Annotated in this window: 57 protein-coding genes, 3 tRNA genes and 4 pseudogenes (2 of these 64 running past the window's edge); 30 read left to right on the top strand and 34 right to left on the bottom strand. The window is 66.9% G+C overall.

The features are described from left to right. From JOE53_RS14495 to JOE53_RS14485, 3 genes and pseudogenes are all read left to right on the top strand, one after another. Positions 1–196, top strand: partial view of a hypothetical protein gene (locus JOE53_RS14495; RefSeq protein WP_157557049.1) — the 3' portion only. It extends 95 nt beyond the left edge of the window; 196 of the gene's 291 nt are visible here — the last part of the coding sequence; the start codon falls outside the window, past its left edge; its stop codon occupies positions 194–196. 155 nt (positions 197–351) lie between these two features. Continuing rightward, positions 352–570: a DUF3800 domain-containing protein gene (locus tag JOE53_RS14490; RefSeq protein ID WP_204948131.1), complete on the top strand. Its 219-nt coding sequence runs from the start codon at positions 352–354 to the stop codon at positions 568–570. A 61-nt stretch (positions 571–631) separates the two neighbouring features. After that, positions 632–1,809: pseudogene (locus JOE53_RS14485) on the top strand (IS3 family transposase). Between the two features lie 231 nt (positions 1,810–2,040). Here the strand turns inward: JOE53_RS14485 and JOE53_RS14480 are convergent. The 7 genes from JOE53_RS14480 to JOE53_RS14450 form a co-directional block, all read right to left on the bottom strand. Continuing rightward, on the bottom strand, positions 2,041–2,280 hold the full coding sequence (locus JOE53_RS14480) for a hypothetical protein (protein WP_204948130.1): 240 nt from the start codon (positions 2,278–2,280) through the stop codon (positions 2,041–2,043). Further along, positions 2,277–3,494 (bottom strand): hypothetical protein, encoded by a 1,218-nt coding sequence (locus JOE53_RS14475; RefSeq protein ID WP_061681366.1) that lies wholly within the window; start codon positions 3,492–3,494, stop codon positions 2,277–2,279. The genes JOE53_RS14480 and JOE53_RS14475 overlap by 4 nt, the downstream gene beginning before the upstream one ends. A gap of 25 nt (positions 3,495–3,519) precedes the next feature. Then, complete coding sequence (locus JOE53_RS14470) at positions 3,520–3,789, bottom strand: hypothetical protein (RefSeq protein ID WP_061681368.1); 270 nt, start codon at positions 3,787–3,789, stop codon at positions 3,520–3,522. Between the two features lie 358 nt (positions 3,790–4,147). Next, positions 4,148–4,885 carry a hypothetical protein gene (locus JOE53_RS14465; RefSeq protein WP_204948129.1) on the bottom strand — a complete coding sequence of 246 codons (738 nt, stop codon included), beginning with the start codon at positions 4,883–4,885 and terminating at the stop codon, positions 4,148–4,150. 252 nt (positions 4,886–5,137) lie between these two features. Beyond that, on the bottom strand, positions 5,138–5,875 hold the full coding sequence (locus JOE53_RS14460) for a hypothetical protein (RefSeq protein WP_061681372.1): 738 nt from the start codon (positions 5,873–5,875) through the stop codon (positions 5,138–5,140). After that, positions 5,872–6,177: a helix-turn-helix domain-containing protein gene (locus JOE53_RS14455; RefSeq protein WP_197461869.1), complete on the bottom strand. Its 306-nt coding sequence runs from the start codon at positions 6,175–6,177 to the stop codon at positions 5,872–5,874. Before JOE53_RS14455 ends, JOE53_RS14460 begins: the two co-directional genes overlap by 4 nt. Continuing rightward, positions 6,174–6,377 carry a helix-turn-helix transcriptional regulator gene (locus JOE53_RS14450; RefSeq protein ID WP_061681382.1) on the bottom strand — a complete coding sequence of 68 codons (204 nt, stop codon included), beginning with the start codon at positions 6,375–6,377 and terminating at the stop codon, positions 6,174–6,176. The genes JOE53_RS14455 and JOE53_RS14450 overlap by 4 nt, the downstream gene beginning before the upstream one ends. A 113-nt stretch (positions 6,378–6,490) precedes the next feature. On the opposite strand from JOE53_RS14450, the gene JOE53_RS14445 reads away from it, so the two are divergent. After that, entirely contained in the window at positions 6,491–7,093 is a 603-nt protein-coding gene (locus JOE53_RS14445) for a helix-turn-helix domain-containing protein (RefSeq protein WP_204948128.1), read from the top strand. A 174-nt stretch (positions 7,094–7,267) separates the two neighbouring features. On the opposite strand, the gene JOE53_RS14440 is transcribed toward JOE53_RS14445, so the two are convergent. After that, a complete protein-coding gene (locus tag JOE53_RS14440; RefSeq protein ID WP_204948125.1) occupies positions 7,268–7,765 on the bottom strand; it encodes a hypothetical protein in 498 nt (165 codons plus the stop codon). Positions 7,766–7,802: 37 nt separating this feature from the next. Continuing rightward, positions 7,803–8,697, bottom strand: a pseudogene (locus tag JOE53_RS14435) (IS5 family transposase). A gap of 150 nt (positions 8,698–8,847) precedes the next feature. Here JOE53_RS14435 and JOE53_RS14430 point away from each other — a divergent pair. After that, a complete protein-coding gene (locus JOE53_RS14430; RefSeq protein WP_204948127.1) occupies positions 8,848–9,849 on the top strand; it encodes an IS481 family transposase in 1,002 nt (333 codons plus the stop codon). Between the two features lie 59 nt (positions 9,850–9,908). Next, entirely contained in the window at positions 9,909–10,445 is a 537-nt protein-coding gene (locus tag JOE53_RS14425; protein ID WP_005053911.1) for a GNAT family N-acetyltransferase, read from the top strand. A gap of 14 nt (positions 10,446–10,459) precedes the next feature. Here the strand turns inward: JOE53_RS14425 and JOE53_RS14420 are convergent. Then, positions 10,460–11,327, bottom strand: a pseudogene (locus tag JOE53_RS14420) (IS5 family transposase); the annotation flags it as partial. Between the two features lie 214 nt (positions 11,328–11,541). On the opposite strand from JOE53_RS14420, the gene JOE53_RS14415 reads away from it, so the two are divergent. The 4 genes from JOE53_RS14415 to JOE53_RS15230 all read left to right on the top strand — a co-directional run bounded on the left by JOE53_RS14415 (position 11,542) and on the right by JOE53_RS15230 (position 14,823). Beyond that, on the top strand, positions 11,542–12,006 hold the full coding sequence (locus tag JOE53_RS14415) for a hypothetical protein (protein WP_157557044.1): 465 nt from the start codon (positions 11,542–11,544) through the stop codon (positions 12,004–12,006). A 44-nt stretch (positions 12,007–12,050) separates the two neighbouring features. Continuing rightward, positions 12,051–12,971, top strand: a complete 921-nt coding sequence (locus JOE53_RS14410) for a hypothetical protein (RefSeq protein ID WP_231860905.1) — start codon at positions 12,051–12,053, stop codon at positions 12,969–12,971. A 151-nt stretch (positions 12,972–13,122) separates the two neighbouring features. Further along, a complete protein-coding gene (locus JOE53_RS14405; protein WP_005053922.1) occupies positions 13,123–13,674 on the top strand; it encodes an adenylyl-sulfate kinase in 552 nt (183 codons plus the stop codon). A gap of 12 nt (positions 13,675–13,686) precedes the next feature. Beyond that, a complete protein-coding gene (locus JOE53_RS15230) occupies positions 13,687–14,823 on the top strand; it encodes a tyrosine-type recombinase/integrase (protein WP_204948126.1) in 1,137 nt (378 codons plus the stop codon). On the opposite strand, the gene JOE53_RS14395 is transcribed toward JOE53_RS15230, so the two are convergent. The 3 genes and pseudogenes from JOE53_RS14395 to JOE53_RS14385 form a co-directional block, all read right to left on the bottom strand. Continuing rightward, on the bottom strand, positions 14,742–15,239 hold the full coding sequence (locus tag JOE53_RS14395) for a hypothetical protein (RefSeq protein ID WP_204948125.1): 498 nt from the start codon (positions 15,237–15,239) through the stop codon (positions 14,742–14,744). The genes JOE53_RS15230 and JOE53_RS14395 overlap by 82 nt on opposite strands. Before the next feature lie 37 nt (positions 15,240–15,276). Next, positions 15,277–16,171: pseudogene (locus JOE53_RS14390) on the bottom strand (IS5 family transposase). Positions 16,172–16,423: 252 nt separating this feature from the next. Then, a tRNA-Leu gene (locus JOE53_RS14385) sits at positions 16,424–16,507 on the bottom strand. Between the two features lie 208 nt (positions 16,508–16,715). On the opposite strand from JOE53_RS14385, the gene JOE53_RS14380 reads away from it, so the two are divergent. From JOE53_RS14380 to pknB, 7 genes are all read left to right on the top strand, one after another. Continuing rightward, entirely contained in the window at positions 16,716–17,447 is a 732-nt protein-coding gene (locus JOE53_RS14380; protein ID WP_061683287.1) for an FhaA domain-containing protein, read from the top strand. After that, the gene (locus JOE53_RS14375) at positions 17,444–17,995 is read left to right on the top strand and encodes an FHA domain-containing protein FhaB/FipA (protein WP_061683288.1); all 552 of its coding nucleotides are present in this window, start codon (positions 17,444–17,446) and stop codon (positions 17,993–17,995) included. The genes JOE53_RS14380 and JOE53_RS14375 overlap by 4 nt, the downstream gene beginning before the upstream one ends. Before the next feature lie 10 nt (positions 17,996–18,005). After that, the gene (locus tag JOE53_RS14370; RefSeq protein WP_061683289.1) at positions 18,006–19,244 is read left to right on the top strand and encodes a Stp1/IreP family PP2C-type Ser/Thr phosphatase; all 1,239 of its coding nucleotides are present in this window, start codon (positions 18,006–18,008) and stop codon (positions 19,242–19,244) included. Continuing rightward, on the top strand, positions 19,241–20,632 hold the full coding sequence (locus tag JOE53_RS14365; protein ID WP_036286770.1) for an FtsW/RodA/SpoVE family cell cycle protein: 1,392 nt from the start codon (positions 19,241–19,243) through the stop codon (positions 20,630–20,632). The genes JOE53_RS14370 and JOE53_RS14365 overlap by 4 nt, the downstream gene beginning before the upstream one ends. Continuing rightward, entirely contained in the window at positions 20,629–22,089 is a 1,461-nt protein-coding gene (locus tag JOE53_RS14360; protein WP_061683291.1) for a peptidoglycan D,D-transpeptidase FtsI family protein, read from the top strand. The genes JOE53_RS14365 and JOE53_RS14360 overlap by 4 nt, the downstream gene beginning before the upstream one ends. After that, positions 22,086–23,822 carry a protein kinase domain-containing protein gene (locus tag JOE53_RS14355; RefSeq protein ID WP_204948124.1) on the top strand — a complete coding sequence of 579 codons (1,737 nt, stop codon included), beginning with the start codon at positions 22,086–22,088 and terminating at the stop codon, positions 23,820–23,822. The genes JOE53_RS14360 and JOE53_RS14355 overlap by 4 nt, the downstream gene beginning before the upstream one ends. Positions 23,823–23,925: 103 nt before the next feature. After that, complete coding sequence (gene pknB / locus JOE53_RS14350; RefSeq protein WP_204948123.1) at positions 23,926–25,629, top strand: Stk1 family PASTA domain-containing Ser/Thr kinase; 1,704 nt, start codon at positions 23,926–23,928, stop codon at positions 25,627–25,629. Here pknB and JOE53_RS14345 read toward each other — a convergent pair. From JOE53_RS14345 to JOE53_RS14335, 3 genes are read right to left on the bottom strand one after another with little or no spacing between them, the layout of a single operon-like run. Continuing rightward, positions 25,564–26,274 carry a glutamine amidotransferase-related protein gene (locus JOE53_RS14345; RefSeq protein WP_204948122.1) on the bottom strand — a complete coding sequence of 237 codons (711 nt, stop codon included), beginning with the start codon at positions 26,272–26,274 and terminating at the stop codon, positions 25,564–25,566. The genes pknB and JOE53_RS14345 overlap by 66 nt on opposite strands. Beyond that, entirely contained in the window at positions 26,255–26,413 is a 159-nt protein-coding gene (locus JOE53_RS14340) for a hypothetical protein (protein ID WP_005054725.1), read from the bottom strand. Before JOE53_RS14340 ends, JOE53_RS14345 begins: the two co-directional genes overlap by 20 nt. Then, positions 26,413–27,336 (bottom strand): class E sortase, encoded by a 924-nt coding sequence (locus JOE53_RS14335; RefSeq protein ID WP_271171114.1) that lies wholly within the window; start codon positions 27,334–27,336, stop codon positions 26,413–26,415. Before JOE53_RS14335 ends, JOE53_RS14340 begins: the two co-directional genes overlap by 1 nt. 55 nt (positions 27,337–27,391) lie before the next feature. Here JOE53_RS14335 and JOE53_RS14330 point away from each other — a divergent pair, with 55 nt between their 5' ends. Continuing rightward, complete coding sequence (locus JOE53_RS14330; protein WP_005054721.1) at positions 27,392–27,631, top strand: cell division protein CrgA; 240 nt, start codon at positions 27,392–27,394, stop codon at positions 27,629–27,631. A 106-nt stretch (positions 27,632–27,737) separates the two neighbouring features. On the opposite strand, the gene JOE53_RS14325 is transcribed toward JOE53_RS14330, so the two are convergent. Continuing rightward, positions 27,738–28,583 carry a rhomboid family intramembrane serine protease gene (locus JOE53_RS14325; protein WP_204948121.1) on the bottom strand — a complete coding sequence of 282 codons (846 nt, stop codon included), beginning with the start codon at positions 28,581–28,583 and terminating at the stop codon, positions 27,738–27,740. Positions 28,584–28,603: 20 nt separating this feature from the next. Beyond that, entirely contained in the window at positions 28,604–29,161 is a 558-nt protein-coding gene (locus JOE53_RS14320; RefSeq protein ID WP_036282703.1) for a peptidylprolyl isomerase, read from the bottom strand. A gap of 91 nt (positions 29,162–29,252) precedes the next feature. Between JOE53_RS14320 and JOE53_RS14315 the strand changes: the two genes are divergently transcribed. Both JOE53_RS14315 and JOE53_RS14310 read left to right on the top strand, forming a co-directional pair. Then, positions 29,253–29,822 carry a hypothetical protein gene (locus JOE53_RS14315; protein WP_016463829.1) on the top strand — a complete coding sequence of 190 codons (570 nt, stop codon included), beginning with the start codon at positions 29,253–29,255 and terminating at the stop codon, positions 29,820–29,822. Further along, complete coding sequence (locus JOE53_RS14310; RefSeq protein ID WP_204948120.1) at positions 29,815–30,297, top strand: aminoacyl-tRNA deacylase; 483 nt, start codon at positions 29,815–29,817, stop codon at positions 30,295–30,297. Before JOE53_RS14315 ends, JOE53_RS14310 begins: the two co-directional genes overlap by 8 nt. An 18-nt stretch (positions 30,298–30,315) precedes the next feature. Here the strand turns inward: JOE53_RS14310 and JOE53_RS14305 are convergent, their stop codons facing one another. Continuing rightward, positions 30,316–30,753, bottom strand: a complete 438-nt coding sequence (locus tag JOE53_RS14305) for an NUDIX hydrolase (protein ID WP_061683297.1) — start codon at positions 30,751–30,753, stop codon at positions 30,316–30,318. Between the two features lie 163 nt (positions 30,754–30,916). Continuing rightward, positions 30,917–32,815: a dihydroxy-acid dehydratase gene (gene ilvD, locus JOE53_RS14300; RefSeq protein ID WP_204948119.1), complete on the bottom strand. Its 1,899-nt coding sequence runs from the start codon at positions 32,813–32,815 to the stop codon at positions 30,917–30,919. A gap of 76 nt (positions 32,816–32,891) precedes the next feature. On the opposite strand from ilvD, the gene JOE53_RS14295 reads away from it, so the two are divergent. Then, positions 32,892–33,737 carry a helix-turn-helix transcriptional regulator gene (locus JOE53_RS14295; RefSeq protein WP_204948118.1) on the top strand — a complete coding sequence of 282 codons (846 nt, stop codon included), beginning with the start codon at positions 32,892–32,894 and terminating at the stop codon, positions 33,735–33,737. 14 nt (positions 33,738–33,751) lie between these two features. Here JOE53_RS14295 and JOE53_RS14290 read toward each other — a convergent pair whose 3' ends face one another. The 10 genes from JOE53_RS14290 to dnaA form a co-directional block, all read right to left on the bottom strand. Next, positions 33,752–34,042, bottom strand: a complete 291-nt coding sequence (locus tag JOE53_RS14290; RefSeq protein ID WP_036288842.1) for a YdeI/OmpD-associated family protein — start codon at positions 34,040–34,042, stop codon at positions 33,752–33,754. 137 nt (positions 34,043–34,179) lie between these two features. Then, positions 34,180–34,252, bottom strand: a tRNA-Ala gene (locus JOE53_RS14285). An 11-nt stretch (positions 34,253–34,263) separates the two neighbouring features. Next, a tRNA-Ile gene (locus JOE53_RS14280) sits at positions 34,264–34,340 on the bottom strand. Between the two features lie 69 nt (positions 34,341–34,409). Further along, positions 34,410–34,811, bottom strand: coding sequence for a DUF3566 domain-containing protein (locus JOE53_RS14275; protein ID WP_036288844.1), 402 nt, complete (start codon positions 34,809–34,811; stop codon positions 34,410–34,412). Further along, the gene (gyrA, locus tag JOE53_RS14270; protein WP_204948117.1) at positions 34,808–37,384 is read right to left on the bottom strand and encodes a DNA gyrase subunit A; all 2,577 of its coding nucleotides are present in this window, start codon (positions 37,382–37,384) and stop codon (positions 34,808–34,810) included. The genes JOE53_RS14275 and gyrA overlap by 4 nt, the downstream gene beginning before the upstream one ends. Positions 37,385–37,438: 54 nt before the next feature. After that, positions 37,439–39,478 carry a DNA topoisomerase (ATP-hydrolyzing) subunit B gene (gene gyrB, locus JOE53_RS14265; RefSeq protein WP_204948116.1) on the bottom strand — a complete coding sequence of 680 codons (2,040 nt, stop codon included), beginning with the start codon at positions 39,476–39,478 and terminating at the stop codon, positions 37,439–37,441. Positions 39,479–39,601: 123 nt separating this feature from the next. Continuing rightward, the gene (locus JOE53_RS14260) at positions 39,602–40,087 is read right to left on the bottom strand and encodes a DUF721 domain-containing protein (protein ID WP_204948115.1); all 486 of its coding nucleotides are present in this window, start codon (positions 40,085–40,087) and stop codon (positions 39,602–39,604) included. Then, on the bottom strand, positions 40,080–41,288 hold the full coding sequence (recF, locus tag JOE53_RS14255) for a DNA replication/repair protein RecF (protein WP_204948114.1): 1,209 nt from the start codon (positions 41,286–41,288) through the stop codon (positions 40,080–40,082). The genes JOE53_RS14260 and recF overlap by 8 nt, the downstream gene beginning before the upstream one ends. A 61-nt stretch (positions 41,289–41,349) precedes the next feature. Continuing rightward, positions 41,350–42,492, bottom strand: coding sequence for a DNA polymerase III subunit beta (dnaN, locus tag JOE53_RS14250; RefSeq protein WP_005054684.1), 1,143 nt, complete (start codon positions 42,490–42,492; stop codon positions 41,350–41,352). Positions 42,493–42,958: 466 nt separating this feature from the next. Beyond that, entirely contained in the window at positions 42,959–44,377 is a 1,419-nt protein-coding gene (gene dnaA / locus JOE53_RS14245) for a chromosomal replication initiator protein DnaA (protein ID WP_204948113.1), read from the bottom strand. A 327-nt stretch (positions 44,378–44,704) separates the two neighbouring features. On the opposite strand from dnaA, the gene rpmH reads away from it, so the two are divergent. The 9 genes from rpmH (at position 44,705) to JOE53_RS14200 (ending at position 51,222) form a co-directional block, all read left to right on the top strand. Beyond that, a complete protein-coding gene (rpmH, locus tag JOE53_RS14240) occupies positions 44,705–44,842 on the top strand; it encodes a 50S ribosomal protein L34 (protein WP_005054680.1) in 138 nt (45 codons plus the stop codon). Then, positions 44,781–45,191, top strand: a complete 411-nt coding sequence (gene rnpA, locus JOE53_RS14235; RefSeq protein WP_325168511.1) for a ribonuclease P protein component — start codon at positions 44,781–44,783, stop codon at positions 45,189–45,191. Before rpmH ends, rnpA begins: the two co-directional genes overlap by 62 nt. Next, entirely contained in the window at positions 45,164–45,574 is a 411-nt protein-coding gene (yidD, locus tag JOE53_RS14230) for a membrane protein insertion efficiency factor YidD (protein WP_204948111.1), read from the top strand. The genes rnpA and yidD overlap by 28 nt, the downstream gene beginning before the upstream one ends. Positions 45,575–45,577: 3 nt before the next feature. After that, positions 45,578–46,705: a membrane protein insertase YidC gene (gene yidC, locus JOE53_RS14225; protein WP_204948110.1), complete on the top strand. Its 1,128-nt coding sequence runs from the start codon at positions 45,578–45,580 to the stop codon at positions 46,703–46,705. Positions 46,706–46,731: 26 nt separating this feature from the next. Next, entirely contained in the window at positions 46,732–47,238 is a 507-nt protein-coding gene (locus JOE53_RS14220) for a Jag family protein (protein ID WP_204948109.1), read from the top strand. Positions 47,239–47,243: 5 nt separating this feature from the next. Beyond that, positions 47,244–47,897 carry a 16S rRNA (guanine(527)-N(7))-methyltransferase RsmG gene (rsmG, locus tag JOE53_RS14215; protein WP_204948108.1) on the top strand — a complete coding sequence of 218 codons (654 nt, stop codon included), beginning with the start codon at positions 47,244–47,246 and terminating at the stop codon, positions 47,895–47,897. 1,007 nt (positions 47,898–48,904) lie between these two features. Next, positions 48,905–49,840 carry a ParA family protein gene (locus tag JOE53_RS14210; protein WP_271171112.1) on the top strand — a complete coding sequence of 312 codons (936 nt, stop codon included), beginning with the start codon at positions 48,905–48,907 and terminating at the stop codon, positions 49,838–49,840. Next, positions 49,840–50,871 carry a ParB/RepB/Spo0J family partition protein gene (locus JOE53_RS14205; RefSeq protein WP_061683306.1) on the top strand — a complete coding sequence of 344 codons (1,032 nt, stop codon included), beginning with the start codon at positions 49,840–49,842 and terminating at the stop codon, positions 50,869–50,871. Before JOE53_RS14210 ends, JOE53_RS14205 begins: the two co-directional genes overlap by 1 nt. Before the next feature lie 9 nt (positions 50,872–50,880). Continuing rightward, entirely contained in the window at positions 50,881–51,222 is a 342-nt protein-coding gene (locus JOE53_RS14200; RefSeq protein WP_036288880.1) for a hypothetical protein, read from the top strand. 58 nt (positions 51,223–51,280) lie between these two features. Here JOE53_RS14200 and trxA read toward each other — a convergent pair whose 3' ends face one another. The 4 genes from trxA to JOE53_RS14180 form a co-directional block, all read right to left on the bottom strand. Next, on the bottom strand, positions 51,281–51,604 hold the full coding sequence (gene trxA, locus JOE53_RS14195; protein WP_005054661.1) for a thioredoxin: 324 nt from the start codon (positions 51,602–51,604) through the stop codon (positions 51,281–51,283). A 98-nt stretch (positions 51,605–51,702) separates the two neighbouring features. Next, a complete protein-coding gene (trxB, locus tag JOE53_RS14190; RefSeq protein WP_061683307.1) occupies positions 51,703–52,683 on the bottom strand; it encodes a thioredoxin-disulfide reductase in 981 nt (326 codons plus the stop codon). A gap of 83 nt (positions 52,684–52,766) precedes the next feature. Further along, positions 52,767–54,377: a murein biosynthesis integral membrane protein MurJ gene (gene murJ / locus JOE53_RS14185; RefSeq protein ID WP_204948107.1), complete on the bottom strand. Its 1,611-nt coding sequence runs from the start codon at positions 54,375–54,377 to the stop codon at positions 52,767–52,769. Next, a protein-coding gene (locus JOE53_RS14180; protein WP_204948106.1) for a DUF6049 family protein crosses the window boundary here: on the bottom strand, positions 54,370–56,480 show its 3' portion. 76 nt of this gene lie beyond the right edge of the window; the window shows 2,111 of its 2,187 coding nt (coding positions 77–2,187); the start codon falls outside the window, past its right edge — the gene reads right to left on this strand; the stop codon is at positions 54,370–54,372. The genes murJ and JOE53_RS14180 overlap by 8 nt, the downstream gene beginning before the upstream one ends.

The raw sequence follows: 56,480 nt of genomic DNA, 5'->3' as shown, positions 1-56,480 counted from the left end.
CGATCACGGTCGCGACATCGTGCATGGTGCCGCGATTTATCGGACTCAGAAGGGAAGCGCCCCGGTCCGTTGGGAGATGGTCGTTGGCGGGCGGGTAGTCGCCGCAGGTGCAGATCTGGCCGTCCTCGCTGAGAAGCTGCGGGACATCGCGGGCGCGGTCGAAGCGATGAAGTTCGAAGAGATGAGCCGAAGCTGATCGTGACACTAGACACGCCGATAGAGTGAGGAATTTGCGGTTCCACTCAAGCGTTGAGATAATCGGGAACGCATTAAGCGTTCGCTGCACCTGGTGCAGCAAGTCCTACGGCCATCGCTCTCCAGCGATGGCCGTAGTTGTATCCGGGAGTCTACGTGCTGCTGTGCTATCTCGATGAGTCAGGGGACGAACAGCCGCTGCGCACACGTACCGACCCGCCGGTGCTCGTCATCGGCGGGCTAATCGTTGACTCCTCAAGGGCTCAGGCCCTCGTCTGGGACTTCCTCCAACTCAAGAAGCAGTTCAATCCGATCCTGAATCGTGAGGAGACGAAGCTCTCAGAGGTCATCGCCTTCGAGATGAAGGGGGCGTGAGGAACGAATCGGTGACAACTGATCGTTAGTGCCGGGAGGTGCTGGCGGGGAGGATGTCATCATGCCCGGTCCCTATCCCAGAGAGTTCCGCGAAGCCGTTGTCGCGGTCGCTCGCAGCCGTGAGAGCGGCGTCACCATCAAACAGATCGCCACTGACTTCGGCATCAGCGAACCAACGCTGCAGAACTGGCTCCGCCAAGCGGATGTCGAAGACGGCAACCGTCCCGGCCAGACCGCTGCCGATGCGGCCGAGGCGCGGGAGTTGAAGAAGCGGATCCGCCTGCTCGAGCAGGAGAACGAGGTCCTCCGCCGTGCGACGGCGTATCTGTCACAGGCGAATCTGCGGCTCGGTGGCTCCCCAAAATGACATACCCGCTCGTATCTGAGCTCGCCGAATCGGGGATTCCCGTGACGGTGTCGTGCCGGGTTTTGAAGCTCGCCCGCCAGCCCTACTACCGGTGGCGGAACGACCCGATCAGGGAGGCGGATGTGGTCCGCGCGTATCGGATCAACGCGTTGCATGACGCGCATCACGACGACCCGACGTTCGGATACCGGTACCTTGCCGACGAAGCCCGCCGGGCGGGGTGGCGGATGAGTCGGCGGACGGCGTGGAAACTGTGCTCGCAGGCAGGGATCCTCTCGTCCGCGCAGCGTCGGCGGCGCGGGAAGGGCAAGAAGGCCGGCCCGCCCGTGTTCGACGACCACGTCCGCCGTGTGTTCCGCGCCGACGCGCCCAACAGGGTCTGGCTCACGGACATCACGGAGCATTGGACGAGCGAAGGCAAGCTCTACTGCTGCGCGATCAAGGACGTGTTCTCCAACCGGATCGTCGGCTACTCGATCGCGGATCGGATGACCGCGAAGCTCGCCGTCGACGCCGTCCGAAACGCCGTCGCCCGCCGCGGTGAGGTCGCGGGCTGCATCCTGCATGCCGATAGGGGCAGCCAGTTTCGGAGTAGGGCGATGGCTCGCGAGTTGCGCCGTCACGACATGGTCGGATCGATGGGCCGTGTCGGCGCCGCGGGGGACAACGCGGCCATGGAGTCGTTCTGGTCGCTGCTGCAAACGAACGTGCTCAACCAGCAGCGGTGGACAACACGGCAGGAACTACGGCTCGCGATCGTCGTCTGGATCGAGCGGAAGTATCACCGGCAACGAGCACAGGACGCCCTCGGCGGGTTGACGCCCATCGAGTTCGAAGCCAAGCTAGCCGAGCCGCTCACACTCGCGGCCTAAACCAAACCTGTCACCGAATCGTTCCCCACGCCCCCCTCCGCTGATGAGTAGGTGCGCACCAGACCTCATCAACTTGCGGGCAGCGATCGCACGTGACACGAGCAAAAGCACGCCGATCATCTGGGCAAGCCCTGCAACAACGGTCAGCGTAACAACGAGTAGGAACATGCAAACGATTGTGACGGAGCCGCACCGTCCCCGTGTCCGCGCGATATGAGGCCGCCGCCGAACTCAGCTTTGCGCGGAGGCCCCCAGGATGAGCAGATCTGCACGAATCTCGGTCACCAGATCGTCCATGGTCCGGTGTTCGAGGGCACGGCATCGGCCAAGGAGCATCCCGATGACATCGAGAGCTGCGCCGATCAAGGATCGTGCCGAGTCCTCGTCTAGTTCGATCGCAACTTCCTCGTCGTGTGCGGCGGCGGCAAGGAGCCGGTGCCGCATGTCGTCTCGCTGCGACATGACGCTCACTCCCACACCTGGTTGCCCGTGCGCGCCGTAGCCACCGCGCCCACCTTTAGGGACGGCTTCCACCGATCCCATGCCGACGAGTCGACCTCGACGCGGACGACGGCTGTCTTGTCGGGGATGCTGTAGATCTTCTGTTTGATGTCGTCGACTTTGGTCGTGGCGCGCCCCGTCTCCGCATCGATGTAGATCGTGGTGCCGTCGGGGAGGCTGGTGATGCTGTCACCGAACTCGTCGACGATGCTCTTCGCGCCGTCTGTGTTGGCCGCGAGGTCTCGGAGCATGCGCGAGTAGTAGCCAGCCGTCTGCTGTCCGATGTCCATAGCGCCGGTCAGTTCATCGAACGCCGCCTTGCCCTTGAGGAACTCATCGTTCGCTGAGGACTGCCCGGTGGTCGCCTGCTCGATGTTCTGGGCATAGTTGTCCGCTCCCCTCGCGTTCGCCTCGAGCGCGGCGGCCTGGCGGTCGATGGATGCCGAAACGTCGTCGATCGCGGACTGGGAGCCGGCCATCGCTGCGACTGCGACGTCCAGCTCGACGCCCCAGGCGTGCATGTTCTCTTGCGCCTCGGCGAGCTTCTCGGGGTCGCCGAAGATCTGCTCTCCCTTGGCGATGATCTGCGAGGTGTTGAGGATGCTACTGCCAGCCTCCATGTACGCCTGCGCCCACTCGGCCGCTTGCTCCTTCAGCCGTTCCTGCTTCGCGGCGGCATCCTCCAGAGCCGCAGTGAGCCCGCCGGCGCCGACGGCCGCTGCGGCCAGTGCTGCTGCGCCGACGAGGCCAGCCGGGCCCGCGCCGGCCAGCGTGGCCGCGAGACCGCCGAGCGTGTCTTGCCCGACTTGGCCGAGGTCGGAGAGGTCGCCCCGCACCGACGACACGGCCTCGCCGATGTTCTGGCCGAGTTCCTGGGTGACTTCCTCCGCACCGGCCTTCATGCGCCCGGTGCCGTCGTCGGCGGCTCGGCGCGCCTCGCGGTAGGCGTTCTTGTACTCGCGCTCGATCGCCTGGGCAGCGTCGCGGGTCTTGTCTTCGAGCTGCTCGGTGGCCTTCTGCGCGTCGCGGAGCGACCGCTCCAGCCGGTCGGCACCTTCGGCGTCGCCGAGTTCCCGGAGTGACTTGATGGCATCTTCCAGCGGCTTGACGACGCCGGTCTCGATGCCCTGCTTGAAGGCTTTGGTTTCGCTCGCGATTGCGATCTCGATGGGGCTGCGTGACATGGTGATGGCTCCTTTAGGTGTGTTGTCAGTTCTCGGTTTGGTTGTCAGGGTTCGCCTGACGCTCGACGCGCCGGGCTCGCTCGGCACGCTTCCGTGCCCGGTAGGCGGCTCTGCCGGCTTCAGCGGCGACCTGGCGGGCGTACTGCCGGCGTTTCCATTCGCGTCTGAGTTCGCGGGCGCGGTCGGCGTCGTTGCGGTATCCCTTGCCGTAGTCGGCCCGCTCGGATGAGCCGTGGCAGGAGCGGCACATCGGGTCGTAGTCGCTCGGGTCGGGCGACCACGCCATGCCGCGCACGCGCCGCCCGTCCGCGACAGCCCCGCGACGCTCGCGAGGCGAGCCGCCGCGGTAGGCCCACTCCTGGGCGGGCTCGCCGCATCGAACGCACCGCCAGGAGGATGCCGACCCCCGGAGCGCTCTGACGCGCGCGTGAGCCGCGTCGTAGCTCACAACGCGGGAGTGTCTTGCGAGCCGACGTGCGGTGGTGCAGCCGGTGCATAGTCCGGTGCTTGCTACAGAGGCGGGGCGTCGACGGCAGCGTTTGCAGGGCTGAGCGAGCGCGTGGGCCCGCTTCTCGGCGTTGCGTCGGCGGTGGTAGCAGGGGGCGCACTCGCCCGTCTTCTTGATGAAGACGGGCGAGCCGCATCCGCACTGGTCAGGCGCGCTCATGGCCTTCGCTCAGCGATCGGAGAGTCTGCATTGCCGCATCGGCGCGTGTCTGGGTTCCGTTGCCAACGTGCTCGTTCGCGAGTTGTGCGTGGAGCGCGTCCGACATGATGTGCCAGCACGCTTCGCACGAACGAACCGCGAGGATGCGGGGGTTGTCCGGGACGCCGTTTCGCCAGGACTGGAGTAGCGCGCGCTGCGTGACCTCGCCGTGTCGGTCCCAGTCCGTGGAGGCGCACACCGGGCATTCCCGTGCCGCCCGGAATTGCTCGTCGCGCTGTGCTGCCTCCGTGCGGCGAGCAATCTCGGCGTTCGCCTCCCTGATCGTGACGAGGTGGAGGAACGCTTGCCAGGCGCGGGGATGATCGTCGAGCACGGCCCGAACTGCCGTCATCACGGCTTCCTCGAATTCGGCGGCCGTGTCCTCGCTCCACTTACGAGCGGCGAGGCCCACGAGCTCCGGTTCACCGGGCACCAGGACTCCGCGCAGCTCACCATCCAGAGTGCGCGGCGGGACGTAAGGAGTCACGGTCGTCGGGTACCCCACGCTGCCGGGTCGCACTCCGTTGTAGCACAGATGTGCGATTGCTTCGCGGAGGTGATCAGCGAGCGCGCCCCGCCGTGCGACCGCGTCGCGCGTTTGACCGATACCCGCGAGCGGGTTGTTCCCGCCCGACAGGTCTGCGTACCAGCTCACGGCGGTCGCGACAGTGACGCGCTCGCGCACGCCAGCCGCGACCTCGTCGTAGATCGTCGTGAGGTGTGGCGGTGTCCACAGCTCGGGCCGCTCGACGAGCGATGCGACGGGTGCGGCTTCCTTGGTTGTGGGATGCGTTCTGAACTTCATGATTGATGTTCGTCTTTCAGGGGATTGGTTCTGTTCTCGGGGGGAAAGAAGGCTGCCGGAAGGCGGGGGTATCAGCGGGTGCTAGAAAAAAAGCCGTGGCCGCTCGCTAGCACCGGCTAAGCGTTGGCTACGTCATAGAGCGATCAACTCCTTGTCGATGAACTGCTGGACCTCTGCGGGCGACCGCTCGATAGAGCGGAGCACGTAGGGCAAAGCGTTCGTCGGCGTCGATGCCGCCTTGCCGAGAATGTGCAGACTCAGGCGGAGAGCGCCGCTGGCATCGAGCCGCCGATCGACGTGACTGTCGGCGGCTGAGATCACCGCGCCGAGATCGGTGATTCCCTGCTGACCGGCCAATCTCGCCGTCATTGCATCGATGCCGTCAGTCGCATCGCGCGCGGTCGGGTAGTGACTGGACTCAGGAAAGCTCGCCATAGTCATCTCTGACTCTTGACTCTGTAGAGCCGACGCTGTGCCGTTGCCAACGCGTAGCTCTGGCCGATCGCTAGCCGGTGCTAGCCGCCGTGCCTCAGCCTTCGCTTGCCCGCCCTTCCGACCACGTTCCTGGAGAGACCGAATGTCGGCGGCGGTGAGCTGGTGCGACGCATAGTCGTGGATGCGAAAGCCGCCGTCGTCCTCGGTAAGGCTCGGCCGATCGGGATGGTTGGTCCGCAACTCTGCGAGCACGGCATCGCCCCACATCTTGCGGGCTACAGCAGACGGAATGAACCCGTCCGTCAAGTGCTGCCGGCTGTAGCAGACCGCCTCCACGAGCGCGCGGAACGCCGCATCGGAAAGGCCCGCGATCTTGGGATTGGTCGGGAAGTCCAGCGTGAACTTCGCGAATAGTCGCTTGTCCGAAGTACTCACTGCGGCGCCCTCGGACTCTCGCTCGCACCGAGCGTGCCCAGCAACTCAATGAGCTTCGTCCGTACAATGGCAGCGACTTCGCTCTCGCGACTCTCACCATGCGGCGACTCGGCGTCCTTGGTATCACCCGATAGCCATGCCAGGAACGACGCGCGAGGGATCACGACTCTTCGCCCGACGGCGCGGGCGGGGATGTTGCCACCACGCGTACTCAGAGCAGATGTGACCGTACGCGGGTCGACCCCGAGCATCTGAGCGGCTTCCTTGACCGTGATCGTCATCCGCTCCGGATCGGCGGTCACAGTTGCCGCCCATGCTGCGAGGCTTCCCTCTGAACATCGATATAGCTGTCGAGGTCGGCTCGGTCGTATCTGACGCGTCGTCCGAGCTTGAACCACTTCGGGCCAACGCCGATGCTCCGCCAATAAGCGAGTGTGGCCGGCGGCATATCCAGATACGCCGCCGCACCGTCAGTGCTGAGAGCCCGCTGCGCAACCGCCATGCGTGGTTCCTCCTGTCTTAAATCGGATCAAACAATGCGACACCAGTTCCGATGAGTGACAGATTATGTACTGGCGTTGATTAGCGCAAGTCCGTCAAGTAGTGTTCTGATCCATGGCAGTAGATCAACAGTCGTGGGATGCGCGGCTTGCTGCCGCCGTGGGCCGGAACGTCCGACAACTTCGGCAGGATCGTTCCACTCCGCTGAGTGCCCAGGCGCTCTCAAACCGCACCGCCGATCTAGGGCACAAGGTGCACCGATCTGTAATCGCGAAGCTTGAGAACGGGGAGCGGGCGTCGGTGACTCTGGGCGACCTCTTCGTCCTCGCTGCCGCGCTGGAGGTGCCACCCTTCGCGCTGCTCGCCCCATTGGTTACTAGTAGCCGGGTCGAGGTTCTGCCTGGCCAAATGCTCAGCGAGTGGGATGCGGTCGACTGGCTTGCCGGCGACCTCACGGTCGGCATCGAGACCGCCGATAACCAGATCACCGACGCCTACGAGCTGCGCTTCCGCTTCCGCGTCGCGATGTTGCAGTACGTCGACGCATTCCATCGAGCCGAGACAGCGGAAGGCTCCGCGAGGGAGATCGCGATCGAAGGTCTCTCTGCGCAGGAGCGGTACATAGACCAACTTAGCAAAGCTCTCAATCGGCTGGGTGTGCAACACGTGCCATCCGCATCCGGCGGCGTTGCGATCCTTCGTGAGTCCCGTGTCTAGGCGTCGCGGCGTCGGCTCGATCACGCCCTACCCAACGAAGAGTGGGCAGCGGTGGCGCTGGCAGTTGCGCGCACCTGTCGATCCTGAACAACCCGAAGCAGGCACGCGCCTAGGCAGTGTTGCTAAAGCCCACGGTGACCCAGTGGAGGGCCCATGCGATCCGGAGGCGGCGTGCTATCGGGCCCGATCGAGGTCTTTGATCAATCGAGGCGTACGCCACTGCGTTACATGCGCGGCCCATCGATGGACTGGGTAGGCAAGCCGCACGACAAAGTAGTTCGCATACTCGGCGGCAGCGAACACCCAGACGCCTAGGACGAGGGCCGCGTCTGCGCCGGAGGGGAACCAAGCGACGATTCCGATGAGTCCCAAAGCCAGAACGAGCGGATCGAGGAGACGGGCAGCTCGGTACGCTCCGGCGACGCAGGTGGGCATTCGTGCTCGCCCGGCCCATTCGCGCGCCATGAGCCAGTAGACGCCCGCCTGGGCGAGGATCAGGAGCAGGGGGGCAAGCGCGGACCACAACGCCAGTGCGCCGGGGCGGGTCGACGTGACGGGAATCAGGCCGCTGGCGGCGATGCCGGCGAATACTGTCGCCGCGGTCAGTTCGCCCAGTCCGAGGCTCGTGTACGTCTGCCGCAACTTGCGGTAGCGATCACGGGAAGGTGCCATGGCTCAAGCCTTCCACCCGCTTCATGGTGCGGGCGCCTCATTGAGCAGTGTTGCTGATGGCGCCGGTGAGCCAGTGGAGTGTCGCGGCGAGGCAGAGCCCAGCGTGGTAGTTGCGGGCGGTCTTATCTGAGCGCATCGCAATCCCGCGCCATTGCTTGAGCCTGTTAAAGCACCGCTCCACGACGTTGCGACCGCGGTAGCGGACACGCTGCTCATAACCGAAGTCGATCGGTCTGCCGCGGCGCTTGCGTCGGTGCGCGATCTGATCGTCACGCTCGGGGATCGTCGCCGCGATCCCGCGCTCGCGCAGCCAAGCCCGATTCGCCTTCGACGGGTAACCCTTGTCCGCGAGCACCCGGTCCGGCCTCACCCTTGGCCTGCCCCGGGCACCGGGGACGCGGATCTCGCCCAACGTCGCTGTCAGCATGCTGGTATCCGCCGCCTGCCCAGGCGTAAGGATGAACGCGAGTGCACGTCCCTTCCCGTCACAGACCAGGTGATTCTTCGTCGTCAGCCCGCCGCGGGAGCGGCCGATCGCATGATCGGGTGGCTCATCACCGAACTTCCTGTAGTTCGATGAAGCCCCCTGTGGTGCGCGGGAGGGTCGCGCCGTGCTGATGCACGCGCACGATCGTGGAGTCGATGGATGTGACCCAGTCCAAGTCCCCAGACCGCTGTGCGAGGGACTGCACCTGCTCCAGCAGTCGCGCCCAGACGCCCTGCTCGGCCCACCGGTTGAAGTTCTTGTAGATCGTGTTCCAGTTCCCGAACCGCTCCGGCACGTCCCGCCACGGCGCGCCCGTGCGGAACCGCCACGCCGTCGCCTCGACCACCGTGCGCCGATCCAACGGCGGCCGACCCGTCGACTTCACCTTCGGGAACAACGGGCCGATCACAGCCCAGGCCTCATCCGAGATCACATCACGCGACACGCGTTCAAGACTCGCCGAACAGCCAGCCAGAACGGTTTAGCAACACGCCCTAGGTGTACTTCCCCGGGAGGTTGTGAACGGGTGAGGTAGGCGAAGACCTCCGGGCAGGATGTGGGTTACCACACTCGCATCCTGACCACGGAGGTCTTCGTGTCTCACGCTAACGCGCCTTTGACGCCGGAAGGGCGTCGTCGTCTTGCTGTCCTCGTCGTGGATCGGGGCTGGTCGTTGCGGCGGGCAGCGGAACGGTTCCAGTGCTCGCCCGCGACGGCGAAACGGTGGGTCGACCGGTATCGGGCCGGGCTGCCGTTGACGGACCGCAGCTTCAGGCCGCAGACCTCGCCGAACCGGCTCCCGCGGAAGACGGAGCGGAGGATCGTGTCGTTGCGGTTCACCCGCCGGTGGGGTCCGCACCGGATCGCGTATCACCTGGGCCTTGCCCGCTCGACGGTCGGCCGGGTGCTGGCCAGGTATGGGATGCCGAAGCTCGTGAACATCGATCAGGCCACCGGGCTGCCAGTCCGCAAGCCGACGCCGAAGCGGTACGAGGTCGCAAGACCGGGCCAGCTGATCCACGTCGACATCAAGAAGCAGGGCCGGATCCCTGATGGCGGCGGCTGGCGCGTCTTCGGCCGCGGATCGGCGCAGGACCGTGCCGCGGGATCCGTCCGTGACAAGGCCGCACGGTCAGGAGCGGCCGGCTCCCGCGGCTACCGGTATCTGCACCACGCCGTCGACGACAACTCGAGAGTCGCGTACTCGGAGATCCTCGACGACGAACGCAAGGAGACCGCGGCAGGGTTCTGGACCCGCGCGAACGCGTTCTTCGCGAGCCTCGGAGTCACGGTCACCGCCGTGATGACAGACAACGGCGCGTGCTACCGGTCACACGCGTTCGCGGACGCGCTCGGCGACGGGGTGAAGCACAAGTGGACAAAGCCGTATCGGCCGCAGACCAACGGGAAGGTCGAACGCTTCAACCGCACCCTCGCCGCCGAATGGGCCTACGCCAAGCCCTACGCCAGCGAAGCAGAGCGAGCCGCGGCATACGAGACCTGGCTGCATCACTACAATCACCACAGACCCCACACCGGGATCGGAGGCCAGACCCCCTCAGCCCGCGTTCACAACGTCACGGGGAAGTACACCTAGGGCGTGTTGCTAAAGGCTGCGTCCGACTCACGGCTGCCAAGTGAGGCAGGATTGGGGGCGTGAGTGTCTCGCTTCGCCCGTGGAACAGTCGCGATGCGTCGGCGCTGAGCGAGGCATTTCAGAGCACTTCCGATCTGGCGACTCAGTTCGGCGGCGCCGATCTGTCAACCCGGGCAGCTGCTGAGGCGTTCATCGACCAGTCCTTGCGCTTCGACGAGCACGTGAAGAACTGGGCCGTCGTCGAGGACGGTGTTGCGATCGGCAACGTCGGAGCGTCCGCGATCGAGTTTCGGCACGAGACCGCGTGGATGTATTACTGGCTCGCAGCCGAAGCGCGCGGGAAGGGATACGTGACGGGTGCGCTCATCGTGGTGAGTGACTGGGCCTTTGAGAACGGGCTGCATCGGCTCGAGCTCGGGCACCGGGTGAACAACCCCGCGTCATGTCGAGTGGCGACCGCGGCGGGATTTCTCGCCGAAGGGATCGAGCGGGAGAAGCTCCGCTACGGCAATGTTCGCTACGACGTTGAAACGCACGCGCGACTGGTGACCGACCCCGCCCCTACGACGAATCTCGCGCTGCCGATCGCGGAATGAGCGACGACACCACTGCTGAGCCAATGGAGCGTCGCGGCGAGGCAAAGGCCGGCGTGGTAGTTGCGAGCGAGCTTGTCTGAGCGAATCGCGATCCCACGCCACTGCTTGAGCTTGTTGAAACACCGTTCGACGACGTTGCGGCCGCGGTATCGGGCCCGCTGCTGGTCGCCGAAGTCGATCGGCCGCCCGCGGCGCTTGCGTCGGTGGGCGATCTGATCGTCGCGTTCGGGGATCGTCGCGGCAATCCCGCGCTCGCGCAGCCAGGCGCGATTCGCCTTCGACGGGTAGCCCTTGTCCGCGAGCACCCGCTCCGGCCTCGACCTCGGCCTTCCCCGGGCGCCTGGCACGCGGATCTCGCTCAGTGTCGCGGTCAGCATGCTGGTGTCCGCCGCTTGCCCGGGCGTGAGGATGAACGCGAGAGCTCGTCCCTTCCCGTCGCAGACCAGATGACTCTTCGTCGTCAACCCGCCGCGAGAACGGCCGATCGCATGATCCGCCGGTTCGTCACCAAACTTCTTGTAGTTCGACAGGTCCCCTTGTGACGCGGGGAAGGGTTGCGCCATGCTGATGCACGCGCACGATCGTGGAGTCGATCGACGCGACCCAGTCCAGATCGCCGGACTGCTGCGCAAACGATTGCGTCTTCTCTAGCACCCGCGCCCACACGCCCTGCTCGGACCACCGGTTGAAGTTCTTATAGATCGTGTTCCAGTTCCCGAACCGCTCCGGCACGTCCCGCCACGGCGCACCAGTCCGGAACCGCCACGCCGTCGCCTCGACCACCGCGCGCCGATCCACCGGCGGCCGCCCCGTCGACTTCGCAATCGGGAACAACGAGCCGATCACAGCCCACGCCTCATCCGAGATCACATCACGCGACACGCGTCCAAGACTCGCCCACGGGTAGCCCGAAGGCGTTTAGCAACACGGCCTAGTGGCCGTATGCGCAGACTTCTAGCCCTGTAGAGATCATGGGTACCCAAGGTAGCTATTGACCCATCGGGAGTAGCGATGCGATGATGCCCGCATGACGAGGCGATTCGCTAGGTCGGTTGTCCGGGACGTAGGCGGTACCAGAAAGAGACGGGGCCGCCTCGTGGCTCACATGCTGACAGCGGCGGTGGGCGGTGCAGTCCTTGGCCTCAGTCTTGCGCCGGGCGTGGCTCTTGCTTCAGGGCACACGTGCTCCTCGGGAGATGTGTGCGTGTACAACGATAGCTTGAATTTCGGGCCGCCTGACGACCCCTACGCCTCGAGCGTGCTGCATCCTTGGTCTGCGTTCGATGGCAGCTACGGCAACATGAATAACTGGCCGCCACACACGTACAACAACCCCGATACGTGCAACAACATCCAGGGGTATGCGCCGAAGTGCAACCTCAACGACACCATCAGCGGCGCGAAGAACAGGGATGCCACCTACAAGGTCCGCCTGTTCAACGACGCGTACTACTCGGGGGCCTACCAGACCATCTACCCGCTGACGTCGGTTACACAGGTGGCGTATAACGATCAGATTTCATCGCTCTGTTGGAATGCGGGGACAGTATGCAGCTTCTAGCCCGCCGGGTGACGGCGGTAGTCATAACTGCTGCCATCGGAGTCGTGAGCTTCGGTGTTGCAACGAGTGTCGTTGCCCAGTCCCGTGTCCAGCCAGCAGGCGCCGGCGGGGCGGCACCGACCGGAGCGGCATCGGACGCTTCTGCTGCCGTGGAGGAGCTAAAGCTCGGCCAGGTCACCGATGTTCGTGTAGGCAGCGACATCGTCTTCCCCGTCGACTCTTACCGAATGTCGCCAGAGGATCAGAATGTGGTCTTCCTGGCTGAACACAAGGCGATGCAGTCTTGCATGGCAAGATTCGGCGAGTCGTTCGACGTTCCGCCGCAGACAGTTCCCGCCGAGAGTCATGACTACGATCGCTTGTTCGGGGTGCTGGACCTGGCGCAAGCACAGAGCACTGGTTACCACGTGGTAGGCGACGAGATCCTCGAGTCAGGCGAAGGAGCAGGGATCGCAGAGAAGGACGCGAGTTCTCTCGACGAGCGCGCCCTGGACATTGCTATGGGCGACGGCTCCGATCGAGAGATCAACGGTCAAACTGTTCCTGCGGGGGGTTGCATCTCCGAAGCTCGCTCCATTACCGGCGACGACGGTTCGAGCCAAGCCCTCCTCGAGTCGACCGTTGCGTACGGCCTGCGCCAATCGGACAGAGACCCTCGCGTGCTCGCCGCGTTCCGTTCTTGGAGCGAATGCATGAAGGCAAACGGGTTCACGTACGAGACGCCTGCGGCCGCGATTAATGACCCGAAGTGGGCAACATCGAAAGCGTCGGCCGCCGAGATTCAAGTCGCCGCCTCGGACGTCAACTGCAAGCTCTCAACGGGCCTTACCGGGCTGAGAGTCGCCGTCGCTTCTGCGTGGCAGGACGAATACATCTCCTCGCACGCAGATGAGTTCAAATCCCTGAGTCGCGGTGACGCAACAAAGCTCGCCAAGGCCCGTTCTCTTCTGGCAACGTCGCGCTAACCAACGCCCGGAGATCCTCGCCGCCTCATGCGAGACATCCCACCGATCCTATCGAGCAGCAACTATCACGCCGCTCTCTGCCTGGGGGCCACACTGCACTGGCTCACATCGTTAGAGCTGACATCGTCGCGCGATGCGACAAGATGAGCAGATGCAGACCGACACCCCGACGGACGTCATCTTCATCGGCGGCCGTTCGGGAGTGGGCAAGTCGTCCGTGGCCGCGGAGGTCTCCCGGATCCTGGCCCGCGCCGACATCCGCCACGCACTCATCGAAGGCGACAACCTCGACCAGGCATACCCACAACCCTGGCGCGACGGCATCAACCTCGCGGAGCAGAACCTCGCGGCGATGTGGAAGAACTACCGAGCCGTCGGCTACTCACGTCTGATCTTCACCAACACCGTGAGCGTGCTGCAGGTCACGGAACTGAAGGCCGCGCTCGGCGGCGAGACTCATTCATCCGCGGTCCTGCTGACATCAACCGACACGACCGCAGCCCATCGACTCGCGCAACGAGAGATCGGCACCGCGCTGGCCGAGCACATCGACCGCAGCAACCTCGCAGCGCGACGACTCGACGCGGCGGACAAAACCGTCTCACGCATCGCCACCGACGGCCGCTCCGTCGCGGAGATCGCGCACGAGATCCTTGTCAGCGCGGGCTGGCTGGACACCCCGAGCGCCGCGGAGAGCGTTTAGCAACACGGCCTAGTGGGCAAAGCCGGCTATCGAACCGCGGCCGATGCCGACGATGCGCTACAAGAGGCCCGCCGAAAGCTGCGTTCACACGGTCGGCTGACGAGAAGAGGTGCCCCAAGCGTCGGCGAGTACGCGCAGGAATGGCTCGACTCCCTGACGCTTGAAGCATCAACGATCGAGGGGTACCGAAAGATAGTCCGCAACCATGTGGAACCGCAGCTCGGAACGATCCGATTGGACAAGCTCACCGCCACAGCCCTCCACAAGCACTACGGTGCGCTCCTCGACCACGGCCGGGCCGACAATAAGCGCCCTGGCGCCGGATTGTCCGCGAACTCGGTGCAGAAGGTGCATGTGCTGGTCGGCGCCATGCTCGATGCCGCAATCGACGACGGTCACATCGTCGTGAACGTCGCCAAGAAGCGCCGAACCGTGAAGGCACCGACGGGGAAGCAGGTTCGGGCACAGCGACCAGAGATCCAAACCTGGACGGCGGTTGAACTACGCCAGTTCCTCACATGGTCGCGCGATGTCTACAACGACGAGTTTCACTCGCTGTGGCACCTCTACGCCCATACTGGAATGCGCCGTTCGGAGGCACTCGCTCTGAGGTGGGGCGACGTCGATCTGACCGCGGGAAAGATCGCGCTCCGCCGCGCTGCCGACACGACCAGGCGAGACAGGACTAAGACGACCAAGACCGGCGTGGCTCGGCCCATCGATATCGACGCGGCCACCACTGAGGTTCTCCGGAAATGGAAAGCTACGCGCGGGACGATAGCTCTCGACTTCGCACGAGCAGACGCCTACGTATTCGGGGACCTCAGCGGACGATTGCGTAAACCCGACGACATCGGGCGCCGTTGGGATCACCGAGTGGCAAAGGCCCGCGCAGACTTGGGCGCAGATCACCTGCCGCGATTGACCCTCAAGGGACTTCGCCACACTCACGCGACACTGCTGCTCGAACTTGGAGTGCACCCGAAGGTCGTGCAGGAACGCCTAGGCAGTGTTGCTAAAGCCCACGGTGACCCAGTGGAGGGCCCATGCGATCCGGAGGCGGCGTGCTATCGGGCCCGATCGAGGTCTTTGATCAATCGAGGCGTACGCCACTGCGTTACATGCGCGGCCCATCGATGGACTGGGTAGGCAAGCCGCACGACAAAGTAGTTCGCATACTCGGCGGCAGCGAACACCCAGACGCCTAGGACGAGGGCCGCGTCTGCGCCGGAGGGGAACCAAGCGACGATTCCGATGAGTCCCAAAGCCAGAACGAGCGGATCGAGGAGACGGGCAGCTCGGTACGCTCCGGCGACGCAGGTGGGCATTCGTGCTCGCCCGGCCCATTCGCGCGCCATGAGCCAGTAGACGCCCGCCTGGGCGAGGATCAGGAGCAGGGGGGCAAGCGCGGACCACAACGCCAGTGCGCCGGGGCGGGTCGACGTGACGGGAATCAGGCCGCTGGCGGCGATGCCGGCGAATACTGTCGCCGCGGTCAGTTCGCCCAGTCCGAGGCTCGTGTACGTCTGCCGCAACTTGCGGTAGCGATCACGGGAAGGTGCCATGGCTCAAGCCTTCCACCCGCTTCATGGTGCGGGCGCCTCATTGAGCAGTGTTGCTGATGGCGCCGGTGAGCCAGTGGAGTGTCGCGGCGAGGCAGAGCCCAGCGTGGTAGTTGCGGGCGGTCTTATCTGAGCGCATCGCAATCCCGCGCCATTGCTTGAGCCTGTTAAAGCACCGCTCCACGACGTTGCGACCGCGGTAGCGGACACGCTGCTCATAACCGAAGTCGATCGGTCTGCCGCGGCGCTTGCGTCGGTGCGCGATCTGATCGTCACGCTCGGGGATCGTCGCCGCGATCCCGCGCTCGCGCAGCCAAGCCCGATTCGCCTTCGACGGGTAACCCTTGTCCGCGAGCACCCGGTCCGGCCTCACCCTTGGCCTGCCCCGGGCACCGGGGACGCGGATCTCGCCCAACGTCGCTGTCAGCATGCTGGTATCCGCCGCCTGCCCAGGCGTAAGGATGAACGCGAGTGCACGTCCCTTCCCGTCACAGACCAGGTGATTCTTCGTCGTCAGCCCGCCGCGGGAGCGGCCGATCGCATGATCGGGTGGCTCATCACCGAACTTCCTGTAGTTCGATGAAGCCCCCTGTGGTGCGCGGGAGGGTCGCGCCGTGCTGATGCACGCGCACGATCGTGGAGTCGATGGATGTGACCCAGTCCAAGTCCCCAGACCGCTGTGCGAGGGACTGCACCTGCTCCAGCAGTCGCGCCCAGACGCCCTGCTCGGCCCACCGGTTGAAGTTCTTGTAGATCGTGTTCCAGTTCCCGAACCGCTCCGGCACGTCCCGCCACGGCGCGCCCGTGCGGAACCGCCACGCCGTCGCCTCGACCACCGTGCGCCGATCCAACGGCGGCCGACCCGTCGACTTCACCTTCGGGAACAACGGGCCGATCACAGCCCAGGCCTCATCCGAGATCACATCACGCGACACGCGTTCAAGACTCGCCGAACAGCCAGCCAGAACGGTTTAGCAACACGCCCTAGGGCACTCCAACATCTCGACGACGATGAATATCTACAGTCACGTGACGCCCACGATGCAGCGGGACGCCGTTTCACGGCTCGCCGGTCTGCTAGGCGGTGGGGCTGAATGAACATCCCTGTTGCAGAGATCGTTGCACCGGGCACAAAACGAACCGACCCCCGCCCGGTAAATCCCAGGTCGGGGGTCCATTCTTCGCTGTGCGCGAGGGGGGAGTTGAACCCCCACGCCCTTTCGGGCACTGGCACCTGAAGCCAGCGCGTCTGCCTATTCCGCCACTCGCGCGAGCCACGACATCCGAAGATCTCACGGACTCAACTTCCCGAGGATATCACGCCCCGAGACCCGTTTCGACTCGGCGGTGCCCGCCTCGCTCAACGACCGCGCCCGGCCACCTCCCGGTCGTTGAGCGCGCGCCAGCTCGGCGCGTTCCGCGTCTGCTCAGCCTGTGCAACTAGCATGTACGCACCGGTCGGCGATCCTGAGGAGCCCTGTGGGACTACTGGACAGCTTCGAGAAGGGACTCGAGCGCGCAGTCAACAGCGCGTTCGCGAAGTCCTTCCGTAGCGGCATTCAGCCCGTCGAGATCGCGGCCGCCCTGCGCAGCGAACTCGACGCGAAGGCTGCTGTCGTCAGCCGCGACCGCATTCTCGCCCCGAACACCTTCGAGGTGCGCATGTCGCCGGCCGATGCCGAGCGCATGCTCGGCCTGGGCAGCGCGCTCGACTCCGAACTGCACACCCTCGTCGACGCCCACGCGAAGGCGCAGGGGTTCAGCTTCGCCGGTCCCGTCACCATCGCTTTGGCCGGTGACCCCACCCTCTCGACGGGCACGCTGCGCGTCGCCTCGCAGACCGCGGCCGGCCAGGTCGCCTGGCGCGGCGTCGTCGAGATCGCCGGAGCCTCGCACACCCTCGCGAAGGGGCGCACCGTCATCGGGCGCGGCAGCGACGCCGACATCACGATCCCGGATGCCGGGACCAGCCGTCGTCACGTCGAGATCCTCTGGGACGGCGAGCGCGCCATGGTGCGCGACCTGGGCTCGACCAACGGCACGCAGGTGAACGGCACGAAGATCACCGAAGCGCCGCTGCCCCCCGACTCCGTGGTCACGATCGGCCGCACCGACATCGTCTTCCGCGTCATCGCACAGGCCGCGCCCCCTCGCCCCACGACCTCTGCCGCCGACGCGACCCGCGCCTTTGGAATCGGAGGACCCGCGTGAGCGAGTTGACTCTCCTGCTGCTGCAGATCGGCTTCCTGATCCTGCTGTGGTTCTTCGTCTTCGCCGTCGTCTACTCCCTGCGCGCAGACCTCTTCGGCGTCAAGGTGCGAAAGCTCGCCGAACCCGCGGCCGCCGGCGTGGGCGTCGCCGCCGCGGCATCCGCGCCCGCCGCCGCCCAGGCGGCGACGGCACCCATCGCCCCGGCCGCTCCCGCCGCCGCTGCGAGCCCGAGCGGACCGCAGAAGGCGACCCGCGACGCCGTGTCGCGCATCGTGATCACGAGCGGCCCGAAGGCCGGCCTCGAGCTGCCGCTCGGCTCGGAGGCGCTCACGATCGGCCGCTCGAGCGAGTCGGGGCTCGTGATCCGCGACGACTACACCTCCAGCCACCACGCGCGCCTGCTGCTCTGGGGCGACCAGTGGATGATCCAGGACCTCGACTCCACCAACGGCACCTGGCACGACGGTGCTCGCGTGAGCACCCCGGTGCCCATCCGCGTGGGAGCACCGATCAAGGTCGGCGCGACGACGTTCGAGCTGAGGAAGTAGCCCGCCTCTCATGGTCTTCGAGGGATCGAGCGTCGCCATCTCCCACACGGGGAAGGTGCGCTCCAACAACCAGGATTCGGGCTACGCCGGCTCGAACCTCTTCGTCGTGGCCGACGGCATGGGAGGTCATGCCGGGGGTGATGTCGCCTCGAGCATCGCCGTCCACCGCCTGAAGAACCTCGATCACCCCTACGCCTCGACCGCGGAGGCCGAGCAGGCGCTGCAGGAAGCCATCTCCTCGACCGCGGGGGTGCTGATCGACACCGTCGCGCGACGGCCCGAACTCGCGGGCATGGGCACCACCGTCAGCGCCCTGATCATGGTCGACGACTACGCCGTGATCGCCCACATCGGCGACTCGCGCATCTACCTCTACCGCGACGATGCGCTCACCCAGATCACGACCGACCACACCTTCGTGCAGCGCCTCGTCGACTCGGGTCGCATCACTCCCGAAGAAGCCCGCTACCACCCGCGCCGGTCCGTGCTCATGCGCGTGCTCGGCGACATGGACCCCGACCCCGAGGTCGACACGTTCATCATGCCGACCCAGCCCGGCGACCGCTGGCTGCTCTGCTCCGACGGCCTCTCCGGCGTCGTCGACGACGCGCACACCAGCAAGGTGCTCGGCCACCACTATCCGCCGGGCCGCACCGCCGATCTCCTGCTCAAGCAGGCCCTCGACGGCGGAGCCCCCGACAACGTCACCGTCGTCATCGTGGACGTCGGCGGCAGCCACCCGATGTTCAGCGGCACCGCGACGATCGTCGGCTCGGCGTCCAACCCGCAGGGCGTCGACGTGCCGGCCGCCCGCCCCGGGCGTACCAGCTGGCTGCACACCGCCCGCCAGGCCGCCAACGAGCCGACGCACTTCGAGCCCGCCGCCGAGTTCCTCGAGGAGCTCATCGAGGAAGACCGCCGACGTGCCCGCCGTCGGCGCATCTGGTGGGTCGTCGGCCTGATCACGATTCTCGCCGCCCTCTCGGCGGCAGCGCTCGGCGCCTACGCCTGGACTCAGACGCGGTACTTCGTCGGCGCCGATGCCGACACCGTCGTCATCTACCGCGGCATCCAGCAGGACATCGGCCCGATCTCGCTGTCGTCCGTCTACGAGGACACGGGCATCGTGCTGAACGACCTGCCCTTCTACCAGCGTCTCGCGGTGACCTCGACGATCTCGGCGCGCTCGCTCTCGGACGCCGAGCAGATCGTCGACACCCTGCGCACCACTCTGGAGGGTGAACGATGAGCTCGGCGACAGACACCGTCCAGGCCGACACGACGGTCGTGAAGGCGCTGCGAAAGCTCCGGATGCCGCAGACGCAGCGCAACCGCGAACTCGGTCTGCTGCTGTTCGCCTTCGCGATCAACGGCGCCGCCGTCGCCCTCGTGCAGCTGGGCGCGCTCGGCCACATCGACTGGACGTTCCTCTACTACTGCGGCGCACTGACCGTGCTGGTGCTCGGACTGCACATCGTGCTGCGCTTCAAAGCGTCGCAAGCCGACCCGTTCGTCGTCCCCATCGCGACCGTACTGTCGGGTCTCGGCCTGGCGATGATCTACCGCATCGACATCGAGGACCAGAGCACCGGGTGGGACGCCCTCTCGACCCGCCAGCTGGTGTGGCTGGCCATCGCGAGCGCCGCGGCGGTCGCGATCGTGATCTTCCTGAAGAACTACCGCGTGCTGTTCCGCTACACGTACGTCTTCGGGTTCGTCGGCATCCTGCTGCTCGTGCTCCCCTTCGTGCCGGGGCTGGGCACCGACGCCAACGCCGATGTGTGGATCTCCATCGGCGGCCTCTTCTCCTTCCAGCCCGGCGAGCTGGCGAAGATCGCGTTGGCCATCTTCTTCGCCGGCTACCTCGTGCGCACGCGCGAAGCGCTCACCTCCGTCGGTACGCGCTTCCTCGGCATGACGTGGCCGCGTGCCCGCGAGCTCGGACCGCTCCTGCTCATCTGGCTCGCCTCGATGGCGATCATCGTCTTCCAGCGCGATCTCGGCACGGGTCTGCTCATGTTCGGCATGTTCATCGCGATGATCTACGTCGCCACGGGCAAGACGAGCTGGGCGGTGCTCGGTCTGCTGCTGGCCGTCGGCGGCGCCCTCATCGCCTCGCAGGTGCTCAGCTACGTGGGCGGGCGCTTCCAGAACTGGCTGGACGCCTTCAACCCCGCCGTCATCGACAGCGCGGGCGGCAGCTATCAGCTCGTGAGCGGCATCTTCGGCCTGTCCGAGGGCGGCCTGCTCGGAACCGGTCTCGGCCGTGGACGGCCGGGGCTGACCCCCCTGTCGCAGAGCGACTACATCTTCCCCAGCATCGGCGAAGAGCTGGGGCTCATCGGCGTCTTCGCGATCCTCTGCCTGTACATGGTGTTCACCAGTCGCGGCATCCGCATCGGCATCGCCGGCCAGGACGACTTCGGAAAGCTGCTGGCCACCGGACTGTCGTTCACCATCGCGCTCCAGGTGTTCATCATGGTCGGCGGCGTCACCCGACTCATCCCCCTGACGGGGCTGACAACCCCGTTCCTCGCGGCGGGCGGATCGTCTCTGGTGGCCAACTGGATCGTCGTCGCGTTGCTGCTGCGCATCTCGGATGCCGTGCGCTCGCGCCCCCGGGTGGTGATCGGATGACCCGCGAACTGCGACGGCTGTCGCTGATCATGCTCGCCATGTTCGTGGCCCTGTTCGGCGCGACCAGCTGGATCCAGGTCGTCCAGGCCGGCGATCTCAGCGAGAACCCGCTCAACAAGCGCGCGCTCTACGACTCGTTCGAGGTGCAGCGCGGGTCGATCATCGCCGGCGATACCGTCATCGCCGACTCCGTGCCCAGCGACGACGTGTACGCCTGGCAGCGCCAGTACGCCGACCCCCAGATGTGGGCGCCGGTCACGGGGTACATGAACCCGTTGCTCAACTCGCTCACCGGCCTCGAACAGTCGATGAACAAGGAGCTCTCGGGCACCGCCAACTCGCAGTTCCTCTCGCGCGTCGATCAGATCATCACGGGTCAGCCCGCTCGCGGCTCCAACGTGCTGCTCACCCTCGACCCGGCCATCCAGAAGGCCGCCTTCGACGCGCTCGGCACCTATCAGGGCGCCGTCGTCGCGCTCGAGCCCAAGACCGGGCGCGTTCTCGCGATGGTGACGAGCCCGAGCTACGACACCAACGCGATGGCCGTGCACAACGCGCAGCAGGTCAACGAGACCTACGACCAGCTGATGAACGCCGCCGTCAATCCGCTCGACAATCGCGCGATCGACACCCTGAACCCGCCTGGATCGACCTTCAAGCTCGTCGTCGTCTCGGCGGCGCTGGCGTCGGGCAAGTTCACGCCGGACTCGACCTTCCCCAACCCCGCGACCTACACGTTGCCGGGAACGTCGACCTCGATCCGCAACTTCGACGGCAACACGTGCGGCCCCGGAGATCAGGTCACCATCGCCACCGCCCTGCGCCTGAGCTGCAACATCCCGATGGCACAGCTCGCCGTCGCGCTCGGCCAGGACGCCCTTCGCGCCGAGGCCGAGAAGTACGGCTTCAACAACGCGAGCATCGACATCCCGCTCGGCGTCGTCACCTCGGCATACCCGACGGGCGCCCTCTCGGCCGACAAGGTCGCCCTGACGGGGTTCGGACAGGGCAGCGTCACCGCCACGCCGCTGCAGATGGCGATGGTGGCCGCCGGCATCGCCAACGGCGGCATGGTCATGAAGCCGCGCATGGTCGACCGTGTCGTGGCGCCCGATCTGACCGTGCAGGAGACGTTCACCGACACCGAGCTGGGCCGTGCGCTCAGCTCGACGGATGCCGCGACGATGACCTCGCTGATGATCTCCAATGTCCGTGACGGCGCGGCCAGCGGTGCAACAATAGACGGGTTCGACGTGGCCGGGAAGACCGGTACCGCGGAGCACGGACCCTCGGATCCGTACACTCTCTGGTTCACGGGCTTCGCCCCGGCCAACGACCCGAAAGTGGTCGTCGCCGTGATGGTGGAAAACGGCGGAGGTCTCGGGCAGTCCGGCACGAGCAACGGGATCGCGGCTCCAATCGCGAAGAAAGTCATGGAGGCGGTGCTGAGCAGATGAGACCGACACAGGGTGTGAGCTTCGGTGGACGCTACGAGCTGGATTCGCGGATCGCGATCGGCGGCATGGGCGAGGTCTGGGAGGCCACCGACCACGTGATCGGACGCACCGTCGCGATCAAGATCCTCAAAGACGAGTACATGGGAGACCCGGGCTTCCTGGAGCGCTTCCGCGCCGAGGCCCGCCACGCGGCGCTCGTCAACCACGAGGGCATCGCGAGCGTCTTCGACTACGGCGAGGAGAACGGCTCCGCCTTCCTCGTGATGGAGCTCGTCCCCGGGGAAGCACTGTCGACCATCCTCGAGCGCGAGGGATCACTGTCCACCGACAAGACCCTCGACATCGTCGCGCAGACGGCCGCCGCCCTGCAGGCCGCGCACGCCGCCGGTCTCGTGCACCGCGACATCAAGCCGGGAAACCTGCTCATCACCCCCGACGGACGGGTGAAGATCACCGACTTCGGCATCGCCCGCATCGCCGACCAGGTGCCGCTGACCGCCACCGGTCAGGTGATGGGAACCGTGCAGTACCTCTCGCCCGAGCAGGCGTCGGGGCACGCGGCATCCCCCGCGACCGACATCTACTCGCTGGGCATCGTCGCCTACGAGTGCCTCGCCGGCAAGCGCCCCTTCACCGGGGAGTCGCAGGTGGCGATCGCGATGGCGCAGATCAACGACACCCCGCCGCCGCTGGCGGCCACCATCGCCGAGCCGGTGCGCAACTTCGTGATGAGCATGATCGCGAAGAAGCCGGAGGACCGGCCCGCGACCGCATCCGCCGTCGCCCGAGCGGCGACCGCGCTTCGTCGCGGTGACGTCGCCGGAGCGGCGGCCATCGTCCCCGCCATCGCCGGTGGCCTGGCCATGGACGAGGCGACGAAGCTGCTGACCCCGGGACTCGCGACCCAGGAGGCCACGCGCCTGCTGCCGACCGCGGGAGCGGCCGGCGCCGTCGCGGCCGTCGATGCCGCAGACGAGCCGCAGAAGAAGAAGCGCAGCCCGTGGACGTGGCCGCTGGTCGCGCTCATCGCGCTGCTGCTCATCGTGCTCGGCGGCACCCTGTTCGCCCTCTTCGCGAATCAGGGCGCGCAGCCCGCGCCGACGACGAGTTCCTCGACATCCTCGACGCCCAGCCGCTCCGCGACGCCCCCGTCACCCTCGGCGAGCCCCACGACGGTGGCCATCGACAGCCTTGGACTGATCGGTCAGACGTGTGACGCCGCAAAGGCCATCGCTGAGAAGGCTGGTTTCACCAACGTCTCCTGCGAGCGGGGATCCGCGGCAACGACGCAGGACGAGGTCGGCAAGGTGTACCAGACCAACCCGACCACGGGCAACGTCAAGCTCAGCAGCCCGGTGACGCTGACCTTCTACGACGAGATGAGCCCGATCGGCACGCCGAACGCGCCGACGGTGACGAACGACCCGAAGGGGTCGCAGACCTTCACCGTGACCTGGGAGGCGTTCAGTGGATGCCCGGCCGGATCGTCGGTGACCGCGTACAACTTCACCGTCATCAACGGCACCTTCAACGCGAACAACAGCACGACGTATCAGTCGCCCACCGCGCCGCGGAGCCTTCAGGTGACGGCCGACAAGAACGTGCAGCCGGGATCGTTGATCCTCGTGAAGTACAGCGCGCAGTGCGGCGACCGCACGAGCCCGGATTCCCAGGAGGGTCAGGCGCCGATCCCGACGACGAGCACGCCCACGGGCACGCCGGTCGCTCCCTGAGAGCGCGGCCCGCGTCCCCGGGTGGGGGTCGCGGGCGTAAGGGTCCAGGGGTCGCACAGGAGGGTTCTATTAGGCTGGCTATGAGTCAGCCCAGGGGAGAGAAGTGTCTGCAGATCCGCGTGTGCTGTCCGAGCGGTACCGCGTCGATGAACTCATCGGCCGCGGAGGCATGGCCACCGTGTACCGCGGGCAGGACCTGACGCTCGGGCGTCAGGTGGCCATCAAGATCCTCAAGCGGGAGCTCGCCGAAGACAGCGCGTTCCGCACCCGATTCCGGCTCGAGGCGCAGTCGGCCTCGCGAATGTCGCACCCCGCGATCGTCCGCGTCTACGACGCCGGTGAGGATGCCGAGACCGACCCCGACGGCTCGACGCACCCCGTTCCGTACATCGTGATGGAACTCGTGGAGGGCACCCTCCTGAAGGATGTCGTCAGCGACGGCGGCGTTCCGGTCGGTGAGGCCATCCGCTACGTCGACGGCATCCTCGAAGCGCTCGAGTATTCGCATCGCGCCGGCGTCGTCCATCGCGACATCAAGCCCGGCAACGTCATGATCACCGCCGGCGGCCAGGTGAAGGTGATGGACTTCGGCATCGCCCGCGCCGTGTCCGACTCCTCCTCGACCGTCGCCGAGACCACAGCCATCATCGGCACCGCGGCCTACCTGTCGCCGGAGCAGGCGAAGGGTGAGCCGGTCGATGCGCGCGCCGACCTCTACTCGGCCGGCATCGTGCTGTACGAGCTGCTCACCGGTCGCCAGCCTTTCCGCGGCGATTCTCCGGTTGCGGTCGCCTATCAGCACGTCAGCGAGACGCCTCTTCCCCCCTCCGAACTGGTCGACGCGATCCCCCGCTCGATCGACGCCGTCGCGCTGCGCGCTCTGGCCAAGGACCCGTTCCAGCGCTACCAGGACGCGGCATCGTTCCGCCAGGCGCTCGACGCCACGGTCGACGGTCACACCCCGACGAAGAAGCAGGTCGGCGCGCTGGCCAGCGAGCTCTACGGCGCGAACCCGCGGCAGGCCGCAGAGACGGCCCGGTCGCTGCGCCAGCTGACCGCCGACACGACCATGCGACGGACGCAGGCAGGACCCCCGGCCGCGTGGATCTGGGCCGGGGTGGCGCTGCTCGCCGTCGTGCTGATCTCGGTGCTGATCTGGGTCATCACGATTCGTCCCGGCGCCGCGGTACCGCAGAACTCGCGCGTCGTCGAGGACGTCGTCGACATGTCGTGGGACCGCGCGAGCGAGAAGTTGGTGGGTCAGGATCTGCAGGCGAAGCGCGTCGACCAGAGCGACAACGCGATCGTCTCGGGCAACGTCATCCGCACCGATCCCGCCGCGGGCACCATCGTGGCTCCCGGCCAGACGATCACGGTCTACGTCTCGACGGGGCAGCAGACCAGCGCCATGCCCAACATCACCGGAAAGTCGTCGACAGACGCAGAAGCCGCTCTGAAGGCCGTCGGATTGCAGCTGGGCGCCGTGACGACACGCAGCGATCCCGACCTCGCCCAGGGCATCGTCATCTCGGCCGACCAGACCGTGGGCACGCAGATCCCGGTCGGAACGCGCGTCAACCTCACGGTCGCCAGCGGCAAGGTCGCTCTGGTGAACCTCGTCGGCTATACCGTCGATGCGGCGACCAGGGACCTCACGTCCGCCGACCTCAAACTCACCGCGAGCGTCGTCGAGGACCCGTCGTGTCCCGCCGTGGGCTCGACGCCGATCGTCGCCGGACAGTCACTGCCCCCGGGCGATGTGCCGATCCACTCGACGGTCGAGCTCCGCGTCTGCACCGGTAAGTGATCCCCGCAGCGGCTGCAGCCCGCGGCCGCGCGCTGCAGCGCCGGCGATCCCGACGCGCTCCAACCATGAGCCCAACAACTGGTGCCCGCCCTCGGTGAGCACCGACTCGGGATGGAACTGCACCCCCCAGAGCGGCAGCTCACGGTGGGCGAGGCCCATGATGACTCCGGACGAGGTATGCGCGGTCACCTCGAGCTCGGCGGGCAGCGTGTCCGCAACGACCGCGAGAGAGTGGTAGCGCGTCGCCGAGAAGGGCGATGGCAGTCCGGCGAAGGGGAACGCGCCGTCATGCCAGACCCGCGATGTCGTGCCGTGGCGCAGCTGCGGGGCCTCGGCGACCGTCGCGCCGAACGCCGCCCCGAGCACCTGGTGGCCCAGGCACACCCCCAGCAGGGGGATGCCCGCGGCCGCGACCGCATGCACGATCCCGATCGATGCCCCGGCATCCTCCGGCGAGCCGGGTCCGGGCGAGATCAGCACTCCCGCATACGGGGCTACCAAGGCCACGGGGTCCTCGACGGCATCCGCTTCGGCCATGTCGGTCGTCGCGCCCAGCTCGTGCAGGTAGCCGACGAGCGTGTGGACGAAGCTGTCGCGGTTGTCGACGACGAGGATTCGTCCCCCGTCAGCCGCCGACCGTGGCATCCTGCGGATTGACGAACTGACCGACCCACGGGAACACGTACCAGAACAGCCCGTAGAGCACGGCGGCGAGCAGAACCAGCAGAATGAGGATGCGCACCCAGGCCGGGCCGGGAAGAACACGCCAGAGGGCGGCATACATCAGGCGGACACTCCCTGGGTGAGCGAGGCGGGCGGTCCCGCCGAGGTCGGAGTGAAGCTCTCGAACACGGCGTACGCGATGATGCGCTCGAGCATGTTGAGCTTCGGAGCGCAGCTGGTCAGTGTGAGATAGCGGCCGTTGGCTGCCATGCCCACCTGCTGCGGAACGGGCAGCAGGACCTCCACCTGCGTCGCCTGCACGTACTCGAGGGTGCGGAAGCGGTAGGTGTACCAGCCGTCCGGGGTCTGGATGACGATCGCGTCGCCGATCACGAGCTTGTCGATCGGGTCGAACGGTGCGCCGGAGGTCCACCGGTGTGCGGCGTACACGGTGTTGCCGACGGCTCCGGGCATGGCGGTATCGGTGTAGTGACCGATCTCACCGGCGTCGAGGATGTCGTGGCGACCCGTTCCCGCGGCCACCGTGAACTGCCAGTTCGGTCCGAAGCGGGGCACGAACATCACCCCGAACTGCTGACCGTAGTCCTTCTGCGCCATCACCGGGACGACCGGTGCGGCAGCCGCGGGCGAGGAACTCGCACTCGGCGACGGCGTGGGGGTGTCGGATGCCGTCGGGCTCTGCGATGCCTGCTGCAGCCAGCTCTGCGAGAGGGCGCTGGCCTCCGTGTGCTTCTGCGAGCCGATGATCCAGTCACCGATCCACATCTGCCACGCGACGTAGAGCAGTGCGATGACGCCCGCCGTGATGAGCAGCTCACCGAGGACGCCGAGGAACGAGGCTCGTCGCCGCGGTTTCGCCGCGCGCATTGGCGCGGACGCGCCCTCCGGCTCCTGGGTGCTCGGCTCTGCCGGAGTGGTCGGCCCCGATTCCTCCGACTGCGCGGCAAGACGGCGGGCACGCCGAGACGTGTGCTCGAGCGAGCCGATACCCTCAGCTGCGTTGTCGCCGGTGCCGTCCTTCACGCTGTGATTGTCGCACAGCGTGGCTGAGGGAGACCTGCCAGGTAGAATCGTGGCCATGGCGCGTTCAGGAAAGCACGACGAGCAGGTCGCGGAATACGGCGAGGGGGAATCCGCACCCAACCCGGTGTGGTTCAAGCCCATCATGCTCGGGCTCATGATCCTGGGTCTGCTGTGGGTGATCGTGTTCTACCTGAGCAACCAGGCGCTGCCGATTCCCGGCATCGCCGGATGGAACCTCGTGATCGGCTTCGGGATCGCCTTCATCGGGTTCCTGATGACCACGCGCTGGCGCTGATCGCCGGCATCCGCGGCCTTTCCACAGGTGTCATGGCCTGTGAATTACACGGGTGTGATTCATCCCCATCTGTGGATGAACCTGTGGATAACTCTCGGCTGACGGTCTAGGCGTACAGGTAGAGCGGAACGGCCAGCGCACCCAGCAGGCCGACGCCCACGGCGACCAGCAGCCAGATCTGCAGCGCGCGCTGGCGGATCTTCCGCGTGCGCGCGAAGATGACGCCGATCAAGGCGCCGACCAGACCGCCGCCGATGTGCGCCTGCCAGGCGATGTTCGATCCCGGCAGGAACGTGATCACCAGGTTGATCCCGAGCAGCACGGCGATCGCCGTGACGTTGGCGCCGAGGTGACGGCCGATGACGAACATCGCGCCGAGCAATCCCCACACCGCACCGGAAGCGCCGACGACCCACGTGTTCGGGGCGAGCAGCGCCGTCAGGACCGAGCCCCCGAGAGCGCTCAGCAGGTAGAGCCCGAGGAAGCGCCACCTTCCGAGCAGCGGTTCGAGACTGCGTCCGAGCGCCCACAACGCAAGCATGTTGAAGGCGATGTGGAAGATGCTCGCGTGAACGAGTGTCACCGTCAGCAGTCGCCACGGCTGCACGTACGCCAGCTGCGCCTGGAAGGCGAGCAGGCTCTGCACATAAAGACCGATGCCGGGGATCAGTCCGATCAGGTAGAACACGCTGGTGACGATGACCAGCGTGTAGGTGACGACGTGCTTTCCGTCGATACCGGACGGGCGTCGACGCGGCATCCGCGTGACACTCGCCGACGCCGCCTTGCGCTGTTCGGCGAGGCACTCCGGGCAGATGACTCCCACCGGAAGCGGTGTCTGGCACTCTCCGCAGATCGTGCGCAGACACCGCTGACAGAGCACGAAGCTCTGCCGATCCGGATGCCGGTAGCAGAAGTTGTCCGGATTGGTGCGGATGTCGGAGTCGGTCACGCGGGCCGGTTCCGCTCTGTTCAGGCGGGGACGACGTCGATCGAGCTGATCACGACGGGCTCGATCGGGCGGTCGCCCGCGGCGGTCGGAACGGCCGAGATCGCGTCGACGACGGCACGCGAAGCATCGTCGGCGACCTCGCCGAAGATCGTGTGCTTGCCGTTGAGCCACGGCGTCGGATCGGTCGTGATGAAGAACTGTGAGCCGTTGGTGCCCTCGGCCTTGCCCGTGATGGCGTTGCGGCGCAGGCCCGCGTTGGCCATCGCCAGCAGGTAGGGGGCACCGAAGGTGAGCTCGGGGTGGATCTCGTCGTTGAAGTTGTAACCCGGGCCCCCGACACCCTGACCGAGCGGGTCGCCGCCCTGGATCATGAAGTTCGGGATGATGCGGTGGAAGATGACGTCCTTGTAGAGCGGGCCTTCGCCCGGCTTGCCGGTCGCCGGGTGCGTCCAGGCCTGCGAGCCGTCGGCGAGACCGGTGAAGTTCTGCACGGTGCGCGGTGCGTGGTCTCCGAAGAGGTTGACGACGATGTCGCCGTGGTTGGTGTGGATGGTCGCGACGGCGGTGTGGATCGGCATGCCTAGCATTCTCTCACCTGTCAACCCCTCGCGAGGCCCGGCAGGTCTGGCAAGATGGGATGAAACCCAGCCGGAACCCAGGGAGGGCACCGTGAGCCTCAGCCGCAAGCGCAAGAAGGAACTCCGCAAGCTCCAGCACCAGGCGAACACGCTGTGGGAGTCGCAGCAGGTCCTGATCGGACAGGCGGGCGAGGTCGCCCGCGAGGCCGGTCGTCAGCTCGGCAACTACAACCGCGAGCAGGTCGTGCCGACCGTGCAGCACACGTACGAGAAGTACGCGGCGCCGTATGTCGAGCAGGGCGTCGCGACCTCCAAGAAGGTCTACAACGACAAGGTCGTGCCGACGGCGGGTGCGCTGATCGGTTCGGCGCTGTCGGTGTGGGATGCCGCGACCGAGAAGCGTCATGATCTGGCCGCGGGTCGTGGCTTCGGCTCGATCGACCTCGCCGCCATCCAGAAGAAGGCCGACAAGTACGGCAAGAAGGCGACGAAGCAGCTGAGCGTCCCCGCTCCGAAGAAGAGCCTGGGCGCCGGCGGCGTCATCGCGATCCTCCTCGGCATCGCCGCCGCGGCCGGAGTGGTCTACGCCGCCTGGCAGACGCTGCGCGCCGACGACGAGCTGTGGGTGGCGGACGACCCGCTGCGCGCCCCGGATGCCTGATCCCCTCGACCGCGTCCGAGATGCGGCCGCCGCGCGCGGTCTCGACATCGAGCTGCGTGAGCGCCCCGCGGCATCCAGCCTCGCGGAGGCTGCGAGCCTGCTCGGTCTGCAGCCTGCTGACATCGTCAAGACACTCGTGGTCAAGAAGTCCGACGACACGTATCTGTTCGCGTTGATCCCGGGAGATCTGGCGATCTCCTGGCCGAAGCTGCGGGCCCTCGTCGGGGTGAACAAGCTGAGGCTCCCCGAGCCGGATCTCGCTCTGGCCGCGACCGGCTACGAGCGCGGGACGATCGCGCCGATCGGCAGCACCAACGACTGGCCGGTGTATGCGGACGCGTCGATCGTGGGGCGGCGTATCGCGATGGGCGCCGGGGCACACGGATACAGCCTGTTCGTCGACGCCGACGACCTCATCCGTGCGTACGACGCGACGGTCGCCGACATCTCCCAGCCGGCGGCATCGGCCTCCTGAGCGCGGCGCTCAGCCGGGTCAGCTCGCCCTCGCGACGGGCAGGCCGGCCATCCCGAGTGCGATGTCGACGAGCTTCACCCGTTGCGGTGGGAGCGCGGTGAGGGCGAACCACTCCGCACGATCGGTCGATCCGTTGCGCTCGTAACGCAGCTGCCCGCCGGTCACCTCCGCCCGGTACACGATGCGCAGCGTGTGCAGCGGTTCGGGGTCGTCCGCGAAGACGCGGCGGTTCGCGGGGATCACGCGAGAGTGGATGCCGAGCAGCTCCCCGATGCGCACGCGGAACCCCGTCTCCTCCCGGACCTCGCGGCGCGCGGCATCCACCGGATCCTCGCCGTCTTCCAAGCCGCCTCCGGGCATCGTCCAGGCTCCCCGGCGCCCCTGGTGCCAGTGAGCGAGCAGCACGCGGTCGGACTCGTCGACGACGACGGCGTAGGCGGCAACCCGCAAGTCCATTCCGTGAGCCTAGCGGTCGAGGCTGCATCGCATGGGAGTCCTCTTCCCTCCGTTCCGTACTCAGTCCCGGTGCGATGAGCACCGGCCGGGCATACCGGAATGACCGGCGAGCTCTGCGGCGGCTGGATGGCGGAGACTGAATACGGAACGTCGCGTCCGAGGCTCAGACGGCGGCGGTGCGCAGCTCGCGCTCGCGCAGCGCCCGCTCGACGGATTCGACATCGCGGACCGCTCCACGATCGGCCGAGGTCGCCATCGCCGCGTAGGCCCGCAGCGCCAGCGACACGGGACGCTGCCGATCCTTCGGTGCGTAGCCGCCCGCGTCGAGCAGCCGGGCGCGGCGGCGCTCCAACTCGTCATCGTCGACCCGCAGGCTCATCGAGCGTGAGGGGATGTCGATGTCGACGATGTCGCCGTCCTCGACGAGGGCGATGATGCCGCCGCTCGCCGCCTCCGGCGAGACGTGACCGATCGACAGGCCCGACGTGCCGCCCGAGAAGCGGCCATCGGTGACCAGCGCGCACACCTTGCCCAGGCCGCGGCCCTTGAGGAACGAGGTGGGGTGCAGCATCTCCTGCATGCCGGGTCCGCCCTTGGGACCCTCGTAGCGGATGACGACGACATCGCCGGGTTGCACCTTCTTGCCGAGGATCTTCGCCACCGCCTCCTCCTGCGACTCGCACACGACGGCCGGGCCCGAGAAGACGAGGATCGACGGGTCGACACCGGCGGTCTTGACGACGGCGCCGTCGACGGCGAGGTTGCCCCGCAGCACCGCGAGGCCGCCGTCGGCGGAGTAGGCGTGTGCGGCGGAGCGGATGCAGCCGTTCTCGGCATCCTCATCCAGGCTCGCCCAGCGCTCGGACTGTGAGAACGCACTCGAGGAGCGCACCCCGCCGGGCGCCGCATGCCACAGGTCGTGGGCGGTCTCAGAGGCCGTACCGCCGCGCACGTCCCACTCGGCAAGCCACGCCTCGAGCGAGGGCGAGTGGATCGACGACACGTCGGAGTTGAGCAGCCCCGCGCGGTGCAGCTCGCCGAGGATCGTGGGGATGCCGCCGGCGCGGTGGACGTCCTCCATGTAGTACATGCGGCCGTAGGCCGGGTTGGGCGCGATCTTCGCAAGGCAGGGCACGCGACGCGAGATGGCGTCGATCTCATCGAGGCCGAAGTCAATGCCGGCCTCGTGAGCCGCGGCCAGCAGGTGGAGGATCGTGTTGGTCGATCCGCCCATGGCGATGTCGAGGGCCATCGCGTTGGCGAAGGCGGCGGGGCTCGCGACGGCGCGCGGGAGCACCGAGGCGTCGTCCTCGTCGTAGAACGCGCGCGTGATCTGCACCGCGACCTCGCCGGCCTTCTCGTAGAGGGCGCGACGGGCCGTGTGCGTCGCGAGCACCGACCCGTTGCCGGGCAGGGCCAGGCCGAGCGCCTCGACGAGGCAGTTCATCGAGTTGGCCGTGAACATGCCCGAGCATGACCCGCAGGTCGGGCAGGCGTTCTCCTCGATGCGCTGGATGTCGGCATCCGAGACCGTGTCGTTCGCCGCCTCGGAGATCGCGTCGACGAGATCGAGGGTGCGCACCGTGCCGTCGACGAGAGTCGCCCGACCCGACTCCATCGGGCCACCCGAGACGAAGACGGTCGGGATGTTCAGGCGCAGGGCCGCCATGAGCATGCCGGGGGTGATCTTGTCGCAGTTGGAGATGCACACCAGCGCGTCGGCCTGGTGCGCGTTGACCATGTATTCGACGGAGTCGGCGATGAGATCACGCGAGGGCAGCGAGTACAGCATGCCGCCGTGGCCCATGGCGATGCCGTCGTCGACGGCGATCGTGTTGAACTCGCGCGGGATGCCGCCGGCCGCGGTGATGGCGTCGGAGACGATGCGACCCACCGGCTGCAGGTGCGTGTGGCCGGGCACGAACTCGGTGAAGCTGTTGGCGACGGCGATCATCGGCTTGCCGAAGTCGGCCGCATTGACGCCGGCGGCGCGGAACAGGGCACGGGCACCGGCGGCGTTGCGGCCGTGCGTGACGGTGCGGGAACGCAGGGGGGTGGGCATGATTCCACTCTGGATGCCGGGGCGCACCTCCGGAAGTCTGCGTTGCTCCTAGTAGTGGCAGTACTAGGTTTGTGGAGTGACTGACGACAACGCCCGCGACGACGGCCGTCAGCAGCGGCAGGAGCTCGGTTCGTTCCTGCGCCGCCAGCGTGAGCGCCTCGACCGCACCGCCTACGGATTGCCGCCGGCTGGCCGCGGTCGTGCCGTGGGCCTGCGGCGCGAGGAAGTCTCGTACCTGTCGGGTGTGAGCGTCACCTGGTACACCTGGCTCGAGCAGGGGCGCGACATCAACCCCTCGCGGCAGGTCTTGGATGCGGTCGCGACGACGCTGCGGCTGACCGACGCAGAGCACGACTATGTGCTGAGTCTCGTCGGTCTCGCACCGCGGCCGGCCACGCGGGCGGATGCCGTGGACATCGCCCCCGCTCAGGTACAGCGCTTCCTCGATGCGCTCGACGAGCATCCCGCCTACGCGCTCGCCCCGGATTGGGGGATCGCCGGATGGAACAAGGCGTACAAGCGGCTGTACCCCGGGGTCGCCACGACCGCGGGGGAGAACCGCAACCTGCTGTGGCTCGTCTTCACCGACCCGTCCGTGCGCTCGCTGCTGGACGATTGGGACGACACGAGCCGGCGCTTCCTCGCCGAGTTCCGGGCGGAGGCCGGACCGCGCCTGAGTGATCCCCGCTACCGCGACCTCATCTCTCGGCTCCGCGCGGCGAGCGTCGACTTCGACACCCGCTGGAACGAGCACGGCGTCGGCGGTTTCGTCTCACGCGAGCGCGTGTTCCGTCATCCCGAGCTCGGCCGGCTCGTGTTCGAGCACCACCAGCTGCGTCCTTCCGACCACCTCGATCTGCAGCTCGTCGTCTACGTCGCGGATGCCGAGACCCGACGGCGCTTCGCGCGCACGAAGGACTGAGGCTGCGCCGCCGCTCAGGCGAGCATCGCGACGATCGCGGCGATGCGTCGCGTGCGGGTCTCATCTGACTTGGCCGAGACGACGTTCGTGACGTGCGCCTTGCGCGCGCTGGGAGCGAGCGCGTCGAAGCGCGCGCGGATCCCCGCATCGTCCAAGGCGACGGCGAGATCGTCCGGGACCTCGACCGTCCGCGGTGCCGTGTCGAGCTCGAGGGTGACCTCGATCGCGTCACCGCCGGCGAGGCCGGGGGGAACCATGATGCCGGTGTTGTTTCCCTGCTGGAAGTGCGTCGTTTCGAACCGCATGCTGCGAGTATGCCCCCTCCACGCGGAAGACCGCCCACGACCCCGCGGCGGACGACGGGCCGGTCGCGACGCCGTGCAGAGAGGTGAGCATGCCCAGCAGGTCCATCGGTGAAGCGATGGTGTCGCGAGAAAAACTGTGGAGCCTAGGAGATTCGAACTCCTGACATCCTGCTTGCAAAGCAGGCGCTCTACCAACTGAGCTAAGGCCCCGGACGGGTGTTTGGTGGGGCTACCAGGACTTGAACCTGGGACCTCTTCATTATCAGTGAAGCGCTCTAACCGCCTGAGCTATAGCCCCGTCCGGAGGCGGCGTTGCCGCCGTCAACCTCCAAGACTTTACCCGACGAGCGGGCAAACAAAAAATCGGTCAGTTGGATGTGAAGCCGACGAGCAGTCCGCCGGTCACCTTGACCATCAGGTTGTAGATCCCGGCGACGACGGCACCCAGCACCGTGATCACGATCAGGTTCAGGATGGCCACCACCGAGGAGAACGCCATGACCTGTGCGAGGTTGATCACATCGCTCAACTTGAAGTTGTCGTCGAACGCCTTGAAAAGGTCGTCGAGCTTGCCGATCAGTCCCGTCGTGCTGAGCACCGTGTAGATCAGGAAGCTGGCCACCACGGTGACGATCGCGATGGCGACCGCGGCGAGGAAGGACAGCTTCACGGCGGACCAGAAGTCCACGTACACGAGGCGCAGACGCACCTGCTTGGCGCTGGTCTTACTGGATGACTTCTTGGCGAGCTTGTCGGCTACCGTGCTCATGCGTCGGTGTCACTTCCTTCGGGGCGCGAAGCGGGGGAGTCTTCGGCGTCGGTGGTCTCGGCCGGGTCCTGCTCCGCTCGGAGCGCTCGCTCCGAGTTCCGTGCAATCGCGAGGATGCGATCGTCGTCGTCGGGACGGGCGAAGACCACTCCCATGGTGTCGCGACCCTTCGCAGGCACCTCGGCCACGGCAGAGCGTACCACCTTGCCGCTGGCAAGAACCACCAAGACCTCGTCGTCCTCACCGACGATCAGACCGCCCGCCAGGTCGCCCCGATCCTCGTTCAGCTTGGCGACCTTGATGCCCAGTCCGCCACGTCCCTGGAGGCGGTACTGGTCGACAGCGGTGCGCTTGGCGTACCCGCCTTCGGTCACGACGAATACGTAGGCATCGTCCTTCGCGACGGATGCCGACAGGAGCGTATCGCCCTCACGGAACGACATCCCCTTCACACCCTCCGTCGAGCGTCCCATGGGGCGCAGCGACTCGTCGGTCGCGGTGAACCGCAGCGACATGCCCTGGCGCGAGATGAGCAGGATGTCGTCGGTGTCGTCCACGAGCAGCGCGCTGACGACCTCGTCGCCGTCCTCCTCGTCCTGCCCGCGCAGGCGGATCGCGATGATCCCGCCCTGACGGTTGGTGTCGTACTCGCTGAGGAAGGTCTTCTTGATCTTGCCGTCGCGGGTGGCCAGCACCAGGTACTGCGCGACCTTGTAGTCGCGGATGTCCAGGATCTGCGCGATCTCCTCACCCGGCTGCAGCGCCAGCAGGTTCGCGACGTGCTGACCCTTCGCATCGCGGCCGGCCTCGGGCACCTCGTACGCCTTGGACCGGTAGACGCGACCCTTCGTGGTGAAGAACAGCAGCCAGTGGTGCGTGGTCGTCACGAAGAAATGCTCGACCACATCGTCCGCCCGCAGCTGGGCGCCCTTGACACCCTTGCCGCCGCGGTGCTGCGAACGGTAGTTGTCACTGCGTGTGCGCTTGATGTACCCATCGCGGGTGACGGTGATGACCATCTCCTCTTCGGGGATGAGGTCTTCCATCGACATGTCGCCATCGAAGCCGTGCAGGATCGTCGTGCGCCGCTCGTCGCCGAACTTGTCCACGATGCCCGTGAGCTCTGCGGCGATGATCGTGCGCTGACGACCCGGCGTGACGAGGATGTCGTTCAGATCGGCGATCTGCGCCTCCAGCTCGGTGGCCTCGTCGATGATCTTCTGACGCTCGAGCGCCGCCAGGCGGCGCAGCTGCATCGCGAGGATCGCATCGGCCTGCACATCGTCGATCGCGAGCAGCGACTTCAGACCCTCGCGCGCCTCGTCGACCGTGGGCGAGCGGCGGATGAGTGCGATGACCTCGTCCAGCGCATCGAGCGCCTTGAGGTACGCGCGCAGGATGTGCATGCGCTCTTCGGCCTTGCGCAGACGGAAGCGCGTGCGCCGCACGATGACCTCGACCTGATGGTCGATCCAGTAGGAGATGAAGCCGTCGAGGGCCAGGGTGCGTGGCACACCGTCCACGATCGCCAGCATGTTGGCGCCGAAGTTCTCCTGCAGCTGCGTGTGCTTGTACAGGTTGTTCAGGACGACCTTGGCGACGGCATCCCGCTTCAGGACGATGACGAGGCGCTGGCCCGTGCGGTCGCTCGTCTCGTCGCGGATGTCGGCGATGCCGGTGATGCGACCGTCGCGGGCGAGGTCGCGGATCTTCAGCGCGACGTTGTCGGGGTTCACCTGGTAGGGGAGCTCAGTGATCACCAGGCACGTGCGGCCCTGGATCTCCTCGACGTTCACGACGGCACGCATCGTGATCGAGCCGCGGCCGGTGCGCTGAGCCTCGCGGATGCCCTTCGTGCCCAGGATCTGGGCGCCCGTCGGGAAGTCGGGACCGTGGATGCGGCCCATGAGCGCCTCGAGCAGCTCCTCGCGGGTGGCATCCGGGTTCTCCAGCGCCCACAGCGCTCCGTCGGCGACCTCCCGCAGGTTGTGAGGCGGGATGTTGGTGGCCATGCCGACCGCGATGCCGACCGAGCCGTTGACCAGCAGGTTCGGGAAGCGCGAGGGCAGGACGACGGGCTCCTGGGTCTTGCCGTCGTAGTTGTCCTCGAAGTCGACGGTGTCCTCGTCGATGTCGCGGACCATCTCCATCGCCAGCGCGGCCATCTTCGTTTCGGTGTACCGCGGCGCGGCCGCACCCTGGTTGCCCGGGGATCCGAAGTTTCCCTGACCGTCGGCCAGCGGGTAGCGCAGCGACCACGGCTGCACGAGGCGCACGAGCGCGTCGTAGATCGCGCTGTCACCGTGCGGGTGGTACTGGCCCATGACCTCGCCGACGACGCGGGCGCACTTGTTGAAGCTCTTGTCGGGACGGTACCCGCCGTCATACATCCCATAGATGACGCGCCGGTGCACCGGCTTCAGACCGTCTTCGACGCGCGGCAGCGCGCGGCCGACGATGACGCTCATCGCGTAGTCGAGGTAGCTGCGCTGCATCTCGACCTGGAGATCGACCTGGTCGATGTTGCCGTGGTTGTGGCCGGCGGTCGGGTCGGGGCGTTCTTCGTCAGTCATGTCTTCTCGTTCTCACGGGGCTGCCGTGCTACCGCTGCAGGTGAATGGAATGGATCAGATGTCGAGGAAGCGGACGTCCTTGGCGTTGCGCTGGATGAAGCTCCGGCGCGACTCCACGTCCTCACCCATCAGCACCGAGAAGATCTCATCCGCGGCGGCCGCGTCGTCGATCGTCACCTGCCGGAGGGTGCGGGTGCTGTGATCCATGGTCGTCTCCCACAGCTCCTTCGGGTTCATCTCGCCGAGACCCTTATAGCGCTGGATGCCGGAGTCCTTCGGCATCCGCTTTCCGTTGGCCAGACCGTCAGCCAGGAGCGCATCGCGCTCCCGATCGCTGAACACGTACTCGTGCTCGGCGTTGGACCACTTCAGCCGGAACAGCGGCGGCATGGCGAGATAGACGAACCCAGCCTCGATGAGTCCGCGCATGTAACGGAACAGCAGCGTCAGCAGCAGCGTCGTGATGTGCTGCCCGTCGACGTCGGCATCGGCCATCAGCACGATCTTGTGATAGCGCGCCTTCGCGACGTCGAAGTCCTCGCCGATCCCGCAGCCGAACGCGGAGATGATCGCCTGGATCTCGTTGTTGCCGAGGGCGCGGTCCAGCCGCGCCTTCTCGACGTTGAGCACCTTGCCGCGCAGCGACAGGATCGCCTGCGTCTCGGGGTCGCGACCGCGGACAGCCGAACCGCCGGCCGAGTCGCCCTCGACGAGGAAGATCTCACTGATCGACGGGTCCTTGCTCGTGCAGTCCTTGAGCTTGTCGGGCATGGATGCCGACTCGAAAACGCTCTTGCGTCGCGCGGTCTCGCGCGCCTTGCGGGCGGCCAGTCGCGCGGTCGCGGCATCGATCGCCTTCATGATGACGCGCTTGGCCTGGGCGGGGTTGCGGTCGAGCCAGTCGGTCAGCTGATCGCCGACGACCTTCTGCACGAACGCTTTCGCCTCGGTGTTGCCGAGCTTCGTCTTGGTCTGCCCCTCGAACTGCGGCTCGGACAGCTTCACGGAGATGACGGCGGTGAGCCCTTCACGGATGTCCTCACCCGTGAGGTTGTCGTCCTTCTCCTTGAGCAGGCCCTTCTCCCGCGCGTACTTGTTGATGTACGTCGTCATCGCGGCGCGGAAGCCCTCTTCGTGGGTACCGCCTTCGTGGGTGTTGATCGTGTTCGCGAAGGTGAAGACGTTCTCCGTGTAGCTCGTCGTCCACTGCATCGCGAGCTCGAGCGAGATGTGCCGTTCGGTGTCTTCGGATTCGACCTCGATGATCTCGTCGTTGACGACCTCGGCCTTGCGAATCTTGTTGAGGTACTCGACGTAGTCGACGAGGCCGCGCTCGTAGTGGAAGTCGTCGAAGGGCTGCTTCTCGACGGCCTGGCCGTCCTCACCGTCGACGAGGTAGGCCGACGAGGGACGCAGATCACTCAGCGTGATGCGCAGCCCCTTGTTGAGGAACGCCGTCTGCTGGAAGCGCGTGCGCAGGGTGTCGTAGTCGAAGTCGATCGTCTCGAAGATCGACGCGTCCGGCCAGAACGTGATGGTCGTGCCGGTCTCCTCCGTGGCTTCGTCCTGGCTCAGCGGCGCCTGCGGCACACCGCCGTCGCGGAACGACTGACGCCACACGTGTCCCTGCCGGCGCACCTCGACATCCAGCCGCGTCGACAGTGCATTGACGACGGAGGAGCCCACACCGTGCAGACCCCCCGAGACCGCGTAGCCGCCACCGCCGAACTTGCCGCCGGCGTGCAGCACCGTCAGCACGACCTCGACGGTCGACTTGCCCTCGGCCTTGTGGATGTCGACGGGGATGCCGCGGCCGTTGTCGACCACGCGGATCGCGCCGTCTTCGAGGATCGTGACCGTGATGGTGTCGCAATAGCCGGCGAGGGCCTCATCGACGGAGTTGTCGACGATCTCGTAGACGAGGTGGTGGAGGCCGCGCTCACCGGTGGAACCGATGTACATCCCGGGACGCTTGCGCACCGCCTCGAGGCCTTCGAGCACCTGGATGGCGTCGGCCCCGTACTCGTTCTCGACCTTCTGTGACTGCTTCGGAGGAAGTTCCTGAGGAACGCTGTCGGGGGTATCGGACGTCATAGGTTTCGAGCGCTCCTGGATGGTCGATCAGAGACGTCTCATTCTACCCCCACACGGCTGCCGAAAGTCCGGAGAAGGCCCCTGTGGCGCCCTGAAATCGTTCCGGATGCCCCCGGACCCTCTTCAACCGTAGGTATCGCGAGGACCCCGCCCTGGAACGGCTCTGGGGCCCCATTTCCATGAGGGGACGTCCGGTCCCACGAATCGGACATTCTGCACCCCGGCATCCGGGAACCGCCTCATCAGCTGCGTCACGATCTCCGCGCGCATCAACTGGAGGTTCTTCGCCCAGGCCGTCGAGTCGCACTGCACGGTCAGAAGCCCATCGGCGAGGGCGACCGGATGCGCGTGGCGGGCCGTCTCCTCGCCGGCGACATCCGTCCACTGCAGGACGAGATCCTCCCGCGCCAGCTGCGCGTCCCATCCGGACTGACGGGTGAGATCGGACAGCACGTCCGCGACGCCCTTGGGATCGCGACCGGGAGCGAATGGTTGCTTGTCGTCGTCATCGAGGGCGCGCTTCTTGCGGCGACGCGCCGTACGGGGGGACGGCTCCAGGCCGCGCAGGCGCAGATACGTGCCGATCGTCTCCGGGATCTCGTCACTCATCGTCGACCTCCGCATCACCGTCGCCGTCGGCGTCGGCGGCCACGATCGTGCCGGCGACGACGCACACCGTCCGCGCGCGCAGCGCGGCGGGCACATCCTCCTCGACGGCGGCCGTGACGACCACCTGCTCGTAGCCTTCGACGAGGCCTGCCAAGCGCGAACGGCGGTCGGCGTCGAGTTCGGCGAACACGTCGTCGAGAATCAGCACCGGATCGCCCAGCTGGGACTGCGCGCGGAGCAGTTCGGCCGAGGCGAGACGCAGTGCGAGCGCGACCGACCACGATTCGCCGTGCGACGCGTAGCCCTTCACCGGCAGACCGCGCACACGCAGCAGCAGGTCATCGCGATGCGGGCCCACCAGCGTCAGCCCTCGTTCCAGCTCGGATGCCCGCATCACGACGAGCTGCTCGCGGAAGATGCGCTGGATGTCCTCGGCGCCGAGTCCGCGCAGGGACGATGGCGCACCGTCGACGGCCTCGACAGCGTCGTCGTCGGGGTCGGTTCCGCCGATCGAGAGCATCCATTCCATCTCCGGGCGATGGTCGGCTCCGGCGATCGCCGTGTACGCCCGCGAGACGGGGCCGGCCAGGTCGTCGACGAGGGCGAGTCGTGCGCGGATCACGTCGGTGCCGAGCTGGACGAGCTTGTCGTCCCAGACCTCCAGGGTCGACAGGCCCTCCCCGCGGATGCCGCGCGCACGCGCGGACTTCAGCAGTGCCGTCCGCTGCTTGAGCACCCGATCGTAGTCCGACAGCACTCCCGCCATGCGCGGTGCGCGCTGAATGAGCAGCTGATCGGCGAAACGACGCCGCGCAGACGGGTCGGATCGGACGATCTGAAGATCCTCGGGTGCGAACAGGACGACCTGGGCGTATCGCGGAAGCTCCGACGTCCTCACCGGCGAGCCGTTGACGCGCGCCTTGTTGCTGCCGGTTCTGTTCACCTGCGCCTCGAGCATCACTCGCCGCTCGCCATACGCGAGCCGCATGCGCACGATCGCCGCGTCCGCTCCGTCGCGCACCATGGGAGCATCCTGCGACACCCGATGCGATCCCAGTGTGGCGAAGAACCCGATCGCTTCGGCGAGGTTTGTCTTGCCCTGACCGTTGCGGCCGACGAAGACATTGGCGCCGGCATCCAGCGAGACGTCGGCGGCCGCATAGTTGCGGAAGTCGACGAGGCTGAGCTGCTCCACGATCACCGACCCAGCCTATTCGGCGGTGCCGACGCTTCGGGGCCCCGCTCGAGCCGGCGGAAGCCGATCAGCGCAGCAGCAGGTTCGGCTGCAGCAGGTACTTGAAGCTCTCCGGCGTCCCCGACGTCTGCGGGGTGATCAGCACCGGGCTGAGCTTGTTGGCGTTGTCGCTGGAGGTGAAGGTGATGCGCGCGAACTCGCTCTTGACCGCGCCGAGGGCTTCGAGGAGGTACTGCGGGTTCAGTCCCAGCGTCACGTCCTCACCGGTGAGGGTCGCATCGACCGACTCGGTCGCGCGCGCCTGCTCGGTGCCCGACGCGTCCATCGAGACGCCGTCTTCGGTGAACGTGAAACGCAGCGGGGCCGAGCGATCCAGGACGAGGGCGACGCGACGCACGGCTTCGGCCAGCTCAGCGGTGTTGACGACCGCGTAGTGGTCGGTCTGCTCGGGGAACAGGCGGCGCACCGGCGGGAAGTTGCCCTTGATCAGCAGCGAGGTCACGGTCTTGTTGCCCGCGGTGAAAGCGATGATCTCGCGATCTCCGGATCCCGAGAAGGCGATCTGAATGTCACCGGAGTGCGCGAACGTCTTTCCGACTTCGGTGAGAGTGCGCGCGGGAACCAGCGCTGTCGTCGATTCCTCGCTCGCGACACCGCCGCCGTCGAACTTCACGTCGCGCAGTGCGACGCGATAGCGGTCGGTCGCCACGAGGCTGAGCTCGTTGCCGGCCACCTCGAGCTGGACACCGGTGAGAACCGGGGTGACGTCGTCACGGGACGCGGCGAAGGCCACCTGGGCGATCGCGGTGGCGAAGTCCTCCGCCGGGACGAGTCCCGACTCACCGGAGACCTCGGGAATCGCCGGGTACTCCTGCACGGGCATCGACGCGAGCGTGAATCGTGCGGATCCGCACGTGAGCACGATGCCGTCGTCCTCGCCGACCTCGATCTGGATCGGCGCGTTGGGCAGACGGCTGGCGATCTCCGACAGCAGTCGTCCATGCACGAGGATCGTGCCGGGCTCATCGACCGTCGCTTCGATGGTCGTACGCGCCGACGCTTCGTAGTCGAAAGCCGCGAGCGACAGGCCATCTTCGGATGCTTCGATCAGCACACCGGCCAGGATCGGCTGCGGGTTGCGCTGCGGCAGGAGCTTGACAACGAACGACACGGCCTCGCTGAAAACATCGCGATTCACGTGGAACTTCACTGGCGCTCCCTTGACGTCGAGTAGGGCTCTCCCATGCTAGTGCCACGATCCGACCGGATTGATCCGGCATCCTCGTGCCGAGTCCGCACGGTCGGCACCGACGAGGTGATCGAATCGGATTCCTAGATGAAGTTCTTTGTCATGGTGTTAACGGCTGTGGAAACTGTGGAGAACTCGACCGATCCCAGTCGCGACAGGGAAACCACACGCGTGTAACTTGTGGGCGGCCTGCGGAGAGTCGGTGAGCGACATGAGCTCCGTCGCCGTTGTGGCCCTCACGTCATCCACAGGACAGCGTCATCGACTCACAAGAGTCCACCGGGATGCCGAGTTATCCACAGCCTGTCCACATTGTGCAGAACGCGTATATTGGCGCCGCCTGTGTGAGCCTGTCAAGGACGATCTGCGCGAGAAGACCCCCGGTGACGACACCGGGGGTCTTCTCGGAGGCCAGCGCAGCGAGCGCTCAGCGGCCGACGCGGCCGAGCTGCGTCGTGATTTCCGACACCTGGTTGTAGATGGAGCGCCGCTCCTTCATCAACTCGCTGATCTTCTTGTACGCGTACATCACGGTGGTGTGATCGCGATTGCCGAAGAGCTGGCCGATCTTGGGGAGCGAGAGGCTCGTGCGTTCGCGGCACAGATACATGGCGATCTGCCGTGCCGTTGCGATCGACTGCGATCGACTGGAACCGTAGAGATCGTCCACCGACAGCCGGAAGTACTGCGCTGTCGCCGTGATGATGTCGGTCGGCGAGATGACGTTGGCGTCGTCGGTGTCGACGATGTCGCGCAAGACGGTCTGGGCGAGTGAGATATCGAGCGTCGAGCGGTTCAGGCTCGCGAACGCAGACACCCGGATCAGCGCGCCTTCCAGCTCACGGATGTTGCTCGAGACCTTCGTGGCGATGTACTCGAGGACCTCGTCAGGCACCAGAAGGCGTTCGGACTGGGCCTTCTTGCGCAGGATGGCGATGCGGGTTTCGAGGTCGGGCGCCTGCACATCGGTGATGAGGCCCCACTCGAAGCGGCTGCGCATGCGGTCTTCGAAGCCGGTGAGGTGGCGCGGCGGCACATCGCTCGTGATGACGACCTGCTTGTCGTGGTCGTGGAGCGTGTTGAAGGTGTGGAAGAAGGCCTCCTGCGTCTCGGCCTTTCCCTGGAGGAACTGGATGTCGTCGATCAGGAGGATGTCGACATCGCGGTAGCGCGCCTGGAAAGCGGAGCCGCGGTTGTTGGCGATCGAGTTGATGAAGTCGTTGGTGAACTCTTCGCTGGAGACGTATCGCACACGGATGCCGGTGTACAGGCTGAGGGCGTAGTCGCCGATCGCGTGCAGAAGGTGGGTCTTTCCCAGCCCGGAGTCGCCGTAGATGAAGAGCGGGTTGTACGCCTTCGCCGGCGCCTCCGCGACGGCGACGGCCGCCGCGTGCGCGAAGCGGTTGGACTGACCGATGACGAAGTTGTCGAAGCTGTACTTCGGATTCAGGCGCGTGTCATTGCGCGAGGGCGAGGCCGCCGTCTCGGCGTAGTCTTCGGCAGCGGGTCGGGCGATGGGCACCGGCGCGGAGGCGGATTGAACAGGCACCGGCACCGTGAGGTGCGCATCGGCGAGCTCGGGGTTGACCACGACGCGGAACGAGGATGCCGCCGGCTCCGCGTCCACGCGAGCCAGAGCCTCCATGATGGGAGCCCGCAGACGCTTGTTGAGCTGAGCCGCGGTGAGGTCGTTGGGAACGTCCAGATAGAGGGTGCCGCTCATGACGCCCTGGGCGACGGCGAGATTGATGAAGCCCTGCAGCTGTGGAGTGACGCGCTCGTCTCCGGAGAGCTCTTCCAGCACGGCGGACCAGACAGGGACATCTGGAATCTCGTGCTGTGACATGTCCCCTCCGGGGGTGCGATCGGTGCGGGACAGGGCGACATCGACGATGACCGAACCTGTGGATAACTATCGCAGTCACGGTAGTCAGCGACCCCGCGAAGAGCAAAATCCACTGTAGATCCGGCCCGCGTGTCTTCACCACACGCTATCCACAGTCGGTGGATAATGATCCGTCCGGGTCGCTCGGTTTGAGTTCTTGTGGTTCTCGACGTAGCCTTAGTCGGTTGACTTATGCCCTGGGGCGCCCTCGGACGCTCTTGGACAGTCCCTGTACCCCGTGTCCCCGGTCTAGAGCGTTCGGGTGACCGCCGATCCGGAGTGATCCTCATGAGCAAGCGCACGTTCCAGCCCAACAACCGCCGCCGCGCCAAGAAGCACGGCTTCCGCGCCCGCATGCGTACGCGTGCCGGTCGTTCGATCCTGTCGGCGCGCCGCGCCAAGGGTCGCACCGAGCTTTCCGCCTGATCCGACAAAAGTGCTGGCGCGCGGGAACCGCATCACCCGCGGGGCGGAGTACAAGACCGTCGTCCGCAGGGGTGTCCGCTGTGCCGCGCCGCACGCCGTGACGTATGTGACGACGTCGACGGAGGACCGCCCGCCGCGCTTCGGCTTCATCGTGAGCAAGCAGGTGGGCGGCGCTGTCATCCGCAACACCGTTCGTCGACGCCTGAAGGCCGTGTGTGCACAGGCGATGGACGATGTCCGCCCCGGTGCGGACGTCGTCATCCGCGCGCTTCCGAGTGCCGCGACCGCGGATTTCGCGCAGCTTCGCGACGAGGTCACCCGATGCCTGGCACGACGGGCCGGCGCGTGAGTACGACGACGCTGCCCTCGTACTCGCTCGGCACCGGACACCTCACGGCATCCGGTGTACTGGCGTCCATCCCCCTGTTGCCGCGCAATGCCGGCCTCGTTCTTCTGCACGGCTATCGCGCGACGATCTCCCACCTGTACGGCGACGTCTGCAAGTATTACCCTTCCTGCTCTGCCTATGCGGTCGGAGCGGTGCAGCAGCATGGTCTCGTCAAGGGCTCGGCCCTCACGGCCGCCCGCCTCGCACGCTGTCACCCGTGGGCTCATGGTGGAATCGATGATGTGCCCTTGCACGAGAACTTTCGACACGAGCTGACCCGGTTCGGTTTCGTCGTGCCATCCACAGGTGAGGCGTCGCCCGACGCGTCGCCGAGAAAGGACTGATCCGTGCTGGATCTTCTGTACGCCGCCGCCGCGGCGACACCGACCCCCGTCGTGCCGACGCCGACCACGCCGGCGCCGTCGTCGAGCCTCGACTTCTTCAGCACCATCATGTGGCCGTTCAAGTGGATCGTCGAGGCGATCCTGGTGTTCTGGCACTGGATCTTCACCTCGCTCGGCCTCCAGGCCGACGCCGGACTCACGTGGGTGCTCTCGATCATGGGCCTCGTGATCGTCGTCCGTAGCGCCCTCATCCCTCTCTTCGTGCGTCAGATCAAGAGTCAGCGCAAGATGATGGAAATCGCTCCTGAACTGCGAAAAGTTCAGGAGAAGTACCGCGGCAAGAAGGATCAGCTCTCCCGTGAGGCGATGAGCCGCGAGACGATGGCGTTGTACAAGAAGCACGGCACGACGCCCGTGTCGAGCTGTCTGCCGTTGCTGGTGCAGATGCCCATCCTGCTCGGCATGTTCTACACGCTCAGCGATGTGAAGAAGCACGCCGAATGGGGCGTGGGAGGCGTGGGGCTTCTGAGCAAGGACCTCACGTGGCAGTTCTACGAGGCGAAACTCTTCGGTGTCGCGCCGCTGCACACCAGCCTGGTCGAGGCCATCAATCAGAAGCCGTCCGGCTGGGAAGCAACGGTCGCGATCCTGATCGTCCTCGTGGTGCTGATGATCGCGTCGCAGTTCATCACTCAGCTGCAGATCATCTCGAAGAACCTCTCCCCCGAGGCCAAGACCGGCCAGGCCTACCAGATGCAGCGCATCATGCTCTACATCCTGCCGCTCGCCTTCATCTTCTCGGGCATCTTCTTCCCGCTGGGCGTGGTGCTCTACTGGTTCACCTCGAACATCTGGACCATGGTGCAGCAGTTCCTCGTGATTCGAAACCTCCCCACGCCCGGTTCCGAGGCGGCCAAGGCTCGCGAAGAGCGCCTTGCGCGCAAGGGCAAGGCCATCGACGCACAGGGAAAGATCGTGCCGCTGGAGAAGTACCAGGCCGAACAGCAGCGCCTCTACGAAGAGGCGCAGAAGGCGAAGGCTGAAGCTCCCAAGCGGCAGCAGCCGGTGAGCAAGCAGCGAGCGAAGAAGCAGTCGCAGCAGCCGAAGAACAAGCCCACCACCGATTCTTGATCGAATCGTCAATTCCGAGGACCCTCATGAGCACTACTTCCGAGAGTGACGCCGCCGAGCGTCCCGCCGCGACCACCGAGCAACTCGAGCAGGAAGGCGACATCGCGGCCGACTACCTGGAGGCACTTCTCGACATCGCTGACATCGATGGTGACCTGGCACTCGATGTGCGTGCCGGCCGTGCGTATGTGTCGGTCGAGAACGATGATGCCGACGCGCTGCGGTTGCTCTCGGAGCCTGACACGGTGCAGGCGCTGCAGGAGCTCGTGCGCATTGCTGTGCAGGCGAAGACCGGTCGCTTCTCGCGGCTGATTCTCGACGTCGGCGGTTCTCGTGACGCACGCCAGCGCCAACTGGAAAAGCTCGTCGATCGTGCCATCGCGCGACTGGACGAGGGTGCGTCCCAGGCATCGCTTCCGGCGATGACGAGCTACGAACGAAAGCTCGTGCATGACATCGTCGCTGACCGGGGCTTGGTGTCCGAGTCGTACGGCGACGGCGCCGACCGTCACACGGTGATCCGTCGCGCCTGACACCCATGGACGACGTTTCACGTGAAACAACCGGGGTCGAGACAGAACCAGCGTCTGCTCTCGTCGTGTTCGGCGACCGACTCCCCCTCGCCCGCCAATTCGCGGCCGCCCTTGCGGCACACGGCGAAGAGCGCGGGCTGATCGGTCCGCTCGAACCTCCTCGGCTGTGGAACCGCCACATCCTCAATTCCGCGATTGCAGCGCCGCTCTTCCCGGCCGGTGGACGCGTGGCGGATGTGGGGTCGGGGGCCGGCCTTCCGGGTCTGGTGCTCGCTATTGCGCGCCCGGATGTGCAGTGGGTGCTTGTTGAGCCTATGGAGCGACGCGTGGCGTGGCTCGAGGAACAGACAACGCAGCTCCGTCTGGACAATGTCGAGGTGGTGCGCGCGCGTGGTGAGCAGTGGACCGGTGGGCCCGTTCTCGACGCCGTGACGGCGCGTGCGGTGAGCGCGCTGCGCACACTGATCCCGCTGACCGCTCCCCTGTTGCGCTCGGGGGGCGAACTCGTGCTGCTCAAGGGCGCCAATGCGGAGAATGAGATCGCGGCCGCGGAGAAGGTGATTCGTCGCTACAAGCTGACCGATGTGCGCGTTGAGACGGTCGGCGAGGGGATCATCGCTGAGCCCACCCGCGTCCTTCGCGCGACACGGGCTGCGTGAGTATTGCACACTGTTCGGCGCTACTGTTTCACGTGAAACACCCGCGCGGGATCTGCCCGTGACGGCGTGGTGATCGTCTCACGTGAAGCATCGACGCACTGAGCTGGTCTTCTTCGGACGGTGCCGCCTGGACGACGACGGGTGCTCGCGTCGCCGATGCGATACATCCTGCACACGCCGGTTTCGCGTGCATACGGGTTCGCGCGCACGATGAGGCCCCCACGCCGGGGTGTACGCGCGGGATCCCCGGGTGAGGCGCAATCGGGACGGTGATCGGCATGCCGATCACCGTTGGGTGGTGGCGATGGTCACCGTCGGCGTCATCATGTGGGCGATACCCGGGCGACTTCGTCGGGAGGCCTGCTGGGGTTCGACGAGCTCTGTCGTCGCACGGCTCATGACGAGCCGACCGGGTGAGAGCTGCGGCCAGAGATTCCTGCCTCGGCGCCAAGGCCCGACGTCGGCCCCAGGGGTACGGAGCGCGGCATCCCCCCTGCACGTCATTGAGCCCGGCATCTCGATGGCGTCGACGTTGCGGAGTGAGAGTAGGTCGGGCGATCGAACGGGGCTGACACCCAGGGCCTGATGGTGTAACGCGTTCCCACGGTTCCGGACTCGTCGGCACATCGGACCCGCCGCACGTTGTCTCACATCGGTTTCACGTGAAACATGAGCGTGGTTACCTGAGGACCGCTGCGCAGGTGGACGTGCAGACTGTCCGCGTCGAACGGGTCGCGCTCGCGTCTCGTCTCAGAAGCCGCGGGCGCGCGTTCCCCGAAACGCGCGCATGCCCGAGTTCCGGTGGGCCGTGAGTAGACGCCACCGTTTCACGGGAAACACAACGAGACGGCGTGGTGTCAGCGCAGTGCCCGCTGTACGCCGAACAGCACCCACGTCACGCGCAGCCCTTCGTTTCACGTGAAACAAGCTCGGATGAGGCCCGCGGGGACCGACACGTCGGACGCCTCGACTACAGTAGAGGAGTCCCGAAAAGACAGGAGTTGATGGTGCCGGAATCGGAGAACGCGACCGCACCCGCACCCTTCTCCATCGACGACAGCCCGATCGCTCGCGAACTCGCCGACCTCACGTCGCGCCGGAAGGCGTTGGATGCCGTCGACGTCGAGTTCACGGGCGCCACGCGTGTCTTCACGGTATCGAACCAGAAGGGTGGCGTCGGAAAGACGACGACCACCGTGAACCTCGCGGCCGCGCTGGCATCGCTCGGAGCGCGTGTTCTGGTGATCGATCTCGACCCGCAGGGAAACGCGTCCACCGCGCTGGGTGTGCCACACTCCGCCGACATCCCCAGCGTCTACGACGTGCTCATCGACGAGTTCCCCCTCGCTGACATCATCCAGGTCAGCCCGGAGTCACCGAATCTGCTGTGCGCTCCCAGCACGATCCACCTCGCCGGAGCAGAGATCGAACTCGTGTCGCAGGTGGCGCGCGAGCACCGCCTGCGCACGGCGCTCGACGATTTCCTCGCCACCACGTCGGAACGCATCGACATCGTCCTCATCGACTGCCCCCCCTCGCTGGGACTGCTCACCATCAATGCCTTCACCGCCGCGAGCGAGCTGCTGATCCCCATTCAGTGCGAGTACTACGCGCTCGAGGGTCTGAGCCAGCTTCTGGGGAGTGTCCGCATGATCCAGAAGCACCTGAACCCCCGCCTGCACCTTTCGACGATCCTTCTGACGATGTACGACGGCCGCACGCGCCTTGCTCAGCAGGTCGCCGATGAGGTGCGCCAGCACTTTCCGCGGGAGGTGCTGCGGACGGTCATTCCCCGCTCGGTGCGCGTCTCGGAGGCTCCGAGCTTCGGACAGACGGTCATCGCGTACGACGGCCAGTCGGCCGGTGCCGTGTCGTATCGCGAAGCGGCGGTAGAACTGGTCCAACGCGCTCAGCGCGCCCCCGCGAACGAGGAGAACTCCTGATGGCGAAACGTACCGGTCTCGGCCGCGGAATCGGCGCACTCATCCCCACCGGTGACAGTGCAGAGGCGCGTCCCGTCGACGTCTTCTTCCCCGGTGCGTCATCTGCCGCGGCTGCGGCCGCGACCGTCGAGTCGCGCGATGCACAGGTCTCCGGTGTCGCAGACTCGGATGCCGCGGCATCCGCCGTGGGTGACGAAGCCGAGCTCGTGGCGGTGCCGGGGGCGCGACTGATCACGATCGACCCGAACGACATCGTTCCCAACCCCCGCCAGCCGCGCACGAACTTCGATCCCGACGATCTCGCGGAGCTGGTGCACAGCGTCCGCGAGTTCGGAGTGCTGCAGCCGGTCGTCGTCCGTCTCAACGACGAGGGCAGATACGAGCTCATCATGGGGGAGCGTCGCACGCGTGCCTCTCGTGAGGCCGGGTTGACGTCGATCCCTGCGATCGTCCGGGAGACCGCCGACGAGGACCTGCTGCGCGACGCGCTGCTGGAGAACCTGCACCGCTCGCAGCTGAACCCGCTGGAAGAAGCGTCGGCGTACCTCCAGTTGCTCGAGGACTTCGGCATCACGCAGGAGCAGCTGGCGACGCGCATCGGTCGGTCGCGGCCGCAGATCAGCAACACGATCCGACTCTTGAAGTTGCCCATGCCGGTGCAGCAGCGCGTCGCGGCGGGCGTCATCAGCGCAGGTCACGCACGCGCGATCCTCTCGCTGGATGACGCCGACGCGATGCAGCGACTGTCCGACAAGATCATCAACGAGGATCTCTCCGTGCGTGCCGCGGAAGCCGTCGCGAAGGGCATCGCGGACGCGGGCTCACGTCGGATCGCGCCCAAGGCGGGGGCGCGACGTGCGCACCTCGACGACGTCGCCGAGCGCCTCGGTGACCGTCTCAACACGAAGGTGAAGATCACGTTGACGGCAAGAAAAGGCCAGATCAACATTGATTTCGCCACCGTTCAGGATCTCAACCGCATCCTCGGTGAGCTCGGCGAGGACGGGTACGGCGCCGCAAGCGGCGCGTAGGCTGGAGGGGTGAAAGACGACCCCTCGCTCCCGCGTCGCGCCAGCCTGGAGCTGTTGCGCGCCGAAGCGGCGGACGAGCTGGCTGTGCTCGTCGAGGAGCGCATCCGCGACGGCGAGGACCCGTGGGACTTCATGGAAGATCTGCCGTCGGTCGACGAGCTGGTCGTGCTCACGCTGCGAGCGGAGAACATCGCTTCCGACGGTGGCAACAAGCCCACCGCGTCGCGCAACTACCGCGTGCTGCGACAGATCGCGCTGCAGTATCCGCCACTGACGCGGGCGGTGTGGCGCCTGCTGGGAAGCGAACCGCACCGGCGTTGGGACGCGTCGGTGCGAGCCGAAGCATCCTGAACGCCGGTGCGGGTCAGGGCTTGGGTGCCGCGCGGGGCGGCCGCGGGCTGAGGAATGCTCAGCCGAGGTAGGCGGCGAGGTCCTGCTCGAGGGCGAACTTCGGCTTGGCGCCGATGATCGTCTTCTCGACCTGGCCCTTGTTGAATACCTTCATCGCCGGGATGGAGGTGATCTGGTACTCCATGGCGAGGTTGGGGTTCTCGTCGACGTTGAGCTTGAGGACCGTGATCTTCTCGCCGTTCTCCGACTGGATCTCGTCGAGGATGGGTCCGACCATGCGACACGGACCGCACCAGGCGGCCCAGAAGTCGACGAGGACGGGTCCCTCAGCGTCGATGACGTCCTGCTGCCAGGTGCTCTCGCTCGTGGCCTTGGCGGTCATGTCTGTCTCCTTCGTTGTGAGCCGCGGTTCTTTCGGCTCCGGTGTGTGAAACGCGGGGGGATGCCGGGATGTTCCCGACTCCGCACGCACGGGCTCGGTCAGGCGGCGTCTTCGAGGCCGTCGATCTCGGCGGCATCCTTCTCGGGAGCTCCGGCATCGCCGCGGGCGGCGAGGTAGTGCTCGACGTCGAGGGCGGCGGCGGTACCACTGCCGGCAGCCGTGACCGCCTGGCGATAGATCGGGTCGACCACATCACCGGCGGCGAAGACCCCGGGCACCGAGGTGCGCGAGGAGCGGCCGTCCACCCAGATGGTGCCGTGCTCGGTCAGTCGCAGCGAATCGTGCACGAGATGGGTGCGCGGGTCGTTGCCGATCGCGACGAAGACTCCGGTCACAGCCAGTTCGCGCTCAGTGCCGTCGACCGTGTCGCGCAGCAGCAGTCCCGAGACCGCATCGCCACCGAGGACGTCGACGACCTCGCTGTTCCACACGAACTCGATCTTCTCGTTCGCGAAGGCTCGCTCCTGCATGATCTTGGAGGCCCGCAGCTCCGAGCGACGGTGGATGACGTACACCTTCGAGGCGAATTTCGTGAGGAAGGTCGCTTCCTCCATCGCGGAGTCGCCGCCGCCGACGACGGCGATGGCCTGCTCGCGGAAGAAGAAGCCGTCGCACGTCGCGCAGTACGACACGCCGTGACCGGACAGACGCGTTTCGCCCTCGATGCCGATCTTGCGGGGAGCGGACCCGGTCGCGAAGATCACGCTCTCAGCCTCGTGCTCGGCACCGCTGCCGAGCACGATCTTCTTGACGTCGCCGGTGAGCTCGAGCTTCACGACATCGTCGTAGACGACCTCGGTGCCGAACTTCTCCGCCTGCTCCTGCATCTTCGCCATGAGGTCAGGACCCATGATGCCCTCGGGGAATCCGGGAAAATTCTCCACCTCGGTGGTGTTCATGAGCTCGCCGCCGGCCTCGACCGAGCTCGCGATCAGCAGGGGGGAGAGGTTCGCCCGCGCCGCGTAGATGGCGGCGGTGAATCCGGCCGGGCCGGAACCGATGATGATGACCTGTCGCACGTGCTCTTCCCTTTCCGCACGAGCCCCTGTCGGGCTCCAGTGCGTGCAACCCATGCTAACCGCGCGGCATTCCGCGCCGTCGGTCAGCGGCCGGTGAGGCGTCGCACGAGTCGGCCCGCGATTGCGAGCTCAGGGGTGCGCAGCAGCGCCAGAGCGGCGATGTAGACGACCAGCGACGCCGCGCCCACGAGGCCGCCGCCGATCGCCCCGAGCAGGCGGTCGGACACGGTCCAGCCCGCAGGTCCACCCGCCAGCAGGAACACGGCCCATCCCGCGCCGAACGCAGGGACGGCGGCGACGGCGAAGCGGCCGAGCGCCCTCCACGTCGTGCGCAGAGCGGTCGTGTCGGTGTGTCGGCGCAGCAGGCGCAGCGCGACCGGCAGCTGCACGTACGTCGAGAGCGACTGCGTGAAGGCGACGGTGGCGGCGAGGAAGGCCAACGGCAGCAGTCCCGCTGCGACCGCGACCGCCGCGACTGCGGCGCCGAGGGCGGCGAGGGCGGCCTGCACGAAGGAGAAGACGAACGGCGTGCGGGTGTCCCGGAAGGCGAAGAACGCCCGGCGGATGATCAGCAGCACACCGAACGGCACCAGCGCGATGAGGTATCCGCACAGCACCCACGCCATCGGGACCGCACCGTCGGAGTCGGTCGTGAACACGCGGGAGAGTGGGACGGATGCCGCGCCGATCGCGGCCGTGAATCCGAACCCGAACAGCGCGATGGCGCGGATGGACTCGTCGAGGTTGGGAGCGACGCGATCGAGCCGCCCTGCGGCGACCTCCTCGGCGAGCCGCGTGAAGTACGTGGTCGAGATCGACATCGCGACGATCGAGTGCGGGAGCATGAAGATGAGCCAGGCGTAGACCATGACGGTGACGCTCGCCTCGCCGGACGCCTGTGTGACGACGCGGGATTGCACGATTCCCGCGAGCTGGCCGACGACCACGGCGAGGAACGTCCACCATGCGAGCGCGCCGACGTGTCGGAGGCCGATGCCGCGCCATCCGAAGTCGGGTCGGATGTGCAGCCGCGTGCGCTTCCAGAACAGCAGGAGCACGAACGTCTGCATCGCGATGCCCAGCGTGGCGGTTCCGCCGAGGAGCGCGATCATTCCGGCATCCCAGTCCGCGACGGCGGTGAAGGGACCCCCGAAGACCAGGAGGAACACCCCGAACCCGGCGATCGAGACCAGGTTGTTCACGGTCGGAGCCCAGCTGTAGGGGCCGAAGACCTTGCGAGCGTTGAGAACTTCGCCCAGCAGCGCGAACAGCCCGTAGAACAGCAGCTGCGGAAGCAACCAGTAGGCGAAGGCGATGGCCAGGCCCTTCTGGGTGCCGTTCCATCCGTCCGTGTAGAGCCAGATCAACGCGGGGGCCAGCGCCATCATGAGTGCTGTCGCGGCGACGAGCACGACACTGCCGAGGGTCAGCAGCTTCGACACGTATCGCGAGCCGCCGTCGCTGTGCGCGGCGGCCTTCACGATCTGTGGGACGAGGATGCCGGTGATCACACCGGCGGCGAGGAGCTCGTACACGTTCGTCGGAAGCTGCGCCGCGATGCTGAAGGCGTCGGCGGCCTTGCTGCCGTAGGAGCCGATCACGGCGACGAGCACGAGAGAGCGCACCAGCCCGGTGGCGCGCGAGAACAGCGTTCCCGCTCCGATGATGGCGCTCGCGCGACCGAGATTAGCCATCGACGTCCTCTGTCTGGGGGTTGTGCGCCGCGGTGGCGGCGGCGATGCGGCGTCGGCGCATCTTGCGCGCCGTGCGGACGATGCCGAGCACGAGCATCGCGCCGATGAGCACCGACATGACGACGATGCCGACCGACTCCCACTCGGCGCGCACCGAGATGGCGACGCGTACCCGGGGGCCGATCTCCACGCCGGCCGAACTGCGCAGCTGCAGGTCGAGCGTCGACTCGCCGCTTCCCACCCGCGCCTGCACCGGGACCTGCACGCGGGTGCTCTGGGCGGCGCCGGCCGACACATCCGCCGTCTTCTGCACGATGAGGCGCGGGTCGTTGGGGGTGGCGGAGAGGGTCAAGGTGACGGGCCACGGCAGATCGTTGCGCACCGAGAAGGTGAGCGGAGCCGAGGACGCCAGCAGTGTGATGTCGCTCGGGGGCACGATCGCCACGGAGCCCAGCGTCGTCGTCGTGGCATCGCGGTGATCGGACAGTGCGGTGGCGAACTGATCGGGAGCCGCCCGCCACACGTTCCCCATCAACTGGAGGATCTCCGCCCGATCGGGCGCGGTGAGGAGCGTCGGATCGGCGAGCACGGTGGCGAACGCGGCGACGCGGGTCTCCTGGTCGAGCAGATCGCGGAGCGCATCGACACGTGTCGGATCATCCGCCGTGCCGCCGGTGACGGAGACGGACGCCGCCGGGGCCGCCAGCAGTGCATTCAGATCCCACGGCGTGCGCCCGGCCAGTGAGGATGCCGCCGTGATCGCCGCCCGCAGGCCCGTCGCGGACCGTCCGGTCGCACGGTCGACGACGACGAGCAGCGGCGCGGAGGCGGCGGCACCGCGCGTGGCGAGACTCGCGTAGGCCGAGGCCGCCGCGAGACCCGCCCCCTGGTGCACGGGGTCGGAGGCGAGCGAGGCGGTACGCAGGGCACTCGAGGCGCCGTCGTCGTAGGCGAGGATGCCGGCGCCTGCGGCATCCGCCCGCGCACCGACGGCTCCGGTGAGAGCATCCGTTCCCACGAGCGTGATCGGAGCGGGGTCGGCGGCATCGGTGGACGGGTCCGCGCTCCTCAGCGCCGAGACGACAGCCGCCGTGGCGGATCCCGTCGCAGGCCAGAAGACGTCGGCGCGCGCCGCGCCGATGTCGAGCAGCTGGGCGAGGGTGGGCAGCGTGCGCCCGTCGGGTGCGGGGGTGGCGGTGGGGCTTGCGCCGGCGGCCGCCGCGGTGGACGTGAAGTTCCGCGCCGACATGAAAGGGTCCAGGCTGGAGACGCTCAGGGGGGACGGGAGGCCTGCAGCGACCTGCGTGGCCAGATCGGCATCACCGAACTGCAGAGCGAAGCGCGAGTTGGGCAGAGCCAGCAGATCGGCGAGCCACTGCCGCGCCGACGCCGGCGCGGATGACCCGAGGACGCGGATGGCCGCGGGGATCGCAGGGTCGACGGCGAGGATGGCCGGCGTGCCGGTGACGGCGTTCAGTTGGGTGCGCAGGGCCCCGTCGTCGGCGGTGAGGGCCTTCAGATCGTCCGCGGTGAGCAGGCCGGTGGTGGTCGGCGGAGCGGTGATCGGCACGACGACGCCCACACCGCTTCCGGCCGACGCGGCATCCGGCACCGTCAGCACGCTGTGCGCGACGAGCGGCTGCGCACCGGTCGACGAGGAGGAGTACGCCGCGCTCAGCGGGTACACCCCGGGTGCGAGCGCGCCCAGGGCCCCGAGGTCGACCGCGGCCGTCGCGGTCGCCGTCCCGCGCGCGGCGACCGCGGTCACCGGCACCGAGGCCACGGCGGTGTCGGCCGGAGTCCGCGCGTCGAGCCAGGCCGTCAGCTCAGCGCTCGTGGTCAGCGGCGACCGGCTCAGCGCGATGCTCACCGTTCCGCTCGCCGCGGCGGCGTCGCCGGTATTGGAGACGGCGACCGCGACGGAGACGACCGTCGTGGTGACCACGCCGTTGCCGGCCGGAGCCACCGCGACCGAGAGGCTCCCGGCATCCGGGGCGCCGGTCGCGGCATCCGCGGGGGCCGGAGCCGGTGCGGCGACGATCGCGAGCGCGATCCCGACCGAGGCCGCGATCGCGGCGGCGGCCCGCAGGCTTCGCAGCGCCG

Origin of the sequence: Microbacterium laevaniformans (genome assembly GCF_016907555.1) — a bacterium.
GTDB lineage: Bacteria > Actinomycetota > Actinomycetes > Actinomycetales > Microbacteriaceae > Microbacterium > Microbacterium laevaniformans.
Note: the sequence above shows the minus strand (reverse complement) of the source record. Positions and strands in the feature narration are given on the sequence as shown.

Excerpts from the sequence above, each read along its gene's own strand:
- dnaA (WP_204948113.1), bottom strand. The coding sequence starts at position 44,377 with ATGTCACAGCACGAGATTCCAGATGTCCCTGTCTGGTCCGCCGTGCTG.
- trxA (WP_005054661.1), bottom strand. The coding sequence starts at position 51,604 with ATGACCGCCAAGGCCACGAGCGAGAGCACCTGGCAGCAGGACGTCATC.
- rsmG (WP_204948108.1), top strand. The coding sequence starts at position 47,244 with ATGGACGACGTTTCACGTGAAACAACCGGGGTCGAGACAGAACCAGCG.
- JOE53_RS14330 (WP_005054721.1), top strand. The coding sequence starts at position 27,392 with ATGGCGCGTTCAGGAAAGCACGACGAGCAGGTCGCGGAATACGGCGAG.
- JOE53_RS14305 (WP_061683297.1), bottom strand. The coding sequence starts at position 30,753 with ATGGACTTGCGGGTTGCCGCCTACGCCGTCGTCGTCGACGAGTCCGAC.
- JOE53_RS14370 (WP_061683289.1), top strand. The coding sequence starts at position 18,006 with ATGGTCTTCGAGGGATCGAGCGTCGCCATCTCCCACACGGGGAAGGTG.
- JOE53_RS14450 (WP_061681382.1), bottom strand. The coding sequence starts at position 6,377 with ATGGCGGTTGCGCAGCGGGCTCTCAGCACTGACGGTGCGGCGGCGTAT.
- gyrA (WP_204948117.1), bottom strand. The coding sequence starts at position 37,384 with ATGACTGACGAAGAACGCCCCGACCCGACCGCCGGCCACAACCACGGC.
- JOE53_RS14310 (WP_204948120.1), top strand. The coding sequence starts at position 29,815 with ATGCCTGATCCCCTCGACCGCGTCCGAGATGCGGCCGCCGCGCGCGGT.
- JOE53_RS14355 (WP_204948124.1), top strand. The coding sequence starts at position 22,086 with ATGAGACCGACACAGGGTGTGAGCTTCGGTGGACGCTACGAGCTGGAT.
- JOE53_RS14205 (WP_061683306.1), top strand. The coding sequence starts at position 49,840 with ATGGCGAAACGTACCGGTCTCGGCCGCGGAATCGGCGCACTCATCCCC.
- JOE53_RS14365 (WP_036286770.1), top strand. The coding sequence starts at position 19,241 with ATGAGCTCGGCGACAGACACCGTCCAGGCCGACACGACGGTCGTGAAG.
- JOE53_RS14445 (WP_204948128.1), top strand. The coding sequence starts at position 6,491 with ATGGCAGTAGATCAACAGTCGTGGGATGCGCGGCTTGCTGCCGCCGTG.
- JOE53_RS14405 (WP_005053922.1), top strand. The coding sequence starts at position 13,123 with ATGCAGACCGACACCCCGACGGACGTCATCTTCATCGGCGGCCGTTCG.
- JOE53_RS14275 (WP_036288844.1), bottom strand. The coding sequence starts at position 34,811 with ATGAGCACGGTAGCCGACAAGCTCGCCAAGAAGTCATCCAGTAAGACC.
- JOE53_RS14360 (WP_061683291.1), top strand. The coding sequence starts at position 20,629 with ATGACCCGCGAACTGCGACGGCTGTCGCTGATCATGCTCGCCATGTTC.
- JOE53_RS14340 (WP_005054725.1), bottom strand. The coding sequence starts at position 26,413 with ATGTATGCCGCCCTCTGGCGTGTTCTTCCCGGCCCGGCCTGGGTGCGC.
- JOE53_RS14320 (WP_036282703.1), bottom strand. The coding sequence starts at position 29,161 with ATGCCGATCCACACCGCCGTCGCGACCATCCACACCAACCACGGCGAC.
- ilvD (WP_204948119.1), bottom strand. The coding sequence starts at position 32,815 with ATGCCCACCCCCCTGCGTTCCCGCACCGTCACGCACGGCCGCAACGCC.
- gyrB (WP_204948116.1), bottom strand. The coding sequence starts at position 39,478 with ATGACGTCCGATACCCCCGACAGCGTTCCTCAGGAACTTCCTCCGAAG.
- JOE53_RS14260 (WP_204948115.1), bottom strand. The coding sequence starts at position 40,087 with ATGAGTGACGAGATCCCGGAGACGATCGGCACGTATCTGCGCCTGCGC.
- murJ (WP_204948107.1), bottom strand. The coding sequence starts at position 54,377 with ATGGCTAATCTCGGTCGCGCGAGCGCCATCATCGGAGCGGGAACGCTG.
- JOE53_RS14395 (WP_204948125.1), bottom strand. The coding sequence starts at position 15,239 with ATGGCACCTTCCCGTGATCGCTACCGCAAGTTGCGGCAGACGTACACG.
- JOE53_RS14220 (WP_204948109.1), top strand. The coding sequence starts at position 46,732 with ATGAGCACTACTTCCGAGAGTGACGCCGCCGAGCGTCCCGCCGCGACC.
- JOE53_RS14440 (WP_204948125.1), bottom strand. The coding sequence starts at position 7,765 with ATGGCACCTTCCCGTGATCGCTACCGCAAGTTGCGGCAGACGTACACG.
- JOE53_RS14345 (WP_204948122.1), bottom strand. The coding sequence starts at position 26,274 with ATGCCACGGTCGGCGGCTGACGGGGGACGAATCCTCGTCGTCGACAAC.
- JOE53_RS14290 (WP_036288842.1), bottom strand. The coding sequence starts at position 34,042 with ATGCGGTTCGAAACGACGCACTTCCAGCAGGGAAACAACACCGGCATC.
- yidD (WP_204948111.1), top strand. The coding sequence starts at position 45,164 with ATGCCTGGCACGACGGGCCGGCGCGTGAGTACGACGACGCTGCCCTCG.
- JOE53_RS14475 (WP_061681366.1), bottom strand. The coding sequence starts at position 3,494 with ATGTCACGCAGCCCCATCGAGATCGCAATCGCGAGCGAAACCAAAGCC.
- rpmH (WP_005054680.1), top strand. The coding sequence starts at position 44,705 with ATGAGCAAGCGCACGTTCCAGCCCAACAACCGCCGCCGCGCCAAGAAG.